The organism is Sinomicrobium oceani (assembly GCF_900119185.1).
GTDB classification, from domain to species: Bacteria; Bacteroidota; Bacteroidia; order Flavobacteriales; family Flavobacteriaceae; genus Sinomicrobium; species Sinomicrobium oceani.
In genome coordinates this window covers 57,672-99,879 of record NZ_FPJE01000018.1, presented here as the reverse complement: position 1 = coordinate 99,879, position 42,208 = coordinate 57,672, and the positions used below count along the sequence as shown (strand labels likewise).

The following is a 42,208-nucleotide window of genomic DNA, read 5'->3' as shown; positions in this document are numbered from 1 at the left end:
TGCATATTCCGCTTAAAACGGACACCCATTCCGCTGGAAAGCGGACAGTCATTCCGGATTAATACGGACACCCGTTCCGTTTCAAAACGGACAGTGATTCCGTTTTAAAGCGGACAGCCATTCCGGAGCAAAACGGACACTTTTCTCATCTTGGAGCCATTAACTTATAAAACGAAGGATAATGGCCAACATTCCGATAGGTATGAGAGAAGTACGCGAACTATTACGTTTATATTTTGAGCAAGGGCTTAGTGGCCGAAAGGCGGCTAAAATTGTAGGCATCGGTAAAACCGCAGCCAGCCAGTATATTGCGGGTTTTAAAAGCAGTGGTCTTCCCATTAGGGGAATCTCCGGGATGAGTGACAGTGAGCTCATCCACTTACTCAATATCAGGAAGCAAACCCAAAATCCCCGATACATTGTTTTAGAAAAGCTTTTCCCTTATTTTGAAAAGGAGCTTAAAAAGGTAGGGGTAACCCTGCAACTGCTTTGGGAAGAATACCGGCAGATCCATAAAGAAGGCTATGAATACAGCCAATTTTGCCATCATTATTATCATTGGCGTAAAGAGAGCAAAGTCAGTATGCATATGGAGCATAAGGCTGGCGATAAGCTCTTTGTGGATTTTGCAGGACAGAAACTTTATATCACGGATCGGACCACTGGTAAACGAAAAGCTTGTGAAATTTTTGTCAGTGTTCTTGGCTGTAGCCAGTTGTGTTATATTGAAGCAGTCCCCTCGCAAAAGAAAGCCGATTGGGTGGCCGTAAATCAAAATGCCCTTCGTTTTTATAAAGGTGCTCCGGCAGCCATTGTCCCGGATTGTTTACGTGCTGCGGTGAGTAAATCCCATAAATACGAACCTGAAATCAATCAGACCTATCAGGATTTTGCCGCGCATTACGGAACCGTTATTTTACCGGCCAGAGCTTTACACCCAAAAGACAAGGCCTTAGCGGAGAACTTTGTGCGCATTGCCTATCAGCGTATCTATGCCCCTTTGCGCAATCAGGTCTTTTATTCTATAGAAGAACTCAATGAAGCCCTTTGGGATCAGTTGGATAAACACAATCAAAAGTCTTTTCAAAACAAACCCTTTAGCCGGCAAATGCTCTTTGACCAGGTGGAGAAAAAAGAGTTAAAGCCGCTGCCCACTACATGGTATGAATTAAAACACTTTTGCAAACTCAAGGTGCAATACAATCATCATATTTATTTAAAAGAAGACAAACATTATTATAGTGTCCCTTTTCAGTATACGGGAAAACAGCTCAGGGTCATCTATACCGACCGTTACCTGGAGGCTTATTTTGATCACCAAAGGATTGCGCTGCACCGGCGCGACCACACCCCCTATAAATATACCACAAAGAGTAAACATCGCCCGGCCCATCATCACTTCCAGGCCGCATGGACCCCGGATCGTTTTATCCGCTGGGGCCGATCCATTGGCCCTGAAGTAGAACAACTCATCACTAAGGTCCTGGACAGTCGCGATCATCCCGAACAGGCTTACCGAAGCTGTATGGGACTGTTGAATCTGGCCAAAAAACACCCCAAGTCCAACTATATAAAAACCTGCAAAAAGGCACTTGAACTGAACTGCTTGCAGTATAAGTTTATCAAAAACACCCTGAACAACAAAACCTTTGATCTGGAAGAAGAACCTTTAGACTTATTCCAGTTACCAGTACACACCAACATCAGAGGAAAAGAACATTTTAATTAAAACCAATAGATATGAATATTAATGCCACTTTTGAAAAGCTGCATACCATGCGCTTAAACGGGTTTGCACAAGCCTACCGGGAACTTACCGAAAATGCCTTGGAGAAGAACTTCTCCTTAGATGAGCTTATCGCTCATCTTATCGAAGCAGAGTACGAGAATCGGTACAATAAAAAACTAAAACGCCTGATCACTCAGGCCCGATTTAAACAACAAGCATCTTTTGAACAAATCAATTTTCATCAACCCAGAGGAATGGATAAAAACATGCTTTTGCGTTTGCAGCAGGGGGACTGGATCAAAAAATCAAAAGACCTGATCATTACAGGACCCACCGGAGTCGGCAAATCGTTTATTGCTTGTGCTTTAGGCTTCCAAGCTTGTAGCCAGGAACTCAAAACCATCTATTATACCGCTAATAAGCTACTGGATCGTATGACACTGGCCAAGGCTGATGGCAGCTATTTTGAGTTTATGGACAAATTAGCCAAGACAAAACTCTTAATTATCGATGACTTTGGGCTCAAACAAATTGATCATAAACAATGTAATATGCTTTTGGACCTGGTGGATGAGCGCCATGGAAGTTCATCCACAATAATCACCTCACAACTACCTGTAAAGGCTTGGTTTGACTGCTTTAAGGAACCCACTATTGCCGATGCAATATTAGATAGATTAACTAATGGTTCTTACAGAATAGAATTGCAAGGGGAATCCATGAGAAAATTTAGAAAAGAACAGTAAAAAAAATTTAATTAATTTAACCGAAAGTTTTTGAGAAAAGTGTCCGTTTTGAAACGGAACACCTGTCCGTTTTCAGCGGAATATGCAATTATATCCATGGAAAAGGTGTTTTAGAGGGCCTAACCCTTGCGGCAAACCCGGTTGTGGATGTGCTCAGGCCTTCTTCATTGACCAGGTCATTGCAGCAATAAATAAAGTAATATTTGTGAGAAACAGGGATATGCCACAGCGAGGCGTTTTTCGTTTCTTTCTTTTCACTGAAGGATTGGCCAGCGAAGTTGTAAACTTCGCAGAGCGGGATTATTAAACTAATGTGTGACATCTAAATAACTCACTACCCTGACAACCTAATAACGGAATAACCCAACAACCCAATAACCACTAAAGGCCTGTCCATACCCAACTACACAACCATTTTCAAAATACATAATACAGCACAGACACCACCCCGAAGCCTGTTAGTGCGAGAATGGTGGTCATCACCGTCCAGGAGCGGAATGTCTGTTTTTCGGTAAGCCCGAGAAACTGGTTGACCATCCAGAACCCGCTGTCGTTGACGTGCGACATTATCGAGCCTCCCGAAGCGATGGCGATGACGATACAGGCCAGTTCAAAACCGGAAAATCCTGTGCCCTCGATCAGGGGAGCAACCAACCCGGCGGCAGTGATCATGGCTACGGTCGATGACCCTTGTATGATACGTACGGCAGCACTGATCAGGAAGGCAAAGACCAGGACGGGAAATCCGACCCCGGCCAGGGATTGGGCGATCATCCCCCCGGCTCCGGTATCAATAAGGACCTGTTTAAAGGCTCCGCCTGCCCCCGTTATAAGGATAATGCTCCCTGCCGGAGCCATGGATCTGGACGAGATATCCAGCAGTTGTTTTCGGGTAAAGCCCTGCCGTAATCCCAGCAGGTACCACGCGAGGATATTGGCTATGATCAGTGCCGTAAACGGGTGTCCGAGCAAGGCAATTCCCTGTGTAATGTATGGCGAACTTACCGGGATGAGTCCGCTTTCGGTAAAGGTATTCAGCAGGATGAGGAAGATGGGTACGGCGATAATGGCAAAGACGGTCCGGATATCCGGAATTTCCTGGTCTGCGGTGACTTCTTCATCGCTCAGGGAGGGAGCCTCCACAAAGATTTTTTTCCCGATATATTTCCCGAACAGCAAGCCGCTGACAACGGCTGTGGGCATACCGACGAGAAAGCCGATACCGATAACCCACCCCAGGTCGGCCCCGATAATATCCGCCACGGCAATGGGTCCGGGTGTAGGCGGAATAAAAGCGTGTGTTACGGCCAGACCCGAAAGCAGGGGAATGGCAAAGAGCAACAGCGATTTTCCGGTACGTTTCTGCAACGCATAGACCAGGGGGATAAGCAGTATAAAGGCGACGTCGAAGAAAACCGGAATGGCTACGGTAAACCCGGAGAGGACCATGGCTACGGGTGCCCGTTTTACGCCGAATTTCTGCATCAGGAAACCGGCGATCCCCCGGGCACCGCCCGAATGTTCCAGGATAGCGCCAAACATGGTGCCGAGCCCTACGACTGTGGCCACGAACCCCAGGGTGTCTCCCATTCCTTTTTGTACCGTAGTTATGATAAGCCCGGCATCCAGTCCGGCTGCAAGACCAACTACGATAGCGGCGATGAGCAGGGCGGGGAAGGCGTGCATTTTTACGCGGAGAATCAGCAACAGCAGTACGATGATCCCGGCTGCTATGGCGGCGAGCAGGCGAAGTTCTGTCATAGGTTCCCGGTGTTTTTCCAGGCGGTATGATGTACGATCGTTCCCCCGTCATCGTTACGCCGGTAGGTGTGGGCGCCGAAATAGTCGCGCTGGGCCTGTATAAGGTTTGCACTTCCGCGGGATGCGGTGGCGCCGTTGAAATATTGCACCGCTTCTCCCAGGGCCGGTACGGGTATGCCACACTCCACACCGGCCGATACCAGCCGGGCCAGGGCCGGATTCCACGATTTCATACGGGTTGCGATATCCGGGTGTGCCAGGAGTGAATGCGCTGTGCTTAGGATGGCGGGCAATTGCTCCATCAAATCCGATCGGATGATACAACCGTTGGTCCAGATGCGGGCCAGTTCCGGCAGATCCAGCGTCCACCGGTAGGCTTCGGAAGCTTCCCGGAGCAACCGGAACCCCTGGTGATGGTTGATAAGGCGTGCTGCCCGATAGGCCCGGAATACCGTATTTTCATCGATATCAGGCACCGAATCGCGTGTTCCGTAAAGGGCTTCCATGGCTATGCGCTCTTCCTTGAATGCAGAAATGTAACGGGCAAAGAGGGACGCTACGATCATGGTAGCAGGAATCCCCAGCCTGGCGGCGGCGATGGCGGTCCAGTTGCCCGTACCCTTGTTCCCGGCCTTGTCCAGGATACTGTCGATAAGCCAGCCCCCGTTTTCGCGGGTGCGTAGAATGTCGATCGTAATGTCCAGTAAAAAGCTGTTTTCTTCCATTTTCCACTGTTCCAGGATGCCGGCAATGTCGTCCGGGTTTTTTCCGGTCCGGGTAAAGAGGAGGTATATTTCGGCCAGCAGTTCCATCTCCGCATATTCGATGCCGTTGTGTACCATTTTTACAAAGTGTCCGCTGCCTTCCGGTCCGATATACGTACAGCATGGCGCCCCGTTACGGTCCCGGGCAGCAATAGCCTCGAGAAAGGGTTGTACGGTTTTATAGGCTTCGGGGTCCCCTCCCGGCATCAGTGAAGGACCGTTGAGGGCCCCTTCTTCGCCCCCGGAAACCCCGCAACCGATAAAGTGTATGTGGTGTGCGGCCAGCAGTTCGGAGCGGCGCCGGGTGTCCGTAAAATGCGAATTCCCCCCGTCGATTACCGTATCGTTTTCCGAAAGCAAGGGAATCAGTTCATAGAGGATCTCATCGGTTGGGGTTCCGGCAGGGACCATGAGCATGATTTTCCGGGGTGTTTGCAGCGACCGGGTAAAAGCCCGGAGATCGTCAAAAGCCAGGCTGTCCTGTAATTCGGGATGTTCTTCCCGGAAACGGACGGCGATATCCTCTTCCTTTCCGGGTACATGGCGGTTATACATGGCGATGGGGAAGCCTTTCCCGGCGAGGTTACGACACAGGCTTTTTCCCATGACGCCGAGACCGATCAGGCCGAATTCTTTTTGCAGTTTGAGTTGTTCCATAATATCCGATACGATGTGTTCGGGGTCGTTACCGATATCTGCAATGACGGCTTCCCGCGGAGCTTCCAGGATGTCGAACTGGGAGGTCAGCAGCGAGGCAGGCATAAAATGGCCGCGGCGTGCCTGCAGACGTTCCATGATCTGGGTATAACGCCCCCGGAGATAAACAAAATATACCTGGGTTTCCAGCCCTTTCCGAAGGATATCCCTGTATTTTTCCCGGAGTGCGGAACATGCGATAATACACGATCCGGACTGTAGCTGTGTGGCAGCCAGCCGGTTCAGAGCCTGTAACCATCCCTCACGGTCGTTGTCGTCCAGCGGAATTCCGGAAGCCATTTTAGCACGGTTTGCTTCCGGGTGATAGTCGTCCCCGTCAAAAAAAGGAAATTGTGTACTTAGGGAAAGCAGTTTCCCGATCGTGGTTTTCCCGGAACCGGAAACCCCCATAACAAAGATTGCGATTGGTTTTTTCAATACGATTAGGTTTTTGATATCAAGCGGTACCTCTCACAGCCGGATTGCCGCTGTTTTTCGCCCCGGATGTACCGGGTCCGGATTTTCTGATGTCAAGATAACTGTTTTAACCGCATCGTGCAAGTAGACGGGATTATCGGGGCTATATTTTCCGGATGACGGGATTGAAAGCTTTGGAGGCAACGGCGACTTTGTCTCCCGGTTGCAGGTCTGCGGCTTCGGAAGGGTCGGCGATGATCTTTACCTGGTCATGGCCGATGCGCAACGTAACAATATAGACGATATCGGCCTTCTGTACCCCGGTTACTTCCCCGGTAAAGCGAAATCTGGCACTGCTTTTCCCCAGACCGAATATGTCCGCAGGGGTACCCTCACGGACGATCCTGCCATCCTGAATTTCGTACAGCCGGTCCGATAATTTCATGATCTCACCGACATCATGGCTGATGAGTAGCGTGGTAAGCTGGTATTTCCGGTGTACATCGAGGATATACTGCTGCAGTTTTTCGCGCATTTCCCGGTCCAGGGCCGAAAGAGGTTCGTCCAGCAGAAGCAGGTCCGGTTTACGTACCAGCGCCCGTGCCAGGGCTACCCGTTGCTGCTGTCCTCCCGAAAGCATACCGGGCTTTCGGTATTGCAGTTCCCCGAGTTCCACGATGTCTATAAGTTCGTCTACGATGGTCCCGGATTGCTTTTTGTCCAGGGCAAATTCGAGGTTTTTCCGTACGGTCATATTCGGGAAAAGCGCATAGTCTTGCGACACATAACCGATATTGCGCTGTTGCGGGGGAAGGTTGATATGCCGTCTGTGGTCGAACCAGGTTTTTTGTGTGGTGGTGATGTGTCCCGCATCGGGTGTCATCAGGCCGCACAGCATTCGTAACGTGGAGGTTTTTCCGGCTCCCGAAGCCCCGAAAAGTGTGACAAACTGTCCCGCTGCCAGGCTCATGTCCAGGTGCAGGTCCATTCGGCCCTGTGCCGATTGCAGGTTCTTGCGTATCCGGATATCGATCATGGCGAGAAGCGTTTCAGGTACCCGCCGTTGACGAGGTACACGATGAGTAATGTGCCAAAAGAAATACCGAGCAGGACCAGGGAATACCCGTGAGCTGCCATATACCGGAGCGCTTCTACCTCGTCATAGACGGCAATGGAAGCCACCCTGGTTTTCCCCGGGATATTACCGCCGATCATAAGCACGACCCCGAATTCGCCTATCGTATGTGCAAAAGTGAGAACAATACCCGTGAGCATGGCGGGTCTGATGTTGGGGAGCAGGACCCTGAAGAGGGTGGTACGGCGTGATTTTCCGAGGACATACGCAGCTTCCGAAAGAGCTTGTGGCAGTGCGGACAAGCCCGATTGTATGGGATGAACCATAAAAGGGAGGCTGTAGAGCACGGAAGCCAGTACCAGCCCGGAAAAGGAAAATACCAGCCGGATCCCGAACCGGTCATCCAGCCATTCGCCGAAAGCATTGTTGGGACTAAAAGCCAGCAACATGTAAAATCCGAGTACGGTAGGAGGTAATACCAGGGGCATGCTCACCAGGGCTTCGGCAAAAGGTTTGATACGCGACCGGGTCTGCGAGAGCCAGTAGGCAAGCGGAATAGCCAGGACAAAGAGGATAGCCGTGGTTACGGCGGCCAGTTGCAGGGTCAGTATTACAGGGCCCCATTCCATTACGGGGCCAGGATGATCTCGTTCAACTTTACCATGGCCGTCACCGGGGAGTTTTTCTCTAACCCGAGTTCCACAGCAGCATCTGTACTGATGATAGAAACCAGATTGCCTATGGCAGTCTGTATGGTGAGCCTGCTGAGCAACCGGCCTTTTTCGATGGCGGAGATATGCCCTTCGATCCTGTTGCGAAGGCTTACGACAGGGGCTTTGGCAGTAGTAATAATAACCTCTGTTTCCTTGAACTGTACCTGTACGGGGCTGTTTGTCCGGAGGTATGCGGAAGTCTCCGGGTCGTCTATGACGATCGCTTCGAACGTATGAGGGTCCACACGGACAGTGACCAGGGCCAGGGCGTCATGGGTACGGATACCGGTGATATGTCCGGAAAAACTATTCATCTACCAAATATCCGAAATCTTTCAGAACCTTCCGGGCCTCCGGCGAAAAAAGATAGTCGTAGAATTTCCCGGCCTGTTCCGGGTCCGTATCCGGTTGTGGGATGAGCACCACACCCTGGGCGATAGGAGGGTAGGTTTCCGGATCGGGAATGATATAACGGCCTTTTCCCTCGATGTCGGGAGAACGTACGACCGAAAGCGCGGTAAACCCCACCGTTGCCGCCCCGGACATAATAAAGTGATTGGTCTGGGAGATACTTTCGCCATAGACCAGCTTATCCTGTACCGTATCCCATATCCCGTAGTGTTTAAGAACAGCTACGGCAGCTGCCCCGTAGGGAGCATTGCGAGGGTTGGCCAGGGCGATGTGCCCGACATCCGGATGCGGGAGTGCGGTTAGGGCAGGTATCGCTCCGTTCACGGACCAGAGGATGAGTCTGCCGTAGGCATAAATTTCGGGCGGTGCTTTGGCGACACCCTCTTCGTACAGGGTTTGGGGATATTTCATATCGGCCGAGACGAAAATATCATAAGGGGCTCCTTCGCGGATCTGGGCGGTAAGCTTGCCCGAAGAACCCACGATCATCTCGCATTCCACCCCCGTTTTCTCCGTGAAATCCGCAAGGAGCGGTTGCATGGCAAATTTCATGTTGGCTGCGGTGGCCACGGTAATTTTTGCCTGGTGAGCCGGGCTGCAGGCAAGGCAGCACAGCATCAGCATTCCATATACTGCGATCTTTACGGTCAATGTCATATCCTGCTTCTTAATCCAGTCGTCTGATCTCTATTTTCGAAACCCATTTTACATGTCTTGGTCCCGTAACGACATCACTGGCACAAAACACGGTAAACCTGCCGTTTTTGGTAATGGGTTTGCCGTTTTTTTCCAGGAGCAGCCAGGTATGGTCTGCCGCCGGACCATAATACAGTTCGTTCCATGCAAAGGCTACTTTATACCCGTCATTGGCGATAACGTAGACGATATAGCGGCCGCGGTCTTTCTTATGAGGCATGTCTACCCCTGCCTTATCTATGATATCCCGGAGCAGGATGCCTTTGAACGTGCGGATCTCCTGTTTAATTTCGCCTGACATTCCGGTAACATTCCGGTCGTTTTTTATGGTTTGCAGCCGTAATCCCTGGGTGTCTCCGGGGGTCAGGGTAAAAGGATGGGCTACGAGTCCGCTTATTTCGACTTTTTCCGAGATCGGGTGCTGTTGCCCGTATAAGGGGAACAGACAGCACAAAAAGATCAATAACAGGCTTCCGGGAATAAAATGTTTCATGAGAGGGGAAGTATTGGTTATTACATTATTAGTGTCCGTTAAAAATTATTATATGTTCTTTGAAACCCTTGTAACCGTAGCTTTCAGTACTTTTTACCCGGTGAACATGCGGGGTAATGCCGCTAATGCCATTAAAAGTTTTATTTGTGAATACGGATTGCAAGGATTTCAAAGAGCGGGAGTGCAAGCTACTCAAAATAAGCTTATTTTAACGAGTTTTCGACCGGTCTTATACCTAACGGTTAGGTATATGCAATATATCCGGTTGGTCCCTGAGCAGGCTCTAAAGGGTAGATGGGAGCATGCCTGGGGAGCGAGCGTTTACGGAGTGAACAGGTAGTCTCATCCCACAATAACCGAACATCCCATTACACCACCGGCTTCCCGCTATGGCACCACGCACTCCAGGAACCGGGATAGAGTTTCGGGAGGGGGAGTCCGGCGTAATCCATGGCCAGAAGGGTGTGACAGGCCGTGACTCCCGAACCGCAATGCACGATGATATCTGAAGGATGATAGTGTGCAAAAACCGGTCGGTACAGGGCTTTCAATTCTTCAGGGGGTTTAAACCGGCCATGGGGTTGTAGGTTATCCCGGAACGGCATATTGATGGCCGATGGGATATGCCCGGCCACGGGGTCGAGGGGTTCCGTAATACCGAGATAGCGGTCCCGGTCCCTGACATCTATAATACAGGCCTCCTCGTTTTGGGAGGCCGCTTCAACCGCTTCGGTACCGGCTACCGGCCACAGCCATTCCGTTACGGAATAGACTGTTTGCTGGGGGACGGGTGCGGTTCCGGATTGTACGGGGATACCGGTTTTTTCGGCTTCCTGCAATCCGCCGTCGAGTACCTGAACCCTGGTATGTCCTGCGGCGCGGAGCATCCACCAGAAACGGGCCGCGGCATTCGATCCGCCTTTATCATCGTAGAGCACGACATGGCTGCCGGGCGTAATGCCGAGCGATCCCAGGGTACGTGAGAATTTTGCGGGCGAGGGCAGCGGGTGGCGTCCCCCTTCGGACGCAGTGTGCCCAAGGCTGGCAAGCTGGGTGTTCAGATCGGCAAAAAGAGCACCTTGCAAGTGCTTCCGGAGATAATTCCCCGAAGCATCTTTGCCATTGCTTACATCGATGAGGACCAGGCCGGGGTCCTGTATAGCGATAAGTTCTTCCGGTTGAATGACAGCGATCATTATGGTGCGTTTTTTAGTCTCCGGTCAAAGATAGGTTTTTTCCCGGCACAGACACGGTACCTCCGGAGTACGGGACTCGCTTACCCGGTGGTAAGGAAGTTTTTCATTCAGGGGTATAACAGCCTTTGGCCCATGCCATGGCCGGACGTGTCCAGGCGTCGAGGGGTCTGAACAAAAAACCGTGTCCAAGTCCGGTATGCAAAGCTATTTCCCTGAAGTGTGCTATACGACAGGTCGAGTTTTCTTTGCGTTTTATGGCGGAAACCCCGAAGGGATCGGTTTTTTCGTAAATCGTAAGGATGTTGCCACAAAAATTGATATCCGGAATGTCCTGTATATCAGTTTCCCTGAAACAGGCGACAAAGACAAAATGGAGTTCCGGTAACTGCATGAAAGTAGAGACATACTGGGCGATATACCCGCCTTTGGACGTACCTATAACGGTGATATCGGATGGTTTTACCCCTGCCCGAAGCAGACGGTCTATCTGCCTGCATACCGTTAATGCGTATTCCCGGGCATTGACGTTACCTTTCCTGATCTCGCTGATCACCCGGAAACCGTGACTTTCGAAAGTGTCGAGGATAGCCTGGTATTCCGTAAGCCCGTATTCGGGGTGAGGTTCGCTGAGATCGTGGGTTTCCGGAAACCGGTTGTGAAGAAAAAAGATGTATTTCACGGTATCCTCGTATCCGAAACAGGGAAACAGGCCGTACCCGTTAAACAGGGCGATGAGGATCAGGATTTTTTTCATCGGAGACATGTGTATTAATGATAAGCCTCGTTTACGTTTTTTAAAGGTACAGAAATATGTGGTTGTGATCCCGACATCAAAAAAATTTTTATCCGGTCACCGAAATTTGAACCTGCCCGGCAACCTGTGGAGAGGCCTGCCCGAAAACAGGGTCCGCCTGTATACCCGGTGTACTTTCACCGGGGTTCCGGTAGGGGAGTTGGCTCCTGGTGGTATGGAGTGTACTCGGGTCGGACAATAACAGGGTTATTTTGATGTTTTTTTGGGTTTTGAGTAAGAATATTCGTAAATTTAAAGGGAGTAACAATCATCAATACTACTTCCTTCATGGCGTTATAGCGGATGATGGTACCGGGGCGGGAAGTTTACGGATAAAAAAGCATACTGTATGTGGTTCGTTAAAAACATGATCACCCGTAAAAACCTGATGGCTTTAACGGGGCTTTTCCTGGCGTTCTTTCTGATTATCCACCTGTTGGGAAACCTGCAGTTACTCCTTCCGGATGAGGTTGCCCGGGAGCAGTATAACTGGTACAGTCATCTGCTGGCCGGGAATATCGTTATAGAGATTATTGCTATAGTACTGTACGCCTGTATTCTGCTTCACCTGGCCGATGCGATATACCTGACGATACGGGGGCGGAAGGTCAGTGGGAATTATCGCCTCGACAAGCGCGCAAGGGCCAGTACCTGGTATTCCCGGAACATGATGTTTCTGGGTGCCGTGATCTTTGCTTTTCTCGTTATTCATTTCAAGGACTTCTGGTACCAGTATAAATTCGGGACGCTCCCGCTGGACGAAAAGGGACACAAGGATCTGTACACGCTTGTAGTAACCGCTTTCGGACAGTTGTGGTATGTGATAGTGTATATCATAGCGATCATAGCGCTGGGTTATCACATGCTTCACGGTGTCTTCAGTGCCCACCGTACCCTCGGGCTGTATCACCCGGTGTATAACCGTATCGTGAGGACGGCCGGTGTAGTGTTTTCCGTGGCCATGACTTTCGGGTATGCCGTTATTCCTATTGTTATTTATATAAAACAACCCTTATGAGCCGAATATTAGAGGTGAGGATCCCGGACGGACCGCTGCCCGAAAAATGGAGTAATTACAAGGCAAAAGCAAGGCTGGTCAGCCCCAACAACCGCAAGAAGCTCGATGTCATTGTGGTGGGGACGGGGCTCGCGGGAGCGTCAGCGGCAGCTTCCCTGGCGGAGATGGGCTATAACGTAAAGAGTTTTTGTTTCCAGGACTCCCCGCGCAGGGCACATTCCGTAGCGGCACAGGGAGGCGTAAATGCTTCCAAGAATTACAGGAACGACGGAGATAACGTTTTTCGTTTTTTTTACGATACGATCAAAGGCGGAGATTTCCGCTCGCGGGAGGCCAATGTGTATCGCCTGGCGGAATGCTCGGCCAGCCTGATCGACCAGGCTGTTGCACAAGGAGTACCCTTTGCCCGGGAATACGGGGGGTACCTCCGGAACCGTTCTTTCGGTGGGGTACAGGTATCCAGGACATTCTATGCCAGGGGACAAACAGGACAGCAATTGCTACTCGGGGCGTACCAGGCCCTGATGCGACAGGTATCCGCAAAAAAAGTGACTTTATATGCCCGTCATGAAATGCTGGACCTGGTGGTGATCGACGGCAGAGCCCGGGGAATTATTGCGAGAAACCTGGATACGGGGCAGACGGAGCGGCATGCGGCGCATGCGGTGGTCCTGGCCACCGGAGGGTTCGGTAAGATCTATTACCTGTCCACACTGGCCATGGGGTGCAATGCTTCCGCGATCTGGCGGGCGCATAAAAAGGGCGCTTTTATGGCCAATCCGAGCTGGACACAGATACATCCTACCTGTTTACCGCAAAGTGGGGCGTACCAGTCCAAACTCACCCTGATGTCCGAGTCGCTCCGCAATGACGGTCGTATCTGGGTGCCTTTACAACACGATGATACCCGTGCCCCGGGCGCTATCCCGGAGGAAGAGCGCGATTATTACCTGGAACGTAAGTACCCGTCTTTCGGAAACCTTGCCCCGAGAGATATAGCCTCCCGAGCGGCCAAAGAACAGATCGATGCGGGCAAGGGCGTAGGCCCTCTTAAAAATGCGGTATATCTCGATTTCTCGAAAGCCATAGGCGAATACGGAAAATCTACTATAACAGAACGTTACGGCAACCTCTTTACGATGTATAAAAAAATTACCGGTATCGATGCGTACCGCGAACCCATGAAAATATCGCCCGCTGCCCATTTCTCAATGGGCGGACTGTGGGTGGATTACGACCTGATGACGTCCGTACCCGGGTTGTTTGCCATAGGCGAAGCGAATTTTTCCGATCACGGCGCCAACCGTTTGGGCGCGAATTCTCTCTTACAGGCCTGTGTAGACGGCTATTTTGTATTGCCTTATACCCTGCAAAATTACCTGGCCGATGAGATCCGGACACCGCGTTTCGATCCGGACAGTACACCGTTTATCGAGGTAGAACGCGCAGTAAAGGCGCAGTTGCAACAGTTTACGGACTGCAGGGGGAGCAAGACCGCAGATGAATTTCACAGGGAACTCGGCAGGGAATTGTACGACAAATGCGGATTGCTGCGGTCCGGGGAGGGATTGCGTAATGCGATCCGGAACATACGGGAGTTGCGGGAAGCGTTCCGGCACGACCTGCTGGTGCCCGGCCATACCGATGAGGTAAACAGCGAACTGGAAAAAGCGGGTAGGGTTGCCGACTATATGGAAATTGCAGAACTGATGTGCATCGATGCCCTTCACAGGGAAGAGTCGTGCGGGGCACATTTCCGCGAAGAGTACCAGACGGCGGAAGGAGAGGCCCGGAGAGATGATGAACGGTTCTGCTATTCGGCAGCCTGGCAGTGGACCGGAAACCCGTCCGAACCCGTACTTCATAAGGAACCCCTGGTTTTTGAGACGATCACACCCACAGTAAGAAGTTATAAATAGCGCAGTTATGGATATAGTGCTGAAGATATGGAGGCAAAAAGATCAAGACAGTACAGGAAAGCTGGAAACGTATACGCTGGAGGAAGTAAATCCGGATATGTCTTTCCTGGAAATGCTGGATACCCTCAATCACAACCTGGTTAAGCAGGGCGAGCGGGCCATAGAGTTCGATCACGACTGCCGGGAAGGGATCTGCGGGCAATGTGGTATGATGATCGACGGTATAGCTCACGGTCCGCTGAAACATACGACGACCTGCCAGCTTCATATGCGGTCGTTTTGCGACGGACAGACCATACAGATCGAGCCTTTCCGGGCCGAAGCCTTCCCGGTTATCCGGGACCTGAAAGTGGACCGCAGTGCTTTTGACCGTATTATCGCTTCCGGTGGTTATGTTTCCGTAGATACCGGGCAGGCCCCGGAAGCCAACAGTATCCCGATAGCACATCACGATGCGGAAGCGGCTTTCGATGCGGCGGTGTGTATCGGGTGCGGGGCCTGTGTGGCCAGTTGCAAAAATGCGAGTGCCTCGTTGTTCACCGCGGCCAAAATATCGCAAATGACCCGTTTGCCACAGGGCAGGGAAGAAGCCGGTACGAGGGTTACCCGTATGGTCCGGCAGATGGAATCGGAAGACTTCGGACATTGTACCAATACCGAAGCCTGTGAGGTGGAATGCCCGCAGGCAATATCCGTACTGCATATTGCCAGGATGAACTATGAGTATAACCGGGCCGGAATATTTTTTAATAAAGCGTAAAAGATTGTTCGATCATATTTCACAATAAAAAAGCTTATGAAAATGTTAGAAAACAAGGTAGCCTTAATTACCGGTGCAGGTTCCGGTATAGGCAAAAGCACGGCATTGCTGTTTGCATCACATGGGGCAAAAATAGTGGTTACGGATATCAACCCGGAACACGGGGAAGATGTGGTGAAAGCGATTACGCATAAAGGCGGGGATGCGGTTTTCATACAGGCCGATACGTCCCGTCCCGAGGATTCCGAGCGTACCGTGGCCGGGACGATCAAGTCGTTTGGCAAACTGGATATCGCTGTTAATAATGCAGGGATCAGCGGTGCTTCGGAGCCTATAGGAAATTATCCGGTGGAGTCCTGGGACAAGGTAATTGCCGTGAACCTTTCGGGGGTATTTTACGGTATGCGTTACCAGATACCGGCCATGGAAAAGAACGGATCCGGCGCTATTATCAATGTGGCTTCCATACTCGGACAGGTGGGGTTCGCCAATTCGGTGGCTTATGTGGCCGCCAAACACGGAGTGGTGGGCATGACCAAAAATGCGGGTATCGAATACGGTAATAAAAGCATCCGTGTCAATGCGGTGGGCCCCGCATTTATAGAGACCCCCCTGGTGAAGGATGCCATGACCGAAGAGGCTTACGAAAGCCTGAAAGCACTGCATCCCATGGGCAGGCTGGGACAACCCGGGGAAGTTGCCGAACTGTTTCTGTGGCTGGCCAGCGATAAGGCCTCTTTTGCCACGGGAGCATATTACCCGATAGATGGGGGCTACCTCGCCAGGTAACGTAGTAATGATCGTATTCCGGGAATGTTATACGGTACATTCCCGGAATTATACCTGTCGCTGATATAGGTTGCCGAAGGCCCGGGGTTATTCACTCTCATAGCGGTCTACCGTATGTAACAGGTGTTCTTCGTACTTATAAATGTCATCTACGGAGGCTATGACCTCCCTGGTCTCTTGTTTTTTTTCGTCGAACAGACCGATGTACTTGGTATTCCGGTTGAGGTGTAACCTGCATATAGGCTTTCGGTTGTTATCATCGAGCAGGATGCCGAAATACGATTGCGTATCGCGGTGAACGATGCGGTCTACCGGGAGTTTACGGCGTAAAATGGCCAGTACGATCCGGTAACCGTCAAGTTCTTCCTCTGTAGTTTCTATCTTGCTGGGTTCTTCCTGGGGTACTTCCGAAGTTTTCTGTTTTTCTTCCTCTTTATTCAGCGCCATGTTGAGCCGGTCATTGACCCTGTCGCTGATGATCTGGTTGAATGCCCTGCTTACGATTTCCGTAAACTCCTCCATGACATTGGCCGTAAGACGCCCGTGATAAGCTTTTCCGGCAAAGAGCTTGACAAATTCCGGGGATGGGGCTAAAAGCTCACTGTCGATTATAGATTTGATCTCGCGGGTGTACTTCAGGTTACTGGCATTGTTGACGATCTTGGATACATCGAACCTGGATTTATGGAATTTTTCGATTTCCTTTACGGTATGCTCCTTAAGCCTGGTGATGTCAAATTCCAGAAAGGGGCGATTGTCCATTTTGTTGGTCTCCTCCAGGTCGGTATAAAAACGATAGGTAATACCGTTGGTAAGCAGCGCAAACCGGGTTTTGGTCACGTGAAAGTAGCGGAACAACTGGGAGTTATGAACATCGAGGTCCTGTTTCCAGTGTTTGCATTCTACAATGAGAATGGGATCGCCCTGCTGAAAGATGGCATAATCCACTTTTTCTCCTTTTTTCAGTCCGAGGTCGGCCGTAAATTCCGGGATCACTTCGGTAGGATTGAAGGTGTCATACCCGAGGATATTAATAAAAGGTAAGGTGAAAGCGTGTTTGGTGGACTCCTCGGTTTCGATGAGTTCCTTCAGTTGCTCTACTTTGTCGGCCAGGGCCTTTAATTGGTTATAAAGCTCCATCATCTTTTGGATTTTACAGTTAATTCGGGATGAAATTAGGTGATGCCCTGCGGATTGTTTTACGGGAACCCTCAGAGGGGTGAGATCCCGGGGTGTTATAAGACGAGGACAACATACCCGGAGTGGACATAACCCATGGTCCCCGAGGCTTTTACCCGGACCCTGATCCAATCGTTTTCGCGGGCGAGGAAAACGAGTTCCTGTTTTTCCACAAGGGTTTCTATGACAGGGTACGTCGTGTCCGGACCTTCCCGAAGATTGAGGATCTTAATACGCACCAGTAGTGTTTTGTTGTGAAGCCAGGAGGATTCATCGCTGCGGGTATCCGGATTGTCATACCTGTTTCGGTTGAAGCCGGTCCGGAAAGATCCTTCGGGGCGTTGTACATTTTCCATGGTTTTTTTGGTGGGCGAAGGGGAGGACGGGGACTGTTTTCGGGAACAAACCCCACAAGATCCTCCCCCGCGGTTGCAATGTGCACAACTGCTACAGTTTTTGCAGGCCTTGCAATACGATGCCCCGGTGCACGTTGCCGTATTTCCGGAACAGCAGGAAGCTATGGCGGTTAACGGTTGTGCGGATAAAAAAGGGGGAGTGCCCAAAAGCAGGAATGCAAGGCATAAGAAGGATAGACCTCCTGAGATTTGTGAGCGGACTGTGAAATTAAGATAAAAGTACCCGATGTGGACGGTGTCGCGTACCTTGCGAAGGCGGCTGTATAAGGTTGTAATCATATCCGGAAATTTTAGATTTTCGGGACAATTTAGCTCGCTTTTCCTGGAGAAGTTTACGGGAACCCACAGAAAAATATCTTTCAGGGCTGCCCGGGGTGCATCATTCCGTTCCGGAATGATAAGTCCACCGGAAGCCCCCTGAATTTAAAAAGCAGAAGAGGTAACCTTTTCGGATTACCTCTCCTGCTTTTTTATGTGGTCCGTCCCCGGCAGGCTATCCAGCGGCCTGTGCTGTTTTTCGGGAGGTTTTCAGGACGATGACTCCCAGAATTGCCGCGATGAGGGATGCCAGCAGAATACCGTATTTGGCTTGTGTAATGAATTGGGCGTCATTGAAAGCGAGATTGGTGACAAAGAGCGACATGGTAAAGCCCATTCCGGCAAGCAGCGAAAGCCCCAGAATATGTCTCCACCCGGTGTTGCCGGGTAATTTTGCTATTTTGAATCGGGCCATGATCCAGGTAAACCCGAAGATCCCTATACATTTCCCGATAACCAGGCCGGCGATGATACCCAGGCTGACGGGGTTTTCCAGGTCTCTGAAAAAATTACCTCCGATAACCACGCCGGCGTTAGAGACGGCAAAAAGCGGAATAATGAGAAAACTCACCCAGGGATGCATGGCAGTTTCCAGTTTTTGTAAAGGGGTCTGGGCCGCGTAGCTCACATTTTTGATTTCTTCTATAATATCGTGTTGTTTTACCGTAGTCAGCGGCCCCTTGAGCGGGATTTCACGGTCGAATTCGCTGATCAGTCCCCGGATATGACCGGAGTATTCGTTTTCGTCTACTTTGGTACGGGCGGGAATAGCAAAGGCCACCAGTACCCCGGCAATGGTAGCATGTACCCCGGAAAGCAGAAATGCCAGCCATACGCCCCCGATACCCAGCGCGGCATAGAAAATGATATTACGAACCCCCATAAAATTGGCAATAAGGAGTATGGCGAGGATAACGAGCCCTATGGAAAGGTTAAACAGGGACAGGTCCGAACTGTAAAACAGGGCAATAACGATAACGGCCCCGAGGTCGTCTACCGTAGCCAGGGCTACCAGGAAAACTTTTGCGGCAACAGGGACTCTGTTGCTTACGACGCCCATAAGCGCCAGGGTGAAAACGATATCCGTGGCCATGGGAATACCCCATCCGTCCGAAGAGGGTAACCCCTGGTTGATCATCATATAAATCACAGCAGGAACCAGCATCCCTCCAAGGGCGGCCATAAAGGGCAGGAGTGCCTTTTTGAATGATGCGAGTTCTCCGGCAATCATCTCCCGCTTCAGCTCCAGTCCGACCACAAAGAAAAACATGGCCATGAGCCCGTCATTGACCCATTCGTGCAGGGTGTAATCGAGATGACGGTTTCCGAATTCGATATCGAGGGGCGTTTCCCAGAATTCGTTATAGGCGTGTTCAAAAGGGGAATTGGCAAGGATAAGAGCGGCTACGACGGCGAGAAATAACATAATACCGCCGGCGTGCTCGTAATGAATAAATTTATGGACAGGGGATAATGCTTTGTCCAGAAGATTCTTCTGCATGATTTGTATGTTTAATAAGAGTAAGTGTGTTTTATGATAGGGGAGGCGAAACCTCCTGTTTTGGCATGGGGCTGCCCACCGTACCTGCGATTTTAAAGGCCCGGAGGACCTGCCCTTTCTAACAAAGATCGTGAATATTACTTTAAAAGGTCTCCGGGATACGTTAAAAAACAAGTGGTTTTTTTGTGGTAAACAGGGATGATTTTTCCGTAATTAAAGGGAAAAAAGCGATAGATCACGTCTTATGAACGGCAACCTGGGTGGCGTCACCAGAAGATATGGTGCGGATAGAACAAGGCGGAAGTCAGGGTGTTCCTGTCTACGACCGGGTAAAAAACCGGGTGTATATAGGGCACGGAAAAAAACACCAACGGCAGTTTTGACGGAAATACGAACTTATCGGTACCTGCTTTTCGTTTGGCCGGGCTTTCCGAGATTTTCTGCGTTTTCAGGCAATGGAAGAAAAAGAGAACTTCGACATTTTTCTTCTGAAGCAACCGCATTTCCTGACTCTGTGTAGCATTTCGGATGGCACTATGTGCATACAGGGTTTGCGGATACCAAAGACTGAAAAACAGTATCCCCAAACCTGTACAAATGTCTTTTACAGAAATTCTCATGGGGCCAAATATATATTTTTTTGTAATATATACAACGCAAACCGGTTTTACTATTTTATTAAATTTTTGAGAATGTATAAAAATGAGAGCGTGTTGTGACAGGAAAAACAGGGCTTTAGCGGCATTTTATGGAGCTTTTTAATAGGGGAAGATCACGAACTGCTTCGATAGACCGGAATTACCAAAATTACACGGTGCGATTCATCAATTATTTTTACCTTGTTACAGCAGAACTTTAACATATTCGGATGATGAAAAAAATCAGGCTCAGGGATGCTATTTCCATCGGTATCGGGGGCATGGTCGGAGGTGGGATCTTTGCCGTTCTGGGGCTGGCTGTTTCCCTGGCAAAGGGAGGAACGCCGATGGCCTTTTTGTTTGCCGGTTTGCTCGCCCTGATTACCTCGTACAGTTATGTAAACCTGTCGCGGGCATTTCCGGACCGGGGCGGGACGGTAAAATTTATAAACCAGGGATTCGGTGTATCTGTGTTCAGCGGCGCGATGAGCAACCTCCTCTGGGTGAGTTATATCATTATGTTGTCGCTCTATGCCTCGGCTTTTGGTTCTTACGCACCTAACCTACTCGAAATTACAGGCAATAAAACCGCTGATTTCCATATCTATGTGAGCGCTATCATTATCCTGGCTACAGCCATCAATTACTATAGCATAGCCGTTGTGAGCAAGATAGAGTCCTATGCGGTCATTATCAAACTACTTATCCTCATCGGGTTTATCGGTATAGGAGCTTACGGACTTATCGGGAATCCCAATATCAGCCAGCTCACTATAGATCAATGGGAAGCGCCGGTGAAACTCTTTGCAGGGGGTATGGTGATCTTTGTGGCTTATGAAGGCTTCGAACTTATTGCAAATGCGGCACCTGATATCATCAACCCGGAAAAAAATATCTCCAGGGCTTATTATTATTCCGTAATCTTTGTTATAGTGCTCTATATAGTAATTGCTTTGGTAACCGTAGGATCACTCCCTTTCCGGGACATTGCAGATGCTGAGGATTACGTATTGGCAGAAGCAGCGCGTCCTATGCTCGGGCAGGCCGGGTTTACCATCATTACCATTGCAGCACTCATCTCCACGTTTTCGGCGATCAATGCTTCGTTGTACGGGGGAAGCAGGGTGAATTTCGAAATTGCCGAAGAAGATGAACTGCCCCATCATTTCCTGGCACAGTTGTGGAATCAGCCCGTAGGGCTCTTTATTACGGCCGTGGCCACCCTGATCCTGGTGAATATACTCGACCTGGAAAGTATTTCTACGGCCGGGAGTGTAGGTTTTCTACTGATCTTCGGGGTCGTAAACTATACAGGTTTCAGACTTTCTGCAAAGATCAGCGGGAACCGCGGGATCCCCCTAACGGGATTTGTGTGCTGTATGATAGCATTGCTTATCCTCTTGCATCAGCAATACGAAACCAATCTTACCGGCGTGTTTATCGCTTTAGGGATCATCGCCTTTTGTTTTATATCGGAATGGTTTTATAAACGAAGCGAGAAGAAATAGGACTATAGTGTGTAAAAAAACAGAGGAAGTATAGCCATGTCCATGTATATGGTGCTATACTTCCTCGTTCATAATTCACCTGCTATGGTCAATTGATGAGATCAACAGGGATCAGCCAAACACTTTTTTTACGATTTTTAGCGCAAGTGCGCGTTTGAGAATAAACCCCGTTGTTTTACCTACGATATTAAGGAAACCCAGATCTTCTTTGAGATTGTTATAACTGAGTTTGATTTCTTCTTTGGATATGTTTTTCTGAAGCCGAAGCATTTTCAGATCCTTATCGACTTCATCAAAAGAGGTATAGACTTTCATCTGTAAAAATTTAGATGCCGCAAAGGCGTTAATCATCATGGTCAAAAAAGTCCTTGGAAGCCCGCACCAGTACTTTGCGTTCGATAGTCTTACGGAATCCGTAATAGACAATGACAGCCATTAACAGATACACTCCACCCATGATCAGGAATCCGAATCCGAGACTATCGAGCCAGCTGCCGATAAAGAATGCCAGGGCAAATGTAGTAAGTAGCATAGCTCCGAAAAGCACTGCTCCGATGATTATAAAAATAATCATCGAAGTAGTCCCTTTGGTAAGTTTCTTGAAAATGCTGAGTTTGTAGTACACATAATTGTTCTCTAAGAACTCCTGCGTGTTTTTACTCAACCCTTCCGCATTTTCCGAAATACTGTTTAATGACATACAAATGTATTATTTTGTTGCCTTGGCAACCTTACCTTCTATTTTCTCTACCACGCCTTCTTTCTGGAATTTGGCATTTTTGGTCCGGAGATCTTCGAGTTTTTCTTCGAGAGCGAGCAGGATATCATCGGCCTTATAACTCATGGTAGAAAGAGTGTCTTCCAGTCTACTTTCGAACTTTTCGCGGGTTACATGAGCTTTGTCGGAAAGCTGTGCCTGCGTTTTTTTCCACTGCTTTTCGAGTTCTTTCTGTGTCTTTTTCGCGTTTTTCTTTATTTTTTTTCGGGTATTATTTCCGGAATCGGGAGCATAAAGAATTCCAACTCCTGCTCCTATAGCAGCACCTGTTAATAATGCTAAGATGGTTTGACCTGTTTTATTTGACATAATATTCGGTTTTTAAAAGTTAATATTGAAACTTCTTGTACCTAAGATACGAACTTTGAAAGAATTTTACTAACAAAATTCGCGTTTTAGCCAATTGTTAACATAGAATGTTAAAAAATGAAAAGAAAATACGAATAAATTGTTATCAAATCGGGGAATTAGCTAATCGTATGTGTCAAGGTGTAATGTAGGAAAAACGGAGACCGAAAGTATCCCGGCTATTCCCCGGATGCCTTTTCTTCTTTTCGTTGGGCCTTTTTGCGTTGTCTTTCGGTGAGTAGAAGAGACCTGTCGGGCTCGCTGAGCAGGTATCCGTAAGCATGGGTTTCGGGGATCAGGTCGAAAATGACTTTGAGCATAGCCATCATGGGCAGTGCCAGGATCATACCGGCCAGGCCGAACAGCATACCACCCAGAAAAAAGGACAACAGGGATACCAGCGGGTTCATGCTTACTTTGCTTCCTACGATATTGGGTGTAATAAAGTTTCCTTCGAGGGTTTGTACGAGCTGGAACCATATAATAACACCTGCGGCATACCAGAAACTGTCTTTGGTGGCCAGGGCAAAGAGTGCGGGGATCAGCGAACCTATAAAAATACCGACATACGGGAAGATGGTGAGCAATGCGGCGAGTATCCCGAAAAACCAGGCGTATTCGATACCCAGTACATACAGTCCGATCGTGTTGAGCACGGCCACGATGCCCATTACGGTTACCAGGCCTACAAGATAGCTCTTAAGCACCTCGTAAATGCTTTCCAGTCCTTGTTCTATAGTTTCTTTCGGTACATTGGAAAACGCTTTGAAGAAAAATTCCCTGAAGAAATTCCGGTAATACAGGAAAAAGAAGATCATAATGGGTACGAGGATGGCAGAGGACAGCGAATTCCCGATAGACCCGAGGGCCTGGGTGGCATAACTCCCGAGGTCGGACATGCTGTCTGATAACCTCTCCTTGAGCTCGGAACTCAACTCATAAGAAGACATATGAAACTTGTCCGAACCCCACGCCATAAGCCTGTCCCCGACACCTTTGATCTTACTGGCGATATCCGCAGCATTATTACCGATATTGATGGTCTGGGAAACCACGAGATAGCTGATGCCCGATACGACCAGTACCGCCAGGATAAGGGAGATCAGGGAAGCAGCAGAGCGTGTCAGGCCCATACGTTCCAGTCGGCAACATACGGGATAAAGGACGACCGAAATAATAACGGCAAACAGCATGGGTACGATGACGCTTTGCAGGGTATAGCAGATGACGACAATGAGAATCAGCATCAGGAGGTTGGAAACAATGCCGGAACTCAGGTGTTCTCTTAGGGTGTTTTTCATAGATGGTCTGGGCGTGAAAGTGTGATTTGATATCAAAGATAGCTAAAAAATAAACCAATCGTTGTTTGCCGCATGGAAATACTGTGGTGTTTGGGGCTATAATACATGGCGATAAAGGGAGATTGTCCCTGAATTCGGGGATCATTACCGATTGAGGTAAGCGATAGCAGCTTCCAGAATTTCATCCCGTCCTTCACCTAACCCTTTAATAGTTGTTTTTACTTCGATGTCAATACGTATTCCTGTACGCTGTGTTATGGTGTCGTCCGGATAACATATCCCAACACCTGTGGTGTAACTTGGAGTGCCGTCTGCCAGTGGTATGGTGGTGACATCGCCATCAGCTCCTGCAGTCCGGCTTCCTATAGTGATGACGTTACCGGCTGTCTGGAAAGCCATGGCGGTAAACTCGGATAGGCTCAGGGTTTCGTCATCCACCAGCAACACTACTTCACCGCGAAACGATTTTTTGTTCTTAGAGCCGACCTTTAGGTTTTTTTTGAACCTGAATTTTCCGGGGTATTTGAGATCGGGGATATATACCCTGGCAAAATCTCTTCTTTCGTTGTTCAGATATCGCGATATGACCCAGTAGATCATAGCAGGATAATTTCGGAGGTCTATGATGATGGCTTTTTTATCCATAAACTTTTCCATGATGTACGACGCCTCATCGGCATTAATATGTGCCATACTCAAATATCCTGTATCCGGGTGAATATCCTTCCATTTGAGGGAGTCCGGTATATTCCGGTTTTTCGGAAAGAAATCCCTATATGCATACCGCTCGGAAGTTACAGAAACCGTATCTCCCCGTCGAAGCACAGTGGCAACAGCGCTACTTTCTTCTCCGCATAACAGCCTGTAATAGGCATTTCTTCTCTTTACGGCAGGATTTGATCCCGAAACATATCCCAGGGTAATGGATATGTTCTCCTGCAGGTCCAGGTCGTCTATACGCAACAGGATATCTCCTTTTTCGAACGGACTCATTTTTCCGATCGAATCGTTGAAAAAACCCGAAACTACAGCTTTATCGTCAATGGCCTTGATTTTGACCGGAAGATACTTATCCTCCACACCTTTAAATCTCACTTTGGTATGGGTATCATCTGTGTATGCCAGCAGTTTTCGTATGGCCTGGCGATAAGTATTCTTGCTGTCGACTTTGAGGAATACCGGTATCATTTCTTTCAGTACCTTGTCCCAAGACTGGTCTGCCAGGTATGTATAAGGATGAAAATACGATATGAAATTCCAATATCGTGCCAATACGAGTAGCTTTAGGTTTGCATCACCCGTATCCGGGTATTCAGGTTCGTGTTGTGGAATGGGTGTTCCGTTTTTTCTGAGAGCGACATAATAGGGGGTGCCCTGAAAGCGGTTATAGCATATAAACCGCAGCCTTTCCGAGAGCTCGGGGGTAAGGTAAGCGGGGTCGTTTATCCAGGAGAGGTCAAAATTTTTTTCAAAGATATCTTTACCTGTCTCGCGGCAACGGCTACATTCCCGGACTTCGCCCAGTGTATCTATCCATCGGACCAAGACCCGGGAAACTTCTTTCCCGGTTTTGCAACGTTCTATTTCGGGAAGAATTTCGAATAGTCGGGCATCCCAGTCGTATGTGCCGGAAGCTACTTCAGGATGATAGTATTTGAGGAAGCCCCATATTTTAATGGTTATATATAGTTTTTGTGTTTCGGACCCATGATTATCATTTTGTGAAATGGCTTTCTGGAAAAGAAGAAGGCAACACAAAACCGGGACCAGTATATTTTTCATATATCTAAAAGTAAGGAATTTTCCATGACTGTTTCGAATGGAGACACGAAAAATCTTCTTTTTCCGGTTTGAATGCTTGATGACCAGATAGTAAAGTTACTTCTGAAGTGGCTAACCCCGTTTCCGCAATTCGAAAATATCTTTTCGCCGGTCTTTAAGGTTTTTCACACTACCGAATTCGTGCAGTTCGCGCAGCAGTCCGAGGTCTACATCGGCCAGCAGGATCATTTCGGTATTCGGGGTTGCCTCGGCCTTGATCCCATTGGTCGGAAAAGCAAAGTCGCAGGGGGTAAACACCATCGACTGGGCAAATTGGATGTCCATATTATGTACGTTGGGCAGGTTGCCGACGCTGCCCGCAATAGCCACATAGCATTCGTTTTCTATAGCCCTGGCCTGGGCGCAGTTGCGCACTCTCGAATACCCGTTCTGGGTATCGGTAAGGAACGGAACAAAAAGGATATCCATACCTTCATCGGCCAGCAGGCGGCTGAGTTCGGGGAATTCGGAGTCATAACATATCAGTATCCCGATCTTTCCGCAGTCGGTGTCGAAAACGCGGAGCTCGTTACCGCCCTGCATCCCCCACAACCGGGCCTCGTCGGGGGTCACATGGAGCTTTTCGTAGCGTTCTATGGTGCCGTCCCGCTTACAGAGGTACCCTACGTTGTAGAGGTTATTGTCGCGGATCTCGGGCATGCTCCCGGCTACGATATTGATGTTATAGGAAATGGAAAGCTTGGAAAATTCCTGGATGATCGTATTGGTGTACCCGGCGAGTTCCCGAATGGCCTGGGGCTCGGCCAGGTGGTTGTACCGGGCCATGAGCGGGGCGTTGAAAAACTCCGGGAACAGCGCAAAATCGGCCCGGTAGCCCGAAAGGGTGTCTATAAAGTACTCGGCCTGCTGCAACAGGGTCTCCACGTCCTTATACGGACGCATCTGCCATTGTATAAGCCCCAGGCGAACCACACTTTTCTGGGTTACGGCCTTGCGGGAAGGCTTTTCGTAATAAATATTGTCCCATTCGAGCAATACGGCAAACTCCTGGGAAGCCTTATCGCCGTCCAGATAACCTTTGAGAATACGGGTAGGGTGAAAATCGTTGGACATCTGAAAGTTCAGGACGGGGTCGTGGATTTCTTTACGGCGTACTTTCTCGATGTATTGCTTGGGACTGAGGGTCTCCGCATATTTATGGTAATTGGGGATCCTTCCGCCAAAGGCAATACCTTTGAGGTTGAGCTTTTCGCAAAGCTCCTTGCGGTAGTCATACAACCTTCGCCCTAACCGGAGCCCGCGGAATTCCGGTTTGATAAAAATATCTATACCATAGAGCATATCACCTTCTTCCGAATGGGTCTTGAACGTACTGTCGGCCGTAACCTCGTTAAAAGTATGAGGGCCTTCGAAGTCGGCATAGTTTACGATGATAGTCAGGGCGCACCCTGCAATCTGTCCGTTGACTTTGATAACCACCTGCCCCTGCGGAAATTTGTCCAGTAAAGTTTTGATCTGTGACCGGGTCCAGTAATCTTCGGGCATGGTGTGGTAAGCGACAACCATAGCCTCTTTGATCTCGGTATAATCTTCTATCTTCAGGTATTCGAGTTCTATTTTGTCCGTTTCGCTTTGCATAGTCTTTGTATGTTTTGGGCAGCTGTGGCTTCACTCAGCTACCCTGCTGCTTTTTGCTTTTTTGTGCAGAACATTCGGTCCCCTCGCCGCTTTTTTGTCCGGGGTTATTTGATACTGTAACTGTCGTTGGAGGTATCCGCATCCATAAATATACCACCGTCCAGTCTTATATTTTCGATATCCTTTACGTTTGTCAGGGTGATCACGGCACGGTCCGGATCGGTTTCCCAGATAGCCGGGGTTTGGGCGAATGCCTGGGATGTACCGTTTTTGTCTGTCAGGACCAGGGTTACCGGAGCCGGCATGCCCCCGAGGTTCTGTAAGGTTACTGTCAGCGTATCCTTTTTATACACGGCATCAGTGACGGCTATATCGATATAATGATTACTGAAATACCAGCGGTCCCAGAACCAGTTGAGATCTTTTCCGGTGATATCGTTAAACGTATAAAAGAAATCCCAGGGCATGGGGTGTTTTCCGTTCCACCTGTCCATATAGCCTTTCAGAGCCTTGCTGAACAGGGTATCGCCGAGGTACGCTTTCATGGCGAGATAACCGAGGGCTGATTTTCCGTAGGCGTTGGCCCGTATGGCTACTCCGTTGAGGGCATTGAGCGGGGTAATGACGGGAAGGTCATATTCCATATCTGTGGTATTCGCCCAGGCGGCTACGCGGAATTTTTTAAAGTTCTCCGTGGCTTTCTCCGGGCCGAGGTCATGGATACCGATCAGGTATTCGAGCGCCGTGGCCCAACCTTCGTCCATAAAACCGAAACGGGTTTCGTTGATCCCCATATAAAACGGAAAATAGGTATGGGCGATTTCGTGTTCTACGACAAAACGTGCAAACTCGGCTTCGGGAAATGAACTGTCGTTGACCATCATGGGGTATTCCATATCGGCAAATCCCCTGACAATGGTAGATTTGGAGTAGGGGTAGGGCACGCCGGGGTAATTGTTGGAAAACCAGGCAATGGCATGTTTGCCGTAGTTGACCATTTCCCGGAAATCTTCCGAGGGCTCATCGTAGGCGGCCTGTACACTCACGCGGCGACCGGTTTGAGGGTCGGCAATTACACTTCCGGCATCCCAGAGGTAATGGTCGCTCAGGGCAATGGCAATATCCGTAATGGCATCGGCCTTCCAGATCCAGGTGTTGGTAGCGTTCTGTGCAGTGACCTTATGATTTTCGAGATCTTCTTTGGTGGCGATATGGACAACCTCATCGGAGGTCATGGATCTTTCGAGTCTTTGGGCATAAGAGGGTTGTAATACCTCATCCGGATTTTGCAGATCGCCGGTAGCCCACACGATATAATTGGCCGGAACGGTGACCGAAAAGCGGTAGTCGTTAAAGTCGTTATAGAACTCCTGCGACCCTCTGAATGTCATAGTGTCCCAGCCCCGGGAATCGTCATATACGGCTACTCTCGGGAAAAAATAGGCCAGAAAGAACGTGGTTTCGTCAATAGCACCTTCCCTTCCGCTCTGTACGGACATGTCGAAGTGCCAGTCGATATCCAGGGTAATACTGGCACCGGGAAGCAGCGGGGCAGCCAGTTGTACCGGTTTGTTGGTACCGTCGTTTTTGTCGGTCCACTCGCGGGCTACCCCATTCTCGCGGTAAGCATCGATATGGATACCCGAGGTCAGGTAATCGGCCGAGGTTTGGCCCGATCTGGGAGCCTCCGGTTTGTGCTGGTTGAGAAACAGTTTGAAGTTGAGCACTTTCAAAGTATCCGGACTCTGATTGGTATATACGATGGTTTCTTTTCCGGTGACTTTGCGGTCGGGCGGATTGACGTTGAGGTCTATGGTGTAGACCCCTTTGTTCTGCCAGTAATTGCTCCCGGGATTACCGTCTTTGCTACGGGTGCTGTTTTCGTATGCTTTTTGTACATCCCGTGGGATATAAAGTTCCTGGGCCTGCAGTGCCCAGGCAGATATGAAGAGCAGGCCGGTATATAATGTTTTTCTAAGCATGATTGTGTTTGTTTAAGCCGTTATGAGTTTTCAGTTTGTCAAAGATACAGTACGGAAGCAATATAACGTAAATCATCCCGATAAATCTGTTATCCCGGCAGGTTCTTTCCGGTCTGTTTTTTTTCGGTTAAGCCATCATTCTCAAGGATCTTATCCGGTGTATATCCGAAAACCAATGGTGTTATGATCGTATGAACAATCCTTTATTTAGAGGAATAACCAGGAGAATTCCGAAAAAAATCGTATATTAGAAACTAAATTCCCGAAAGTTTTTTCGTACGGAACTCATACATCTACCTCTCTCTATCTGTTTCGGGTTTGTGATCTGTACAAACGCAGACTGATACATGTTTTGCAGACCGGTTTTCCGGGTGGTTTGTGGCATAAGGTTTATACCGGACAGTGAAACGGAAATAAACAAAAAGATGATTATAAGCCTAAAACAATTACTCCTTTTTTTATGTTTCATCCCGGTTTGCGGGATTTCTCAAGACCAACCCCAGGTGAAGTTCGGGGGTGCACTTCGTTTTAATTATATCTATTCTTCCTGGAAAGAAGCCCAGAAAAGACAGGGTGGCGATTTTATGTACGATATGTTTCGGGTGAATGCCGAAGCGTCCTACAAGGGGATTTCACTGAATGCGGAATACCGCTTTTATTCGGAAGCTTTTGGCGGTGGTGTCCTGAAACAGGGATGGCTGGCCTATGATTGATGAAAGGAACAGCCTGCAGGTGGGACTTACCCAGGTGCCTTTTGGCATTCAGCAATACAATTCTCACAACTGGTTTTTCAATATCGGGTATTATATCGGGTTAGAAGATGACCACGACATCGGGGTAAAATTTATTCACCAGGAGGAAGAAGGCTGGCAATACCAGCTGGCCTTTTTCAAGAATTCGGAAAGTGTGGGATTCGGAGGGGCTACGGATGTTTCGTACAGCCGCTATTCTTATGATGTCGCTTCTATGGACATCGACGGGGACGGAGAGCCGGATTACCGTAATAAAGAAGTCAACCAGCTGAATCTCAAAGTGCACTATATCCTGAAACATGAGGAATGGATACACCAATTCGGAGGTTATGCACAATACGGAGGGCTTTACAACCTGGACACACAAAAAACGGGGCACCACTATGGTTACGGAGTGTTTTATGAGCTTCGATTACAAGGCGTTTAACCTGAAGTCACAGCTTTTGCACTATACGAAGGCTCCTGAAAACCCGGATACGGAGCGGCCGGATATTATTGCCATGGCAGCCTACGGTGCACCTTACCTGGTGGCAGCACGGGCTAACCTTGTTTCGCTGGCTGCGGCCTATACGGTTTCCGTATCCTGGGGGCCGGTGTCGTCGTTGCAGTTTTACAACGATTTTGGCTGTATCCGAAAGCTCCGTCAGGATTTTGCCGATAGTTATATGAATGTTACGGGGATAGGTGTCGCTGCGGGCAATCTCTATACTTATATCGATTTTGCAGCAGGTAAAAATCATTCCTGGCTCGGCGGGAACTTTATCGATGACTTTGCCGGGGGAAACCCGGAGGCCCGTTGGGAGGCCCGATTTAACATCAACATAGGATATTATTTTTAAAACCGGAAAACACAATATATTATGGCTAAAAAAGTAGTTCGAAGCGATGAGAAAAAATCGATAATGGGTATGGAAGTCAATGGCCCGGTATTTTTCTCGTCGGCTATTATAATGATTATCAGTATTGCACTGACTCTGGTGTACAAGGACAGCGCTAAAGCATATTTTGAGGATATCCAGCAGTTTGTGGCCGAGACCGGTGGATGGTTTTTTGTGCTGTCCATCAATATTTTCCTGTTTTTTATGATCTACCTGGCATTCAGTAATTACGGAAGCCTGCGGATCGGCGGGCAGCATGCCAGACCTGAATTCAAGACGCTCTCCTGGTTTGCTATGCTGTTCAGTGCCGGGATGGGGATAGGATTGCTTTTCTGGAGTGTTTCGGAACCGCTTTCTCACTTTATATCGCCTCCGAAAGGTACGGGAAACAGTGTGGAGGCCGCCCAGGTAGCCATGAATTTTACCTTTATGCACTGGGGACTTCACGCCTGGGGGGTTTACGCCCTTGTAGGGCTGGCCCTGGCTTACTTTACGTATTCCAGAGGCCTTCCGCTTACCATCCGTTCGGTGTTTTACCCCTTTCTGGGGGATAAAGTCTATGGTATTATCGGGGATATTATAGATATTATAGCCGTTCTGGCCACGGTATTCGGACTGGCGACTTCCCTGGGGCTGGGCGTACGGCAGATCGCAGGGGGACTGAACCATGTTTTTGATGTTTCGGCAGAGACACCCACGCAGATGATCCTTATAGCGGGTGTGACACTGATTGCTACCATTTCTGTAGTCTCGGGAGTGGATAAAGGAGTCAAGTTTCTCAGTGAGTGGAATATGCGTATTGCAGTGCTGCTTTTACTGCTAGTTGTTATCCTGGGACCTACCATTTTCATCTTTCAATCGTTTGTACAGAATACGGGAAGTTACCTGTATAATTTTCTGGATATGGCAACCTGGACGGAGAGTTACACCGGGATGCACTGGCAAAATACCTGGACCATATTCTATTGGGGATGGTGGATTGCCTGGGCCCCGTTTGTAGGGATTTTTATTGCGCGTATATCCAAAGGGCGTACAGTTCGCGAATTTATCCTCGGGGTATTGATCCTTCCGGCCCTGGTCACTTTTTTCTGGATCAATGCCTTCGGAAGTACGGCCATACACGATGCGCTGGCCGGCAATATGGCAGTGGCGGATGAGGTTAAAATAGATGAAGCTATTGCCATGTTTGTCTTCCTGGAAGATTTTCCGTGGTCTATGGCCCTGAATATTATAGCGATCATCCTTATTGCGGGATTTTTTATTACGTCCTCCGATTCCGGGTCGCTCGTAGTAGATAGTATTACATCGGGCGGAAAGATAGATTCGCCGGTAGGACAACGCATTTTCTGGGCGGTCATGGAAGGAGCTGTTGCCGCCGTACTGCTGGTAGGAGGCGGACTCAAGGCCCTGCAGACAGCGGTTATAGTTTCCGGGCTGCCGTTTGCCATTATCCTGCTGGTGATGTGTTATTCCCTCTATAAGGGGCTTCGTGAGGATTACCGTAAATTACAGCGCAGAAATGAGCAGAAAGACCTGGATAATTATAAGGACATCGTATCGGATATCCTGAAACGCCGACAAACCAAAGATCACACTAAAAATTAAATACCGGAGATTATGATTACCGAAATTAAAAACATACTTGTGGCGCTCGATCTTTCGGAGATCGATGATACCCTGATCGCTTACGCATCTTTCCTGTCTGATGTATTGCAGGCCGATAAGGTATACTTCGTACACAATATCAAAAAGTACGAGATCAGTGAACTTTTTGAGGACAAACTGGGCGATGTCAACATCGAGGAGAGTATAGGAGAAGAGCTTAACGAAAAGGTGTCGGTTGCCTTTACAGGCAAAGCCGAATGGGAGGTGCTGATATCCAACGACTCCTATACCGAGTCCCTGATTGCTTATATCGTTAATAAATACGCTATTCACCTTACCCTGGTGGGAAGCAAGAACCGGGTAAAGGGTACCGGGGTAGTGAGCGGTAAACTCCTGAGGATGCTTCGTTGCCATATATTGAGTATTCCGAGAGCAACCCCACCGAGAATAGAATACATCCGGGTAGGAACGGATTTCTCGAGCGCGTCCAGGCGTAGTTTTACAATGGCACAGGTGGTTGGGAAAGCCGCCCTGGCCGCAGTAAAGGCCGTTCATATCTATAATGTACCGCTGCAGTTTGCGCCTTATCTGCCCAAGGAAACCCTGGTGCCGGTCGTAGAGAAACACACGGCAGAAAAGGGACGTAAGTTCATGAAAAAAATTCCCGGGGCCGAAGACATTCCGCTGGAAATCATTCCGGGAAGGAGTTCCAGTATATCGGAAACACTGATCGAATACGGTAAAAAACAAAAGACCGATCTTTTTTTTGTATCGGATAAGGGAGGGAATACCTTTTCTTCCTTACTCGTTGGGAGTGTTACGGAAGAATTGTTTAACGAAGACCTGCATTTTCCTTTGTGGGTCTGCAGATAGCAGCATCATGCGGGGGCATAGGCTCCCGCAATATCTTTACTCCAGGATCTCCTCCAGGAACATCAGCGTATGCTGCCATGCCCTCCGGGCCATAAGCTCGTTGTATTCGGGAGATTCGGGGTTGGTAAAGGTATGTCCGCTATGGGCATAGGTAATAAGCTGCCAGTTGGCTTTACCGTCTTTTAATTCCCGGACCACGGCATCGTATATTTCGGGGGTAACGCTCTTATCTTCGGCAGGATTCTCGATCAGTACCCGGGTACTGATCGTCCCGTTAGGACGATCGCTGTCTTTACCGAGTCCGCCATGGATACTGACGACTCCCTGTACGGGCATCCCGGCTCTCATGACTTCCAGAGCGCCGGTACCTCCGAAACAGTACCCGATTACTGCGATTTTATCCGGTACCGCTCCTGCTTTTTTTAATTGCTCCAGGGCCAGTGCTATCCGGTGCTGGTACGCTTTGTAACGGGTCTTGTAATACCCGGCGATTTCGGCTGCCGATGCATTGTCGGCAGGGATATTTCCTTCGCCGTAAATATCGGCTATAAAGGCGATGTATCCTTCTTTTTCAAGTTCCAGGGCCGCGGTTTTTGCTTCCTTGTCAATACCTCTCCAGGCCGGAAGAATCAGAACCCCGGGCATACTTTTTCCCGTATTGGAAGTGACCAGCCCGTGGAGTTGCTGATCCCCGTCGTTATAGGAGACCGGGTTGAGGTTTTGCGCATAAGGCATAGTGGTGGATATCATGGCAAACAGGGTCAGGCATATATTTTTCATGAGAGATTTGTTTTCTTTTAAAGATACCGGAAAAAAATGACCGGGAAAAGGTATGCTGCCAAAAAATCCGGAACGATCAGGGTGTCACAGCAGCATGATATGCTTTTATTCCTTCTCTCAACCAGGAGGCATATGTAGCAATATCTGGTGTATAGGCCGCAGGCGTATTAAGATTGTTCCCATCGTGATCGACAAGTACGTAATAGGGCTGGGCATTTATATTGTATTTCCTGATCTGAAAATCACTCCACTTATTTCCAATGGTTTTTATTTTATGTCCTGTGATTTTCGATACATATTGTTCTTTTTCGGATAATTTTCTTTTATCATCCACATAAAGCGAAATTAATACGATATCATTTTTCAGGAGGTTCAGTACCTGAGGGTCGGGCCATACTTTTTGTTCCATTTTCCTGCAATTCACACAAGCATAGCCGGTAAAATCGAGCAGTACCGGTTTCTTTTGTAATCTGGCATACGCCATACCCTTGTCATAGTCCTTGAAAGTAATGAGGTGGTCTGCCCCGTATTCTGCTCCTTCGGGGAGGGGGAGTGTTACGCTGTTTTTTGCTTCGGATCCTGAACTTATACCGTACGGAGATTCACTATAGGTTGCAGGTGGGGGAAAACCACTGATCAGTTTTAGTGGAGCACCCCAAAGTCCCGGAATCATGTATATAACAAAAGCGGTTGTGAGTAGTGCCAATCCCAGTCTTCCAATGGAAAGCCGGGATACGATGCTGTCGTGTGGGAGACTTATTTTTCCGAAGAGGTACAATGCCAGGGTTCCGAATATGGCAATCCATACGGCAAGGAATACTTCTCTTTTCAGCCAGTGGAGTTGCAATACGAGATCGGCATTGCTCAAGAACTTAAAAGCAAAAGCGAGTTCGAGAAACCCCAATGATACTTTTACGGTATTGAGCCATCCTCCTGATCTGGGGAGGGAATTCATCCATCCCGGAAACATGGCAAATAACATAAAAGGCAAAGCGAGAGCCAGTGAGAAACCGAACATTCCGATAAGTGGGGCCGTCAAACCTCTCTGGGCCGCATCGACTAACAAGGTACCTACGATAGGCCCCGTGCATGAAAAAGAGACAATTGCCAGGGCAAGGGCCATGAATAGTATTCCTATAATTCCTCCCTGGTCTGCTCTGCGGTCTGCGGCGTTGGCCCAGGAGTTTGGTAGCATGATTTCGAAAGCGCCGAGAAAACTGGTTGCGAACACAACGAGAAGAGCAAAGAAGAACAGGTTAAATCCTACATTCGTAGAGAGAGCATTAAGTGCATCGGCTCCGAAAACATACGTGACCACTGTGCCAAGAAATACATAGATGAAAATAATAGAGGCACCGTACATAACAGCATTTCTGATTCCCCGGGCCTTTGTTTTACTGTGCTTGGTAAAAAAGCTTACGGTCATGGGGATCATCGGGAATACACATGGGGTTAGCAAAGCCGTAAATCCGGCGAGGAAGGCTATAAAAAAAACGGAAAAGAAACCGGGGTTTGCTTTATCCTGATGTTGAGATTCCACTTTCTCAGGTGATGGCCCCGTTGCCGGAGAAGTTATCTGGTCTTTGACTTTGGTTTCGTGGCGGTCTCCCCGGACCGGAGGGACCATAGTGCTCGTTGTGGTTACGACATTTTTGACCTCGGAATCAGTTTCTGCCTTATAGTGGGAAGACTTTGAAGCAGCAGTTTTGTGTGCTGTAGCATTGTTGCTCTTTACTAATTCTTGTTGCCGTTCTGTGACCGGTTTCGAGGGTGTTTCAGGGTTTTCGGCGGGTACTGCCGTTTTTTGCCTTGCGGGCACGGCAACGCTGAATTCTTTGGTTATGGGAGGGAGGCATTGTTGATCGTTACAAACCATGTAGAATACGTCTCCCCGGATTTCCCCTGCCTTGTCATTTATCATGATCACCTTTTGGGTGAATGTGGCTGCGTGCTCGAAATACCTGATGTTCATCTGAAAGATATCGTCATATTTTGCAATACCTTCACTTTCCGTGGTTTTCCCGTCTAACTCATAATTTCCTGTACTCTCGGCAAAGGAAAAAGTTGTAGAGACCGGGCCCGTATCCCCGTATTCCTGCTGTGAGTACAGGTGCCATCCCTTTTCAATGACAGCTTTAACAGTGATTGTGTAAGTGCGACGACCGGTTTTTTCAAGTTTGGCTTCCCATTGTACCGGATCGAGGATCTGAGCAGTAAGAGGTATCGCGGAGAGCAACAATACAAAAGTCAAATATGATTTTCTGAACATATAAAGTCTTTTTTTGAATTAAAAAACGGAGGCGTTTTTCTTCTTATGATGGTTTTTTATAGTGTCGGATACGGCTGTGCCCGAAAGTCTTTAATCAAACAGTTCGGACAGTTTTTTGTTTAGGGCTTCTCCCCGTAACCCTTTTGCGATGATCTTTCCTTCCGGAGAAACCAGGAGCGAATATGGAATGGCATAAATATCATAATACACGGCAATTTCATTCTGATATCCTTTGAGGTCGGAGAGCTGGGGCCACGGCAGATGATCTTCTTTGATGGCTTTTACCCATTTTATGGCATCGGTATCCAGGGATATGCCAACGACCTCAAAGCCTTTATCTTTATATGTGTTGTATACCTTGAGAATATTGGGGTTTTCAGCCCGGCAAGGCGCACACCAGCTGGCCCAGAAGTCTACAAGGAGATATTTTCCTCTGAAATCTTCGTACGATATGATGTTGCCATCCGGGTCTTTCTGTGAAAAATTGAATATAGAGGCCTGGAGCGCATACTTCCTGGTCTTCTCCAGTTTTTCTGCAATGAGCTTTCCGGTAGTACTTTTTCGGGTCGTTTCGCTCAATGCGGAAAAAAGGGGAAAAACCGTATTGTAATCTTCGGTTCTGGCCATCTGATAGACCAGGTTTGCAGCCATACCGCTGTCCGGATGTTCCCTGATGTAGGCCGCGGTCTGTTCGGACTTTTTTGTATTCAGCTCATCGATCTCTTTCTTTATGGCGGATTGTTGTGTTTTGGAAGCTGTGCTGTATGCATTCCATTTTTGAATGATGTTGAGGGTCAGGTCTTGCATTTCCAGGCCAAAAAGGGTTGCTTCTTTTTCGGCTCCGGAACCGTAAATATCTACTTCCAGAGCATTGGCTCTTCCGGTAAGGTAAATGGTGCTGTTTTCGGAAATAAAATCCAGAAATTTACGGCTTGGCAAAAATGTGGTCAGGATCTTCTGGTATTCCGGGATGTCGGCCTCCCAGGTAAATCTTCCTTGTGTTACCGGTACGGTGTCGTACTGGTAACTACCATCTGTATGCTGGTAAAAAAAGATAGCCAGCGAATCTGCTGAGGCCAGGATATCGCCAAGTACATTCATTTTTTGGGCATATATCGTTGCTGAGCATAGGAGACTGATGAGAAATATAACTATTTTTTTCATGTTATTGGATTGGATTTAAATAAGAGATGCGGTCTTACCGAATGATAATATCCCGCAAAAAAAGTCCGGTCTATTGTATTGTTGTGAAACGTGGATCTGATCTGCCAGATAGTACATATATTTTAGTCGATGATTTCCGACAGTTTTTCCTCCAGTTCTTCTCCTCTGAGGTTTTTGGCAATGATTATTCCCTGAGGGTCGATAAGGAAGTTCTGAGGGATGGCCGAAATACCATACGCTATTGCTACGGCATTGTGACGTCCTTTTAAGTCGGCAAGCTGTATCCATTCGAAGCCATTGGAAGTAATGGCATTTCTCCAGACGGATTCTTTATCATCGAGGGAAACCCCCAGGATCTCAAAATTCTTGTGCCCGTATTTTTTATACACCCGTTTCAGATAGGGATATTCGGCCCGGCATGGGCCGCACCAGCTTGCCCAGAAATCGATCAGTACATATTTTCCTCTCAGATCTGAAAGCGATACCTCAACACCTTGATCGTTAATCTGGGAGAAATCCGTCGCCTTTTCTCCGATAGCCAGTCTTCGTGTAAGAACAATTTTTTCTTCAAGTTCTTTAAAACGGGGAAAATTCCCGAATTCAGGTTTCAAGATTTCCATAAGGGATTCGACATATTCCAAATCGTTGATCAATACGGTATTGGATTGCAGTATCCAGAAGGAAAATCCGGATTTGGGATGGGTTTTTACATAATGCTGTGTTATGCTTCTGATTATTTTGCTCCTGGCATATAACAATCGCTTAAAAGCGGCGGTAGAATCTTCCGGGAGTTCTTCCTGTTGTCTCTTCCATATTTTGTAGACCACATTTCCAACAGAATCCACAATACTCCGATAGGCCTTAAAATCTTCCTGTGCTTTGCTGCCTTTTATTTCTGCTGTTTGCACGGAAGTGCCTTGGATTGTTGTGGTACCGAGGTCGAGCATAAAATTCACTCCTTCGCTGATGATACTATCCTTTTCCTTGTCGGAAGGATAATGGTATTGAACAGATATAGCGGCCTGGGTAGGATGATCGAGTTTTCCGGTAAAGACAAACCTGTTTTTTTCTGCCATGACAGAGTCTGCAACCTTACGGTTTCCGTCCCGGTAATACAGCAATACTTTCATAGGGACATCGTCTCCGGTAAGATGTCCTTTGATCTTATAATTATTTTCCTGAGCTATGGCCGATGTGACAAAACATAGAAGCCAAAGCAAACAAAATTGTTTTTTCATATGATATTTTTACAGATTTAATTGGTGTAGCCCGGGTTTTGGGACAGGTTAGGGTTTGTAGTTCTGCTGGCTTGTGGGATCGGAAATAACTGATCGGTAGTTTGCCAGTTATCTCCTTTGTATTCGGACAGGATTTCATCGGCACGGGATACAGATGGGTCGATTCGTCCCGGCCAGCGTTTGAGATCGAACCAGCGGTGACCCCATTCGCAAAAGAACTCTATCCTTTTTTCCTGCTCGATGGCAGCAATAAGTGCTTCTTTTGTATTGAGATTCCGCAGATCGTCCAAATTGGCACGCCGCCTGATCTTGTTGATATCTTCGGTGGCTTCATCAAAATTGTTCTGCTGTGCTCTTGCCTCAGCCCGGATCAGGTATTGTTCTGCTACCCGGAACACCTGGTTGTACTCTATTGCTGAGGGGTTGGAAAAGGTACGCTTATATTTGGCAGAATGTGGGTAGATATCTCCTTGGGTATTATAGTCGATAGTCCAGGCGAATCTGCGGTAATCTCCCTCCTCAAAAGCGGCAGTAAGCCCGTCATTGAGAACAAAATTGGGAGCTGCCGAAGGGTAGAAAGCAGATGCCATCCATATCGAAGAACTGAAGGCTGGTACAAATTGCAGAATACCTTCCTGACTGTTAGCCAGAAAAACTTTGCCAGGATCGGGTTCCAGGTGGTACAGGTCGGTTTTCCGTAGAATTTCGGAGGCCGTAATTTCGGCATTTTCCCAATCTTTCATGTAAAGGTAAACTCTCGCCAGTAGTGCTTGTGCCGCCCCGGTAGTTGCCCTGATCTTCTCTCCTCCGTACGACCGGAAGTCTTCGGGAAGTACTGCGATAGCTTCCAGCAAATCTGTTTTGATCTGTGTATATACCACCTCCGTATCTGCACGGGGGAGTTCAGCGGTTATCGCCGGATTGGTTTCGAGCACCAGAGGTACATCTCCGAAACTGTTGACCAGGTAAAAATAGCACATAGCCCGGATAAACTTGGCTTCGCCAATCAGGGGTGCGATGTATGTTTCGGGTTGGGTAGACGTCTCGAGCGAGCCCTTCAATGAGGGCATTGGCGGTATAAACATTGTTGTAAATAAAACCCCAGTAATTATCGACGTAAATATTGTCGGGTAACAGGCTGTTCGTCACAAATTCTCCGTACAGGAAGGAGTAGAAATGATGAATTTCATCGGCAGACATGCCATTGAACATTGTAGCATTAGTTCCCAGACCTCCCTGTGTGCCATCGGGATTAGCCATTTTGGCATACATACCCAGGACAGCTGCATGTATGGTTGTCGTATCCTTAAAAACGTTATCTGTGACCAGCTGGTTGTGTGGAGTGTCGATTTCGATAAGATCCTCACAACTTATAAAAGTCATAATTACCACTATAAACAAGATATATATATTGCTATGTCTTTTCATTTTTTTCATTTTTTTAGAAAGAACAATTGATTCCCACGGTCAGCATTTTCAGTGGAGGCAGGGACAGGGGGCCTGTTTCCGGATCATAACCGTCGTAACGGGTGAGGGTTAAAAGGTTCTGCCCCCTCAGTGCTATTCCTGCACTTTTTATAACCGTTGATTTCAGCAGGGAAGCGGGGAATTGATAGGAGAGGGATACGTTTTTCAACCGGATGAAGGAAGCATCGGAGAGGATCCCGTTGGAATAGATATACTGGTTGTTGTAGGCGATGTAAGCATCACTTCCGGTATCCTGGGAATAGCGGAATCCTTCGTTGAGGATATCTCTGTTGAAGTTAGATATTGTTCCGGGAATATTGCTGTTTTCCCGTATTCCGTTTTTCATTTGCCGCACAAACTGCAACAAGATATCCAGTCGTAGATTTTTATATGTCAGGCTGTTGCTAAATCCGCCGTAAAAATCGGGGGTGCTTCGGTCCAGTAATTTATAATCACCTCCCAGGGTTTCTGTAAGCCCTGAGGTAATCTCTCCATCGTTGTTTACATCTTCTACGGTAACGACACCGTTGACAAGGCCGGTAAAAATATATCCGCTGAGATTTCTTATGGGTTTGCCTTCTATGAATATTCCCCTGTAGACAGTGTTTTCAAGCCCTGGAAATGATATCAGGCGGTTGCGGGGTATCGTGATGTTGAACGCACTGTTCCATGAAAAATTGTCGTTTTGGATGTTCATGGAGGTAAGTTCGAATTCCATGCCCTTGCTTTCCACCAGTGCGGGGAGATTGGCCTGGAAGGAATCGAAACCGGTCTGGGCAGGTAGCGGAGCATTGATGAGCTGGTTGTCAGTACGGTTTCGGAACCAGGAGGATGTCAGGAATATCCGGTCTTTAAAAAAACCGGTTTCCAGGGAAACTTCTGTTTTACGGGTTGTTTCCCAACCATAATTCCGGTTAGCGATACGTTGTGGTATGATTACGGCATCATTGTATTTGTAGTACCAGTTGCCATAAGAGTCCAGGTAACCATAGTCGGATATCTGGTCGTTACCGACACTACCGTAGCTGCCCCTTAGTTTTCCATGACTCAGCCAGGGTAATTTATTGCTGAACCAGGTTTCATTGCTGAAAATCCATCCGGCTCCTACCGAGCCAAAATTACCCCATCGCTTATTTTCTCCGAAACGTGTAGAGCCGTCGCGGCGTGCGGTGAGGGTAAGAAGGTAGCGGTTTTGGTGGACGTAGTTGATGCGTCCGAATACAGAAGCAAAGTTATACTCGCGGAAATTGTTGGTGTAGGAAGTGATTTCTCCTGCTGCTGCGAGGCTTCCCAGCAGCTTATCCACCGTGTACCCGGTGGCTCTTACATCGAAAGGCTGAACGTAATCGGATGCCTGAAAACTTCCGCCCAGCATGATCGATAATTTACCGGATCGGAAATACCGGACGTAATCCAGTTGTGGCTCTACATTGAAAGTTTCTACATAATTAGAGGCAAACAGGGAGGTAGAACTGTCTGCTGTCCCGGGTTCCACCGAAGACAAAGGGATTTGTATATTACTGGTTTGTGATATCTTGTTATAGCCCAGGTTTGCAGTAACGGTAAGATCGGGCGTAATTTTGTAACTGATTGTAGTATTGGCCAGCAGGTTTGTCGATTTGAATATCGACTTTTGCATGAGATAGGACATGGGATTGCTCAGGTCGGAATTAGGTATCCAATATAGTGAGCCATCGGTGTTGTATAGCGGATAATTTGGAGGTAAATGATACACGATTCTCGTTAGATCTGCTGCGCTCTGGTTGTTGTCTTCCTTGGTATAAAAGGCACTGACACTAATCCTGAACTTATTATCC

39 protein-coding genes (1 of these 39 running past the window's edge) are annotated in these 42,208 nt (G+C 48.3%); 12 read left to right on the top strand and 27 right to left on the bottom strand.

Annotation, left to right across the window (positions count from 1 at the left end; translation table 11 throughout):
• The first annotated feature begins 181 nt into the window (after positions 1-181).
• Positions 182-1,729 (top strand): IS21 family transposase, encoded by a 1,548-nt coding sequence (gene istA, locus BT112_RS15760; protein WP_083564896.1) that lies wholly within the window; start codon positions 182-184, stop codon positions 1,727-1,729.
• Positions 1,730-1,740: 11 nt separating this feature from the next.
• Positions 1,741-2,475: an IS21-like element helper ATPase IstB gene (gene istB, locus BT112_RS15755; protein WP_072317555.1), complete on the top strand. Its 735-nt coding sequence runs from the start codon at positions 1,741-1,743 to the stop codon at positions 2,473-2,475.
• A gap of 417 nt (positions 2,476-2,892) precedes the next feature.
• On the opposite strand, the gene BT112_RS15750 is transcribed toward istB, so the two are convergent.
• The 9 genes from BT112_RS15750 to BT112_RS15705 all read right to left on the bottom strand — a co-directional run bounded on the left by BT112_RS15750 (position 2,893) and on the right by BT112_RS15705 (position 11,451).
• On the bottom strand, positions 2,893-4,236 hold the full coding sequence (locus BT112_RS15750) for a GntP family permease (protein WP_072318343.1): 1,344 nt from the start codon (positions 4,234-4,236) through the stop codon (positions 2,893-2,895).
• Complete coding sequence (gene gndA / locus BT112_RS15745; RefSeq protein ID WP_245777056.1) at positions 4,233-6,134, bottom strand: NADP-dependent phosphogluconate dehydrogenase; 1,902 nt, start codon at positions 6,132-6,134, stop codon at positions 4,233-4,235. The genes BT112_RS15750 and gndA overlap by 4 nt, the downstream gene beginning before the upstream one ends.
• Before the next feature lie 142 nt (positions 6,135-6,276).
• The gene (locus tag BT112_RS15740; RefSeq protein WP_072318341.1) at positions 6,277-7,149 is read right to left on the bottom strand and encodes an ABC transporter ATP-binding protein; all 873 of its coding nucleotides are present in this window, start codon (positions 7,147-7,149) and stop codon (positions 6,277-6,279) included.
• Complete coding sequence (modB, locus tag BT112_RS15735) at positions 7,146-7,817, bottom strand: molybdate ABC transporter permease subunit (RefSeq protein ID WP_072318340.1); 672 nt, start codon at positions 7,815-7,817, stop codon at positions 7,146-7,148. Before modB ends, BT112_RS15740 begins: the two co-directional genes overlap by 4 nt.
• Positions 7,817-8,215, bottom strand: a complete 399-nt coding sequence (locus tag BT112_RS15730; protein ID WP_072318339.1) for a TOBE domain-containing protein — start codon at positions 8,213-8,215, stop codon at positions 7,817-7,819. Before BT112_RS15730 ends, modB begins: the two co-directional genes overlap by 1 nt.
• Positions 8,208-8,969 carry a molybdate ABC transporter substrate-binding protein gene (modA, locus tag BT112_RS15725; RefSeq protein WP_072318338.1) on the bottom strand — a complete coding sequence of 254 codons (762 nt, stop codon included), beginning with the start codon at positions 8,967-8,969 and terminating at the stop codon, positions 8,208-8,210. Before modA ends, BT112_RS15730 begins: the two co-directional genes overlap by 8 nt.
• A gap of 10 nt (positions 8,970-8,979) precedes the next feature.
• Entirely contained in the window at positions 8,980-9,501 is a 522-nt protein-coding gene (locus BT112_RS15720; RefSeq protein ID WP_072318337.1) for a molybdopterin-dependent oxidoreductase, read from the bottom strand.
• A 368-nt stretch (positions 9,502-9,869) separates the two neighbouring features.
• A complete protein-coding gene (locus tag BT112_RS15710) occupies positions 9,870-10,697 on the bottom strand; it encodes a sulfurtransferase (protein ID WP_072318335.1) in 828 nt (275 codons plus the stop codon).
• 103 nt (positions 10,698-10,800) lie between these two features.
• Positions 10,801-11,451, bottom strand: coding sequence for an alpha/beta hydrolase (locus BT112_RS15705; RefSeq protein WP_072318334.1), 651 nt, complete (start codon positions 11,449-11,451; stop codon positions 10,801-10,803).
• A gap of 388 nt (positions 11,452-11,839) precedes the next feature.
• Between BT112_RS15705 and BT112_RS15695 the strand changes: the two genes are divergently transcribed.
• The 4 genes from BT112_RS15695 to BT112_RS15680 are packed head-to-tail and all read left to right on the top strand — an operon-like array spanning position 11,840 to position 15,976.
• The gene (locus BT112_RS15695; RefSeq protein WP_072318332.1) at positions 11,840-12,508 is read left to right on the top strand and encodes a succinate dehydrogenase cytochrome b subunit; all 669 of its coding nucleotides are present in this window, start codon (positions 11,840-11,842) and stop codon (positions 12,506-12,508) included.
• A complete protein-coding gene (locus BT112_RS15690; protein WP_072318331.1) occupies positions 12,505-14,427 on the top strand; it encodes a fumarate reductase/succinate dehydrogenase flavoprotein subunit in 1,923 nt (640 codons plus the stop codon). The genes BT112_RS15695 and BT112_RS15690 overlap by 4 nt, the downstream gene beginning before the upstream one ends.
• Positions 14,428-14,434: 7 nt before the next feature.
• A complete protein-coding gene (locus BT112_RS15685) occupies positions 14,435-15,187 on the top strand; it encodes a succinate dehydrogenase/fumarate reductase iron-sulfur subunit (RefSeq protein ID WP_072318330.1) in 753 nt (250 codons plus the stop codon).
• 36 nt (positions 15,188-15,223) lie between these two features.
• Positions 15,224-15,976, top strand: coding sequence for an SDR family NAD(P)-dependent oxidoreductase (locus BT112_RS15680; RefSeq protein WP_083564961.1), 753 nt, complete (start codon positions 15,224-15,226; stop codon positions 15,974-15,976).
• A gap of 87 nt (positions 15,977-16,063) precedes the next feature.
• On the opposite strand, the gene BT112_RS15675 is transcribed toward BT112_RS15680, so the two are convergent.
• From BT112_RS15675 to BT112_RS15650, 4 genes are all read right to left on the bottom strand, one after another.
• A complete protein-coding gene (locus tag BT112_RS15675) occupies positions 16,064-17,116 on the bottom strand; it encodes a type I restriction endonuclease (RefSeq protein ID WP_072318351.1) in 1,053 nt (350 codons plus the stop codon).
• Between the two features lie 95 nt (positions 17,117-17,211).
• Positions 17,212-17,511 (bottom strand): SH3 domain-containing protein, encoded by a 300-nt coding sequence (locus BT112_RS15670; protein WP_072318328.1) that lies wholly within the window; start codon positions 17,509-17,511, stop codon positions 17,212-17,214.
• 553 nt (positions 17,512-18,064) lie between these two features.
• A complete protein-coding gene (nhaA, locus tag BT112_RS15655; protein WP_072318325.1) occupies positions 18,065-19,390 on the bottom strand; it encodes a Na+/H+ antiporter NhaA in 1,326 nt (441 codons plus the stop codon).
• Positions 19,391-19,656: 266 nt separating this feature from the next.
• Entirely contained in the window at positions 19,657-20,010 is a 354-nt protein-coding gene (locus tag BT112_RS15650) for a hypothetical protein (protein ID WP_072318324.1), read from the bottom strand.
• 248 nt (positions 20,011-20,258) lie between these two features.
• Here BT112_RS15650 and BT112_RS15645 point away from each other — a divergent pair, with 248 nt between their 5' ends.
• Positions 20,259-21,536, top strand: coding sequence for an APC family permease (locus BT112_RS15645; RefSeq protein ID WP_072318323.1), 1,278 nt, complete (start codon positions 20,259-20,261; stop codon positions 21,534-21,536).
• Positions 21,537-21,647: 111 nt separating this feature from the next.
• Here the strand turns inward: BT112_RS15645 and BT112_RS15640 are convergent, their stop codons facing one another.
• The 7 genes from BT112_RS15640 to BT112_RS15610 all read right to left on the bottom strand — a co-directional run bounded on the left by BT112_RS15640 (position 21,648) and on the right by BT112_RS15610 (position 29,365).
• Positions 21,648-21,851, bottom strand: a complete 204-nt coding sequence (locus BT112_RS15640) for a DUF6327 family protein (RefSeq protein ID WP_072318350.1) — start codon at positions 21,849-21,851, stop codon at positions 21,648-21,650.
• 28 nt (positions 21,852-21,879) lie between these two features.
• A complete protein-coding gene (locus BT112_RS15635; RefSeq protein ID WP_072318322.1) occupies positions 21,880-22,236 on the bottom strand; it encodes a phage holin family protein in 357 nt (118 codons plus the stop codon).
• A 9-nt stretch (positions 22,237-22,245) separates the two neighbouring features.
• Complete coding sequence (locus BT112_RS15630) at positions 22,246-22,623, bottom strand: YtxH domain-containing protein (protein ID WP_072318321.1); 378 nt, start codon at positions 22,621-22,623, stop codon at positions 22,246-22,248.
• Between the two features lie 218 nt (positions 22,624-22,841).
• On the bottom strand, positions 22,842-23,963 hold the full coding sequence (locus BT112_RS15625; RefSeq protein WP_072318320.1) for an AI-2E family transporter: 1,122 nt from the start codon (positions 23,961-23,963) through the stop codon (positions 22,842-22,844).
• A gap of 144 nt (positions 23,964-24,107) precedes the next feature.
• Positions 24,108-25,745 (bottom strand): S41 family peptidase, encoded by a 1,638-nt coding sequence (locus tag BT112_RS15620; RefSeq protein WP_072318319.1) that lies wholly within the window; start codon positions 25,743-25,745, stop codon positions 24,108-24,110.
• A 111-nt stretch (positions 25,746-25,856) separates the two neighbouring features.
• The gene (locus BT112_RS15615) at positions 25,857-27,383 is read right to left on the bottom strand and encodes a bifunctional GNAT family N-acetyltransferase/carbon-nitrogen hydrolase family protein (RefSeq protein WP_072318318.1); all 1,527 of its coding nucleotides are present in this window, start codon (positions 27,381-27,383) and stop codon (positions 25,857-25,859) included.
• 104 nt (positions 27,384-27,487) lie between these two features.
• Complete coding sequence (locus BT112_RS15610; protein ID WP_072318317.1) at positions 27,488-29,365, bottom strand: M1 family metallopeptidase; 1,878 nt, start codon at positions 29,363-29,365, stop codon at positions 27,488-27,490.
• Positions 29,366-29,790: 425 nt separating this feature from the next.
• Here BT112_RS15610 and BT112_RS22150 point away from each other — a divergent pair, with 425 nt between their 5' ends.
• The 5 genes from BT112_RS22150 to BT112_RS15595 are packed head-to-tail and all read left to right on the top strand — an operon-like array spanning position 29,791 to position 33,473.
• On the top strand, positions 29,791-30,078 hold the full coding sequence (locus BT112_RS22150; protein ID WP_317039604.1) for a hypothetical protein: 288 nt from the start codon (positions 29,791-29,793) through the stop codon (positions 30,076-30,078).
• Positions 30,071-30,544 carry a hypothetical protein gene (locus BT112_RS22145; RefSeq protein WP_317039603.1) on the top strand — a complete coding sequence of 158 codons (474 nt, stop codon included), beginning with the start codon at positions 30,071-30,073 and terminating at the stop codon, positions 30,542-30,544. Before BT112_RS22150 ends, BT112_RS22145 begins: the two co-directional genes overlap by 8 nt.
• The gene (locus BT112_RS22140; protein WP_317039602.1) at positions 30,501-30,956 is read left to right on the top strand and encodes a hypothetical protein; all 456 of its coding nucleotides are present in this window, start codon (positions 30,501-30,503) and stop codon (positions 30,954-30,956) included. The genes BT112_RS22145 and BT112_RS22140 overlap by 44 nt, the downstream gene beginning before the upstream one ends.
• A gap of 21 nt (positions 30,957-30,977) precedes the next feature.
• Positions 30,978-32,600, top strand: coding sequence for a BCCT family transporter (locus BT112_RS15600; RefSeq protein ID WP_072318316.1), 1,623 nt, complete (start codon positions 30,978-30,980; stop codon positions 32,598-32,600).
• 12 nt (positions 32,601-32,612) lie between these two features.
• Positions 32,613-33,473 (top strand): universal stress protein, encoded by an 861-nt coding sequence (locus tag BT112_RS15595; RefSeq protein ID WP_245777055.1) that lies wholly within the window; start codon positions 32,613-32,615, stop codon positions 33,471-33,473.
• A gap of 36 nt (positions 33,474-33,509) precedes the next feature.
• Here BT112_RS15595 and BT112_RS15590 read toward each other — a convergent pair whose 3' ends face one another.
• From BT112_RS15590 to BT112_RS15565, 7 genes are all read right to left on the bottom strand, one after another.
• Positions 33,510-34,253, bottom strand: coding sequence for a dienelactone hydrolase family protein (locus BT112_RS15590; RefSeq protein WP_072318315.1), 744 nt, complete (start codon positions 34,251-34,253; stop codon positions 33,510-33,512).
• 76 nt (positions 34,254-34,329) lie between these two features.
• Positions 34,330-36,522, bottom strand: coding sequence for a protein-disulfide reductase DsbD family protein (locus BT112_RS15585; RefSeq protein WP_072318314.1), 2,193 nt, complete (start codon positions 36,520-36,522; stop codon positions 34,330-34,332).
• 90 nt (positions 36,523-36,612) lie between these two features.
• Positions 36,613-37,686 carry a TlpA disulfide reductase family protein gene (locus BT112_RS15580; RefSeq protein WP_083564960.1) on the bottom strand — a complete coding sequence of 358 codons (1,074 nt, stop codon included), beginning with the start codon at positions 37,684-37,686 and terminating at the stop codon, positions 36,613-36,615.
• Between the two features lie 122 nt (positions 37,687-37,808).
• Positions 37,809-38,906 (bottom strand): TlpA disulfide reductase family protein, encoded by a 1,098-nt coding sequence (locus tag BT112_RS15575; protein ID WP_175545810.1) that lies wholly within the window; start codon positions 38,904-38,906, stop codon positions 37,809-37,811.
• A gap of 35 nt (positions 38,907-38,941) precedes the next feature.
• On the bottom strand, positions 38,942-39,904 hold the full coding sequence (locus BT112_RS15570) for a RagB/SusD family nutrient uptake outer membrane protein (protein WP_245777054.1): 963 nt from the start codon (positions 39,902-39,904) through the stop codon (positions 38,942-38,944).
• On the bottom strand, positions 39,828-40,352 hold the full coding sequence (locus BT112_RS22080; protein WP_245777053.1) for a hypothetical protein: 525 nt from the start codon (positions 40,350-40,352) through the stop codon (positions 39,828-39,830). The genes BT112_RS15570 and BT112_RS22080 overlap by 77 nt, the downstream gene beginning before the upstream one ends.
• 13 nt (positions 40,353-40,365) lie before the next feature.
• On the bottom strand, positions 40,366-42,208 hold the 3' portion of the coding sequence (locus tag BT112_RS15565) for a SusC/RagA family TonB-linked outer membrane protein (RefSeq protein WP_175545809.1). Its footprint extends 1,322 nt past the window's final position; the window shows 1,843 of its 3,165 coding nt (coding positions 1,323-3,165); the start codon falls outside the window, past its right edge; its stop codon occupies positions 40,366-40,368.

Coding starts and splice junctions, on each gene's coding strand:
- istA (WP_083564896.1), top strand. CDS start 182: ATGGCCAACATTCCGATAGGTATGAGAGAAGTACGCGAACTATTACGT.
- istB (WP_072317555.1), top strand. CDS start 1,741: ATGAATATTAATGCCACTTTTGAAAAGCTGCATACCATGCGCTTAAAC.
- BT112_RS15750 (WP_072318343.1), bottom strand. CDS start 4,236: ATGACAGAACTTCGCCTGCTCGCCGCCATAGCAGCCGGGATCATCGTA.
- BT112_RS15740 (WP_072318341.1), bottom strand. CDS start 7,149: ATGATCGATATCCGGATACGCAAGAACCTGCAATCGGCACAGGGCCGA.
- modB (WP_072318340.1), bottom strand. CDS start 7,817: ATGGAATGGGGCCCTGTAATACTGACCCTGCAACTGGCCGCCGTAACC.
- BT112_RS15730 (WP_072318339.1), bottom strand. CDS start 8,215: ATGAATAGTTTTTCCGGACATATCACCGGTATCCGTACCCATGACGCC.
- modA (WP_072318338.1), bottom strand. CDS start 8,969: ATGACATTGACCGTAAAGATCGCAGTATATGGAATGCTGATGCTGTGC.
- BT112_RS15720 (WP_072318337.1), bottom strand. CDS start 9,501: ATGAAACATTTTATTCCCGGAAGCCTGTTATTGATCTTTTTGTGCTGT.
- BT112_RS15710 (WP_072318335.1), bottom strand. CDS start 10,697: ATGATCGCTGTCATTCAACCGGAAGAACTTATCGCTATACAGGACCCC.
- BT112_RS15705 (WP_072318334.1), bottom strand. CDS start 11,451: ATGAAAAAAATCCTGATCCTCATCGCCCTGTTTAACGGGTACGGCCTG.
- BT112_RS15695 (WP_072318332.1), top strand. CDS start 11,840: ATGTGGTTCGTTAAAAACATGATCACCCGTAAAAACCTGATGGCTTTA.
- BT112_RS15690 (WP_072318331.1), top strand. CDS start 12,505: ATGAGCCGAATATTAGAGGTGAGGATCCCGGACGGACCGCTGCCCGAA.
- BT112_RS15685 (WP_072318330.1), top strand. CDS start 14,435: ATGGATATAGTGCTGAAGATATGGAGGCAAAAAGATCAAGACAGTACA.
- BT112_RS15680 (WP_083564961.1), top strand. CDS start 15,224: ATGAAAATGTTAGAAAACAAGGTAGCCTTAATTACCGGTGCAGGTTCC.
- BT112_RS15675 (WP_072318351.1), bottom strand. CDS start 17,116: ATGGAGCTTTATAACCAATTAAAGGCCCTGGCCGACAAAGTAGAGCAA.
- BT112_RS15670 (WP_072318328.1), bottom strand. CDS start 17,511: ATGGAAAATGTACAACGCCCCGAAGGATCTTTCCGGACCGGCTTCAAC.
- nhaA (WP_072318325.1), bottom strand. CDS start 19,390: ATGCAGAAGAATCTTCTGGACAAAGCATTATCCCCTGTCCATAAATTT.
- BT112_RS15650 (WP_072318324.1), bottom strand. CDS start 20,010: ATGAGAATTTCTGTAAAAGACATTTGTACAGGTTTGGGGATACTGTTT.
- BT112_RS15645 (WP_072318323.1), top strand. CDS start 20,259: ATGATGAAAAAAATCAGGCTCAGGGATGCTATTTCCATCGGTATCGGG.
- BT112_RS15640 (WP_072318350.1), bottom strand. CDS start 21,851: ATGAAAGTCTATACCTCTTTTGATGAAGTCGATAAGGATCTGAAAATG.
- BT112_RS15635 (WP_072318322.1), bottom strand. CDS start 22,236: ATGTCATTAAACAGTATTTCGGAAAATGCGGAAGGGTTGAGTAAAAAC.
- BT112_RS15630 (WP_072318321.1), bottom strand. CDS start 22,623: ATGTCAAATAAAACAGGTCAAACCATCTTAGCATTATTAACAGGTGCT.
- BT112_RS15625 (WP_072318320.1), bottom strand. CDS start 23,963: ATGAAAAACACCCTAAGAGAACACCTGAGTTCCGGCATTGTTTCCAAC.
- BT112_RS15620 (WP_072318319.1), bottom strand. CDS start 25,745: ATGAAAAATATACTGGTCCCGGTTTTGTGTTGCCTTCTTCTTTTCCAG.
- BT112_RS15615 (WP_072318318.1), bottom strand. CDS start 27,383: ATGCAAAGCGAAACGGACAAAATAGAACTCGAATACCTGAAGATAGAA.
- BT112_RS15610 (WP_072318317.1), bottom strand. CDS start 29,365: ATGCTTAGAAAAACATTATATACCGGCCTGCTCTTCATATCTGCCTGG.
- BT112_RS22150 (WP_317039604.1), top strand. CDS start 29,791: ATGATTATAAGCCTAAAACAATTACTCCTTTTTTTATGTTTCATCCCG.
- BT112_RS22145 (WP_317039603.1), top strand. CDS start 30,071: ATGATTGATGAAAGGAACAGCCTGCAGGTGGGACTTACCCAGGTGCCT.
- BT112_RS22140 (WP_317039602.1), top strand. CDS start 30,501: ATGGTTACGGAGTGTTTTATGAGCTTCGATTACAAGGCGTTTAACCTG.
- BT112_RS15600 (WP_072318316.1), top strand. CDS start 30,978: ATGGCTAAAAAAGTAGTTCGAAGCGATGAGAAAAAATCGATAATGGGT.
- BT112_RS15595 (WP_245777055.1), top strand. CDS start 32,613: ATGATTACCGAAATTAAAAACATACTTGTGGCGCTCGATCTTTCGGAG.
- BT112_RS15590 (WP_072318315.1), bottom strand. CDS start 34,253: ATGAAAAATATATGCCTGACCCTGTTTGCCATGATATCCACCACTATG.
- BT112_RS15585 (WP_072318314.1), bottom strand. CDS start 36,522: ATGTTCAGAAAATCATATTTGACTTTTGTATTGTTGCTCTCCGCGATA.
- BT112_RS15580 (WP_083564960.1), bottom strand. CDS start 37,686: ATGAAAAAAATAGTTATATTTCTCATCAGTCTCCTATGCTCAGCAACG.
- BT112_RS15570 (WP_245777054.1), bottom strand. CDS start 39,904: ATGTGCTATTTTTACCTGGTCAACAGTTTCGGAGATGTACCTCTGGTG.
- BT112_RS22080 (WP_245777053.1), bottom strand. CDS start 40,352: ATGAAAAGACATAGCAATATATATATCTTGTTTATAGTGGTAATTATG.